The sequence below is a fragment of the Streptococcus massiliensis DSM 18628 genome (genome assembly GCF_000380065.1).
Classification (GTDB): Bacteria; Bacillota; Bacilli; order Lactobacillales; family Streptococcaceae; genus Streptococcus; species Streptococcus massiliensis.
Window position 1 is genome coordinate 1 of the sequence record NZ_KB904447.1, and the last position, 44,824, is coordinate 44,824.

Annotated in this window: 45 protein-coding genes and 1 pseudogene; 8 read left to right on the forward strand and 38 right to left on the reverse strand. The window is 40.8% G+C overall.

The window, feature by feature from the left end; all coding sequences use genetic code 11:
- Positions 1 to 240: ISL3 family transposase (locus tag A3I3_RS0109795; protein ID WP_018372507.1), on the forward strand; the 240-nt coding region annotated here is incomplete at its 5' end.
- Between the two features lie 306 nt (positions 241 to 546).
- Here the strand turns inward: A3I3_RS0109795 and A3I3_RS0109805 are convergent.
- From A3I3_RS0109805 to A3I3_RS0109900, 20 genes are all read right to left on the reverse strand, one after another.
- The gene (locus tag A3I3_RS0109805) at positions 547 to 1,065 is read right to left on the reverse strand and encodes a hypothetical protein (RefSeq protein WP_018372509.1); all 519 of its coding nucleotides are present in this window, start codon (positions 1,063 to 1,065) and stop codon (positions 547 to 549) included.
- Positions 1,066 to 1,211: 146 nt separating this feature from the next.
- The gene (locus A3I3_RS0109810; protein ID WP_018372510.1) at positions 1,212 to 3,560 is read right to left on the reverse strand and encodes a CAP domain-containing protein; all 2,349 of its coding nucleotides are present in this window, start codon (positions 3,558 to 3,560) and stop codon (positions 1,212 to 1,214) included.
- A gap of 117 nt (positions 3,561 to 3,677) precedes the next feature.
- Positions 3,678 to 4,394, reverse strand: a complete 717-nt coding sequence (trmD, locus tag A3I3_RS0109815; RefSeq protein ID WP_018372511.1) for a tRNA (guanosine(37)-N1)-methyltransferase TrmD — start codon at positions 4,392 to 4,394, stop codon at positions 3,678 to 3,680.
- The gene (gene rimM / locus A3I3_RS0109820; protein WP_018372512.1) at positions 4,384 to 4,902 is read right to left on the reverse strand and encodes a ribosome maturation factor RimM; all 519 of its coding nucleotides are present in this window, start codon (positions 4,900 to 4,902) and stop codon (positions 4,384 to 4,386) included. Before rimM ends, trmD begins: the two co-directional genes overlap by 11 nt.
- A 121-nt stretch (positions 4,903 to 5,023) precedes the next feature.
- On the reverse strand, positions 5,024 to 6,676 hold the full coding sequence (locus A3I3_RS0109825; protein ID WP_018372513.1) for a hypothetical protein: 1,653 nt from the start codon (positions 6,674 to 6,676) through the stop codon (positions 5,024 to 5,026).
- Positions 6,666 to 7,427, reverse strand: a complete 762-nt coding sequence (locus A3I3_RS0109830) for an ABC transporter ATP-binding protein (protein WP_018372514.1) — start codon at positions 7,425 to 7,427, stop codon at positions 6,666 to 6,668. The genes A3I3_RS0109825 and A3I3_RS0109830 overlap by 11 nt, the downstream gene beginning before the upstream one ends.
- A 164-nt stretch (positions 7,428 to 7,591) precedes the next feature.
- The gene (locus A3I3_RS0109835) at positions 7,592 to 8,140 is read right to left on the reverse strand and encodes a sugar O-acetyltransferase (protein WP_018372515.1); all 549 of its coding nucleotides are present in this window, start codon (positions 8,138 to 8,140) and stop codon (positions 7,592 to 7,594) included.
- A complete protein-coding gene (locus A3I3_RS0109840) occupies positions 8,124 to 8,954 on the reverse strand; it encodes a PRD domain-containing protein (RefSeq protein ID WP_018372516.1) in 831 nt (276 codons plus the stop codon). The genes A3I3_RS0109835 and A3I3_RS0109840 overlap by 17 nt, the downstream gene beginning before the upstream one ends.
- Positions 8,941 to 9,726: a ribonuclease HII gene (locus A3I3_RS0109845; protein WP_018372517.1), complete on the reverse strand. Its 786-nt coding sequence runs from the start codon at positions 9,724 to 9,726 to the stop codon at positions 8,941 to 8,943. The genes A3I3_RS0109840 and A3I3_RS0109845 overlap by 14 nt, the downstream gene beginning before the upstream one ends.
- Entirely contained in the window at positions 9,713 to 10,564 is an 852-nt protein-coding gene (gene ylqF, locus A3I3_RS0109850) for a ribosome biogenesis GTPase YlqF (RefSeq protein WP_018372518.1), read from the reverse strand. The genes A3I3_RS0109845 and ylqF overlap by 14 nt, the downstream gene beginning before the upstream one ends.
- A 114-nt stretch (positions 10,565 to 10,678) precedes the next feature.
- A complete protein-coding gene (phoU, locus tag A3I3_RS0109855) occupies positions 10,679 to 11,332 on the reverse strand; it encodes a phosphate signaling complex protein PhoU (protein ID WP_018372519.1) in 654 nt (217 codons plus the stop codon).
- An 18-nt stretch (positions 11,333 to 11,350) separates the two neighbouring features.
- Entirely contained in the window at positions 11,351 to 12,109 is a 759-nt protein-coding gene (pstB, locus tag A3I3_RS0109860; protein ID WP_018372520.1) for a phosphate ABC transporter ATP-binding protein PstB, read from the reverse strand.
- Positions 12,110 to 12,121: 12 nt separating this feature from the next.
- Positions 12,122 to 12,925, reverse strand: coding sequence for a phosphate ABC transporter ATP-binding protein PstB (pstB, locus tag A3I3_RS0109865; RefSeq protein WP_018372521.1), 804 nt, complete (start codon positions 12,923 to 12,925; stop codon positions 12,122 to 12,124).
- A gap of 8 nt (positions 12,926 to 12,933) precedes the next feature.
- Positions 12,934 to 13,824 (reverse strand): phosphate ABC transporter permease PstA, encoded by an 891-nt coding sequence (gene pstA, locus A3I3_RS0109870; protein ID WP_018372522.1) that lies wholly within the window; start codon positions 13,822 to 13,824, stop codon positions 12,934 to 12,936.
- Positions 13,814 to 14,728 (reverse strand): phosphate ABC transporter permease subunit PstC, encoded by a 915-nt coding sequence (gene pstC, locus A3I3_RS0109875; protein WP_018372523.1) that lies wholly within the window; start codon positions 14,726 to 14,728, stop codon positions 13,814 to 13,816. The genes pstA and pstC overlap by 11 nt, the downstream gene beginning before the upstream one ends.
- Before the next feature lie 9 nt (positions 14,729 to 14,737).
- The gene (locus tag A3I3_RS0109880; protein WP_018372524.1) at positions 14,738 to 15,604 is read right to left on the reverse strand and encodes a phosphate ABC transporter substrate-binding protein PstS family protein; all 867 of its coding nucleotides are present in this window, start codon (positions 15,602 to 15,604) and stop codon (positions 14,738 to 14,740) included.
- A 94-nt stretch (positions 15,605 to 15,698) separates the two neighbouring features.
- Positions 15,699 to 17,009 (reverse strand): RsmF rRNA methyltransferase first C-terminal domain-containing protein, encoded by a 1,311-nt coding sequence (locus A3I3_RS0109885; protein WP_018372525.1) that lies wholly within the window; start codon positions 17,007 to 17,009, stop codon positions 15,699 to 15,701.
- Complete coding sequence (locus tag A3I3_RS0109890) at positions 16,984 to 17,784, reverse strand: inositol monophosphatase family protein (protein WP_018372526.1); 801 nt, start codon at positions 17,782 to 17,784, stop codon at positions 16,984 to 16,986. The genes A3I3_RS0109885 and A3I3_RS0109890 overlap by 26 nt, the downstream gene beginning before the upstream one ends.
- Complete coding sequence (locus A3I3_RS0109895; RefSeq protein WP_026129790.1) at positions 17,774 to 18,052, reverse strand: UPF0223 family protein; 279 nt, start codon at positions 18,050 to 18,052, stop codon at positions 17,774 to 17,776. The genes A3I3_RS0109890 and A3I3_RS0109895 overlap by 11 nt, the downstream gene beginning before the upstream one ends.
- Positions 18,053 to 18,068: 16 nt before the next feature.
- On the reverse strand, positions 18,069 to 18,467 hold the full coding sequence (locus A3I3_RS0109900) for a Spx/MgsR family RNA polymerase-binding regulatory protein (RefSeq protein ID WP_026129789.1): 399 nt from the start codon (positions 18,465 to 18,467) through the stop codon (positions 18,069 to 18,071).
- Between the two features lie 162 nt (positions 18,468 to 18,629).
- Between A3I3_RS0109900 and A3I3_RS0109905 the strand changes: the two genes are divergently transcribed.
- Complete coding sequence (locus tag A3I3_RS0109905) at positions 18,630 to 19,442, forward strand: Cof-type HAD-IIB family hydrolase (RefSeq protein WP_018372529.1); 813 nt, start codon at positions 18,630 to 18,632, stop codon at positions 19,440 to 19,442.
- Positions 19,443 to 19,460: 18 nt separating this feature from the next.
- Here the strand turns inward: A3I3_RS0109905 and A3I3_RS0109910 are convergent, their stop codons facing one another.
- Positions 19,461 to 19,832 (reverse strand): TIGR02328 family protein, encoded by a 372-nt coding sequence (locus tag A3I3_RS0109910; RefSeq protein WP_018372530.1) that lies wholly within the window; start codon positions 19,830 to 19,832, stop codon positions 19,461 to 19,463.
- A gap of 128 nt (positions 19,833 to 19,960) precedes the next feature.
- On the opposite strand from A3I3_RS0109910, the gene pepT reads away from it, so the two are divergent.
- Positions 19,961 to 21,184, forward strand: coding sequence for a peptidase T (pepT, locus tag A3I3_RS0109915; protein WP_018372531.1), 1,224 nt, complete (start codon positions 19,961 to 19,963; stop codon positions 21,182 to 21,184).
- A gap of 43 nt (positions 21,185 to 21,227) precedes the next feature.
- Here pepT and A3I3_RS11260 read toward each other — a convergent pair whose 3' ends face one another.
- The 13 genes from A3I3_RS11260 to A3I3_RS0109980 form a co-directional block, all read right to left on the reverse strand.
- Positions 21,228 to 25,154, reverse strand: coding sequence for a pneumococcal-type histidine triad protein (locus A3I3_RS11260; RefSeq protein ID WP_018372532.1), 3,927 nt, complete (start codon positions 25,152 to 25,154; stop codon positions 21,228 to 21,230).
- A 13-nt stretch (positions 25,155 to 25,167) separates the two neighbouring features.
- Complete coding sequence (locus tag A3I3_RS0109925) at positions 25,168 to 26,094, reverse strand: metal ABC transporter solute-binding protein, Zn/Mn family (protein ID WP_018372533.1); 927 nt, start codon at positions 26,092 to 26,094, stop codon at positions 25,168 to 25,170.
- 322 nt (positions 26,095 to 26,416) lie between these two features.
- Entirely contained in the window at positions 26,417 to 27,424 is a 1,008-nt protein-coding gene (locus A3I3_RS0109930; protein ID WP_018372534.1) for an alpha/beta hydrolase fold domain-containing protein, read from the reverse strand.
- A gap of 4 nt (positions 27,425 to 27,428) precedes the next feature.
- Positions 27,429 to 28,814 carry a PTS transporter subunit EIIC gene (locus A3I3_RS0109935; RefSeq protein WP_018372535.1) on the reverse strand — a complete coding sequence of 462 codons (1,386 nt, stop codon included), beginning with the start codon at positions 28,812 to 28,814 and terminating at the stop codon, positions 27,429 to 27,431.
- A 132-nt stretch (positions 28,815 to 28,946) separates the two neighbouring features.
- Positions 28,947 to 29,696 carry a DeoR/GlpR family DNA-binding transcription regulator gene (locus A3I3_RS0109940; RefSeq protein ID WP_018372536.1) on the reverse strand — a complete coding sequence of 250 codons (750 nt, stop codon included), beginning with the start codon at positions 29,694 to 29,696 and terminating at the stop codon, positions 28,947 to 28,949.
- A gap of 138 nt (positions 29,697 to 29,834) precedes the next feature.
- Positions 29,835 to 30,791: an ABC transporter permease gene (locus A3I3_RS0109945; protein WP_018372537.1), complete on the reverse strand. Its 957-nt coding sequence runs from the start codon at positions 30,789 to 30,791 to the stop codon at positions 29,835 to 29,837.
- 1 nt (position 30,792) lies between these two features.
- The gene (locus A3I3_RS0109950; RefSeq protein ID WP_018372538.1) at positions 30,793 to 31,851 is read right to left on the reverse strand and encodes an ABC transporter permease; all 1,059 of its coding nucleotides are present in this window, start codon (positions 31,849 to 31,851) and stop codon (positions 30,793 to 30,795) included.
- A complete protein-coding gene (locus tag A3I3_RS0109955) occupies positions 31,844 to 33,379 on the reverse strand; it encodes an ABC transporter ATP-binding protein (protein ID WP_018372539.1) in 1,536 nt (511 codons plus the stop codon). The genes A3I3_RS0109950 and A3I3_RS0109955 overlap by 8 nt, the downstream gene beginning before the upstream one ends.
- Positions 33,380 to 33,518: 139 nt before the next feature.
- Positions 33,519 to 33,908: a cytidine deaminase gene (locus A3I3_RS0109960; protein WP_018372540.1), complete on the reverse strand. Its 390-nt coding sequence runs from the start codon at positions 33,906 to 33,908 to the stop codon at positions 33,519 to 33,521.
- Positions 33,895 to 34,557, reverse strand: coding sequence for a deoxyribose-phosphate aldolase (gene deoC, locus A3I3_RS0109965; RefSeq protein ID WP_018372541.1), 663 nt, complete (start codon positions 34,555 to 34,557; stop codon positions 33,895 to 33,897). The genes A3I3_RS0109960 and deoC overlap by 14 nt, the downstream gene beginning before the upstream one ends.
- A 130-nt stretch (positions 34,558 to 34,687) precedes the next feature.
- The gene (locus tag A3I3_RS0109970) at positions 34,688 to 35,743 is read right to left on the reverse strand and encodes a BMP family lipoprotein (RefSeq protein ID WP_018372542.1); all 1,056 of its coding nucleotides are present in this window, start codon (positions 35,741 to 35,743) and stop codon (positions 34,688 to 34,690) included.
- A 152-nt stretch (positions 35,744 to 35,895) separates the two neighbouring features.
- Positions 35,896 to 37,173: a pyrimidine-nucleoside phosphorylase gene (locus A3I3_RS0109975; protein WP_018372543.1), complete on the reverse strand. Its 1,278-nt coding sequence runs from the start codon at positions 37,171 to 37,173 to the stop codon at positions 35,896 to 35,898.
- The gene (locus tag A3I3_RS0109980; RefSeq protein WP_018372544.1) at positions 37,173 to 37,760 is read right to left on the reverse strand and encodes a class I SAM-dependent methyltransferase; all 588 of its coding nucleotides are present in this window, start codon (positions 37,758 to 37,760) and stop codon (positions 37,173 to 37,175) included. The genes A3I3_RS0109975 and A3I3_RS0109980 overlap by 1 nt, the downstream gene beginning before the upstream one ends.
- A 92-nt stretch (positions 37,761 to 37,852) precedes the next feature.
- Here A3I3_RS0109980 and coaA point away from each other — a divergent pair, with 92 nt between their 5' ends.
- The 4 genes from coaA (at position 37,853) to A3I3_RS0110000 (ending at position 41,179) form a co-directional block, all read left to right on the forward strand.
- Entirely contained in the window at positions 37,853 to 38,773 is a 921-nt protein-coding gene (gene coaA, locus A3I3_RS0109985; RefSeq protein ID WP_018372545.1) for a type I pantothenate kinase, read from the forward strand.
- A 68-nt stretch (positions 38,774 to 38,841) separates the two neighbouring features.
- The gene (rpsT, locus tag A3I3_RS0109990; RefSeq protein ID WP_026129788.1) at positions 38,842 to 39,078 is read left to right on the forward strand and encodes a 30S ribosomal protein S20; all 237 of its coding nucleotides are present in this window, start codon (positions 38,842 to 38,844) and stop codon (positions 39,076 to 39,078) included.
- 46 nt (positions 39,079 to 39,124) lie between these two features.
- Complete coding sequence (locus A3I3_RS0109995) at positions 39,125 to 39,634, forward strand: DNA topology modulation protein (RefSeq protein WP_018372547.1); 510 nt, start codon at positions 39,125 to 39,127, stop codon at positions 39,632 to 39,634.
- A gap of 81 nt (positions 39,635 to 39,715) precedes the next feature.
- On the forward strand, positions 39,716 to 41,179 hold the full coding sequence (locus tag A3I3_RS0110000; protein WP_018372548.1) for an alpha-amylase: 1,464 nt from the start codon (positions 39,716 to 39,718) through the stop codon (positions 41,177 to 41,179).
- On the opposite strand, the gene A3I3_RS11265 is transcribed toward A3I3_RS0110000, so the two are convergent.
- From A3I3_RS11265 to A3I3_RS0110020, 4 genes are all read right to left on the reverse strand, one after another.
- Positions 41,157 to 41,279: a hypothetical protein gene (locus A3I3_RS11265; protein ID WP_018372549.1), complete on the reverse strand. Its 123-nt coding sequence runs from the start codon at positions 41,277 to 41,279 to the stop codon at positions 41,157 to 41,159. The two genes, A3I3_RS0110000 and A3I3_RS11265, sit on opposite strands and share 23 nt — an antisense overlap.
- Entirely contained in the window at positions 41,276 to 42,619 is a 1,344-nt protein-coding gene (locus tag A3I3_RS0110010; protein WP_018372550.1) for a sensor histidine kinase, read from the reverse strand. Before A3I3_RS0110010 ends, A3I3_RS11265 begins: the two co-directional genes overlap by 4 nt.
- Positions 42,609 to 43,283, reverse strand: a complete 675-nt coding sequence (locus tag A3I3_RS0110015) for a response regulator transcription factor (RefSeq protein WP_018372551.1) — start codon at positions 43,281 to 43,283, stop codon at positions 42,609 to 42,611. Before A3I3_RS0110015 ends, A3I3_RS0110010 begins: the two co-directional genes overlap by 11 nt.
- Positions 43,284 to 43,378: 95 nt before the next feature.
- The gene (locus A3I3_RS0110020; protein ID WP_018372552.1) at positions 43,379 to 43,942 is read right to left on the reverse strand and encodes a hypothetical protein; all 564 of its coding nucleotides are present in this window, start codon (positions 43,940 to 43,942) and stop codon (positions 43,379 to 43,381) included.
- Between the two features lie 719 nt (positions 43,943 to 44,661).
- On the opposite strand from A3I3_RS0110020, the pseudogene A3I3_RS10340 reads away from it, so the two are divergent.
- Positions 44,662 to 44,824 (forward strand): annotated as a pseudogene (locus tag A3I3_RS10340) (ISL3 family transposase); the annotation flags it as partial.

Genomic DNA, 44,824 nt, shown 5'->3' on the forward strand with positions numbered 1-44,824 from the left:
TCTTCTGTAAACCCTATCTTTCAGACTGTTTTTAAGACTTTTTTGAAAGAGAGGGACAAGATTATCAATGCTTTGGAACTTCCCTACTCAAATGCTAAGCTAGAGGCCACTAACAACCTTATCAAGGTTATCAAGCGCAACGCTTTCGGCTTTCGGAACTTTGACAACTTTAAAACTAGAATTCTCATCGCTTTAAATATCAAAAAGGAGAGAACCAATTCGGTTCTCTCCAGATCTTAGCTGACATCAACCCACTACAGTTGACAAAGAGCCTTTATTCGAATGAATTACAGCAAAAATATGTCTATTTTTTATTTAAAGCTATTCTCTATTAACGATTGTACTTGCCCTAATGGAATATTAAATATAATTCCATAAACAGACATTCCTAATAAGAGTATAGCTATGATAATACGTATTCCATAAAGAAACTTATTTCCAATCTTAGCTTTTTTAATTTTTATAATTATGTAGCTGTATATTAAAAATACAGTACATATGATAGCTAAAATATAATTTGGCAGTATACTCATAAAAATTTACCCTTTATTGACAAAATTTATTCCAAAATTTTACCCAACTGCCATATTCTTCTTTTTGATCCACATAAGCAAACGTTTTTTCATCATACCAATCATGATTAAGTATGTCTCCAATCGTTTCTGGAACAAAGAAATTGAAAAACTCTTTTTTTAATGAACTTCCATATTGTAAGTAATATGAACCCATCATCTTTATAAATTTTGTTTTCTTTACATCTTGTGGTCTATATACAAGTATTTCACCAACTTGACTAAAATCTGGACTAACTTCAAGAAAAACCAAGCTTAAATCGCTTTCCCTATAACCAAGGATAAAACTTCTAAATTTATATGATATTGTCCGAAGTACAGCAAAATTTGCTCCACCAATGTCCTCTGAATATGCATAAATGATTTTATATTCATTTCCAGATTCTACTTTTTTGTCGAAAATTTCACGCATAAGTTTTTTATTCTCAACGCTTTTAAATTTATCGAACTCAACTTCTTTTTTACTTCCTCCAAATAGTCCAAATAACCCCATTTTTACTCCTCCTATTTGCTCTATTTTAAGCATAGAATCAGCTAATAAATGATATATTATTTTTTAATCTGTTTAATAACACAAAATTTATAAAGAAATATGTTTATCTTTTCAACTTTCTTAGAACTTTAAACAACCAAGACTAACTATTCGTCTTCTTTTTTACGTTTTGCACCAGCTAAAAGTGTAGCAGCTCCAATCGCCATACCTGCCATTGCTAAACTGTCTGCTCTTGTTCCAGTATGTGGCAAAACTCTTGCTTTCCCTAACTCATTAGCATTTTCTTGTGTAGTCTTTTCCACTGTTCCATCAGATGAAGTTGCGTTCTCTCCAGCAGTATCACCCTGATTTTGCCCCGAAACACCACCACCTGCTGCTCCTCGTCCTCCGGCAAAACGAAGTGAACGGAAGTCTGTTTGAGCTAGTTCTGGATGCAATTCAAGATAACGTGCTCTCAATGCTTCGTGATTGGCTTGAAGATTAGCTAACTGAGCCAATAAATCAGATAAATTAAGCTGTTCTCCCTTTAATAAATCCTTTTTAGTAACTAAACTTGACTTGTTATTTTCAAGACTTGTTTTGGCTTGAGTAAGATTTTTATCAGCGTTTTGTAAAGTTCCTACACGTTCTTTCTTGGCAGCAACATTCTGTTTAGCAGCTGCTAGTTCTTGTTCAGCAGCTGCAACATTTTGATTAGCAGTCTCCAACGCTGCTTGGAAGTTAGTTAATTTACTTTGCTCTTGGGCAAGATTAGCCTGTGCGGCTTGTAAGGCTTGACGTTGCGGGATAAGGCTTGCCTCAATTTTTGCTAATGCTTGTTCATATATTTCTTTACTAGAAACCAGTTGCTTTTGAGCCGCTTGCAATTTATTTTCTGCAACGATAACATTGGCCTGTGCAGTTTGAACAGCCTTGTTACTATTATCTAGAGCTGTAGCAGTCGATGCAGCAGAATTTTTAAGATTTGATAGTTGATTTAACTGTTGGCTCTGTTGATTTCTAAGGTTCGCCAACTGGTTATTTAAAGCGGTGAGATTTACATTAGCATTAGCGTTAGCAATATAATTACGTAAAGCACGCTCATAATCCGCAACTGTCATATAAAGACCAGACTGAAGTCCTGCTTGTAAATCGTTGCGGTAAAAGAAACCAGTTTCTTGAATGGCTTGACCTCGTGAGTCATAACCAGCAGAGATTGTATTAAATTTGCTGCCCATCATTTGAAGATAGTGGCCAACCTTCGCAAACTCACTAGCGCCCATCTTTGAAAAGGCCTCGTTCGCATCAATTTTTGTTTCGTCCGTTGGTAAACCATACTGACCTGCAATCCGTTGATATTCTGCTTTCTCATTGTGCCAGAAATCAACCCCGCCTTGAATGGTATTAAAAGCGGCAAGATTTTCATTTCCGAAGTACTTAAACATGTGTGGATTTGACCAGTCGCCAGCATTTACTTTATTAGCAAAATATTTGGTTTGAACATGACTTTCTGCATTTCTTCTGAGGTCAACCAAAAGTTCTGGCAGACCTGCTTGAACACGGTAACGATTGACAGCCTTTATAATCTCAATTGCTTTGAGGGCATTCTCAATAGAAGCTGGACTTCCTGCTTCGGTTCCAACATTGATTCCATCTTCGTTAGCTGCTCTAGAATAAGTTGCATTTGCATTTTCCAATAATTGTTTAGCAGCTGGTACATCAAGTGAGGCTAAAAATCCAGTATAACCAGCGTCTTTTAAAACTGACTGATTTTGTGTGTTACGCTGTGCCTGAGCAACTTCTGCCTCTTTTGCTGAAATCTGATTTTGGAGTTCCTTTAAAGAAGACTCGAGTTGGGCAATCTGATCATTTTGATTTGCTTGATTGGTAGCTTGTTCCTGTGCTGACTGTTGTGCTGCAGCCAATTCTGCTTGACGAGTAGCTAAAGTTTCAGATGCTGCTTGTTCATCTGCTTGTGCTTTTTCATAAGCTGCTTTTTCTGTAGAAACTGAGCTAGAAGCACGGTCTAAATCGTTCTGTGCTTGATTTACTGCAGCTTGTTTTTCAGCAACTTTAGACTCCTGTTCTGCTACTTGTTCTTGGGCAGTTTTCTGCTCTGTTTTAGCTGTTTCAAGAGCTGTATCTTTATCGATTACTTGTGTGAGTGCAGTCGAAACATCCCTTTGAGCTGTTTCGATATTTTCTGGAGTTGCCTCCTCTTTGGTTTTCTCTGCATCAGTTACTGCATTTTCAGCAGTTGTCACATCTTTTTGAGCTTGTTCAACATCGCTTTGTGCTTTGTCTACCACCTTTTGCTGCCCATCTACCTTTGTTTGTGCTTTGTCAACTTGGACAGCTGACTGTTCAAGTTGGTCAAGTGTCAAGTTTTTTGATTTTGTTTCTTCTTTCTTGGATTGAATGGACAGATCATCTGCTTTTGCGGGGGTTACTGCACCAGATACCAAAGCTGCGGCTGCAACGCTGGTCGCAACGACTGACTTACTTACTCTCTTCATAAAATTCTCCTATTCTAATATCTAATTTTCTAACTTTTATTTTACACTTTTTATAACAAAAAAGCCATTGATAATTCATATCCTTTTATGACGAATCAATGACATTTTTGTAACGAATCATATTTTTTGTTTAATTTGCTCTAACATTTTTTGTGATTCATCCGTAAAATCATAATTTTCTAGCAGGTCAGGTCTGCGCTCATAGGTTTTTTTGAGACTTTGATAAAGCCGCCACTTGCGGATATTTTCATGATGACCGCTCATCAGCACCTCAGGCACCTGCATGCCACGGTAGTCGTAGGGACGCGTGTACTGAGGATATTCCAAAAGCCCAGATGAAAAGCTGTCATCCGTGTGACTGGCTTCCTTGCCAATCACCTCTGGAATCAAGCGCACAGTCGCATCAATCATGGTCATAGCAGCCAGCTCGCCGCCCGTCAAGACATAGTCACCCAGCGAAATCTCATCGGTTACCAAGGTCTTAATCCGCTCGTCGTAGCCCTCGTAGTGCCCACAGATGAAAATGAGCTCTTCTTCCTGTGCCAGCTCTTCCGCGTAGCCTTGGTCAAAAGTCCGCCCAGCGGGATCCAGCAAAATCACCCGCGGCTGCTGTTTTTCAATCTTATCAATGGTATCAAAAATCGGCTGCGCTCGCAGCAGCATGCCCTGCCCGCCACCGTAGGGCTCATCGTCAACATGCCGCGCCTTTTCAGCATTCTCGCGGAAATTGTGATAATGGATGTCGAGCAGCCCCTTGTCGCGCGCCTTGCCCACTATCGAGTGCTCCAAGGGAGCAAACATTTCTGGAAAGAGGGTTAAAATATCAATTTTCATCGTCAAGTCCCTCTGGAATTTCCACATCGACACGCTTCTTAGCCACATCAACCTTCAAGACAACAGGCGGAATGTAAGGCAGCAACAAATCACGCTTGCCCTTGCGCTTGACCACCCAGACATCATTGGCACCGGGCTGGAGAATTTCCTTAATCGTCCCCAGCAGCACATCATGCTCATAAACCTCAAGCCCGATAATTTCATGGTAATAAAATTCGCCCTCATCTAGGTCGGACAAATCTTCTGTCGCCACTTTCAGACTGTGGTCGCGGTATTTTTCAATATCATTGATGTGGTACATCCCCCTAAATTTGACAATATCAAAATTTTTGACCTTGCGGTGGCTAGCAATCTCCACATCCATGACAAATTGGTCCTGTTTATCAAAAAGCGCTAGCTTACTGCCTTTTTTGAAGCGCTCCTCTGCAAAATCCGTCACTGACAAAACCCGCATTTCGCCCTGCAAGCCCTGTGTATTAACGATTTTCCCAACATTCAAATAATCCATTTTTTCTCCAAACACACGATTTATCCTGTTTATTTTATCATGTTTACTGCATTTTCTCAAGGTGCCCTGTTGTTAAAAATAAAAGGAGCTAGAAGGATCAACTTCTAACTCCTTATGATGATTACTCTTGAATGCTTGCAACAAAAGGTTTAAATTTATATATATGGACGAAAAGGGACAAACCAATCGTCACCAGCAACAAAAGAATGAATACAGCGTAGGACAAGGCTGTCGGTGCTAATAGTGCTAAGGCGCCTGAACCAACAATCAGCGCGATGCCCAAAATAAGAACTACTATCATCTGCAAAGTACGCATCGTGCTCGTTTCACGAGTAAAGAGCTCTGTAACATTACTCCAGTTAGAAACAAAGAGCTTATGATCACGTTTATAAAGGTGAACGCTTGTTATATAGGCAGAAATGAACCAACCCACATTGATAAATAGGGTTTGATACCATGGCGCTCCCATCCAAATCCCCATTGCAATAAACAAAAGGATTGGTAAGGTTGCTTGAATGGCAAACAGTATCCAAAATTTAAGAGTCAAAAAGTATCGCATATCAAAGGGTAATACTTTTAGATAGTCAAAGTTTTCTCTTTCCAATGAAATCCCAACCGCCATGAGAGACTGGCTGCTATTCATTGCACCAAAGGCAAGACCAGCAACGAAGAATGGCAAGATCATTGTTGGATGGCTATGTAAAATCATCTGCACTCTATCTCCCTTTTGGAGCAGAGGAATAAGAAAACCACTAGCAAATATGAAAGGAAGAAGAGCAGCCATCAAGACTGTTTGCGCCAAAATGGACCCTTCACTTACCAGCCCCCATTGATAAGACCAAACAAAGTTAGCAAAACTTTTTGAACCGTCGTGTCTTCTAGTTTTTGCCTTCCCCACTCGCTTCTTCACAGAAACAATATTTGATGTCTCAGCAGCGGCTTGGTAAAATTCTTTAGCGACTTTATATTTAAGCAAGAATGCTATCGCAGCAGAAACAAGCAGCCAACCTAAAAGGTTCAATAAAGTACTTGCCGCAAATGGATTTGCTGCTATATCGTAAAAAATTCGTGCTGGAGGAAAAGTAACTCCTACCGTTGTAATGTCATCTGTTGCCAAATGAGCATTGTTTGAGAAATTCACATAAAAAATAGCACCGATCATCATTAAAGTTGATAAACCGACTAAAACATTTGTCCAGAACTTTTTATGTTGTCGAAAAAGTGATGTTTTTGTAAAACTGTGAACAAGAACAACCGTTCCACCCAAAGTAACTGTAATTAGCAAGAAAATAGAAATCAAAACTTCAGGAATGGCCAAAAGAATATTGTTTCCCAATTTGACTTGCAAAAGAACAAATAGTCCTATAATTGGAAATAGGGCAATGATCATCGTCAGCAGAACTGACACACTTTTCCCAAGAAGGACCTCCCCCTCCGTAAAAGCTAAAGGCATGTAAGATTCCAAGTCTTTACTTTCGTAGAAGACGTTGTAAAAGGAAAGAAAACCTTGCGACAGACCAAAAAGAGCAAAGAAGAGAATCATATTACTAAAAAGTCCGGGACTTTTCTCATAAGGGTTTAACGCTCCCATACCAACGAAAAGAAAAACATAGAGCGCTGCACCAAATAAATGCGGCATTGCAATTTTTCGTCCAATGTCTATTTTGCGGTTTGGATTTTTGAGTTGTTGCTTTCGCCATTTCGCTAAGCTAGCTGGTTGAGCAGTGTATATCAGATTAGTATTCACTAGTTTCTTGACTGCACTAAGCCTCATACTCTTCACCTCCCTGCTGTAATTCTACTTCTTCTTTACGTCCAGCTAAGCCTAAGTAAATGCTTTCAAGACTATCATTTGGATGCAAAGCTTTTAACTCATCAATGGTTCCATAATAAATAAGCTGACCTTTTTTAAGAATAGCAATGCGATCACAAAGCTGTTCTGCCACTTCTAAAACGTGGGTTGAAAAGAGAACAGTATTTCCTTCATCAGCATGTCGGCGCATTAACTGCTTTAAGTCATAAGCTGCCTGTGGGTCCAGCCCTGTCAGTGGTTCATCTAAAACCCAAATATCAGGATTGGACAGTAGAGCACCAATGACAAACACTTTTTGTCGCATTCCGTGTGAAAAGCTCTCAATTACTTCATAACGGTGCTCTGAAAAGTCAAAAAGCTCCATCAACTCGATCATCCTTTTCTCACAAACAGACGACTCCATTTCATAAGAAGTTGCCAATAATTCCCAAAATTCGTTTGCAGTCAGGCGTAAAAAGAGATCCGGTGTATCTGCTACATAACCAATTTTTTTCTTAATCGCTAGACGATTGCTACTCAAAGGTTGACCGTCAACGATTACCTCACCATACGTCGGCTGAATGACCGAAACTAACGATTTTATTGTGGTAGACTTTCCGGCACCATTGTGACCAATCAAACCAACAATTTCACCTTCATTGATTTGTAGATTCAAATTATCCAGTGCAGTTTTATCACCGTACATCTTTGTCACACCTTGAAATTCAATCATTCTAAGCATCTCCTGTCATTTTGTATTATTACATTAGTTTAATGTTATTATAGCACTTTTGATTTATAATGTTAAGCGTTTTTATAAAATTATTATAAAAAACTCCCTGTTTATGCGAACAAGGAGTCAAGTTCTTAAAAAGCTATTCTTTACAAAAATTGAATTTATAATTTTTTAATAATCCGTGCTGGATTTCCACCCAAAACCAGATTATTTCCAAATGATTTGGTCACAACCGCTCCAGCACCAACTACAACATTGTCTCCTAAAGTCACACCGGGAAGAATAGTCACATTGCCGCCAGCCCAGAAATTGTCCCCGATAGTGATTGGAGCTCCATATTCTAAACCAGAGATGCGCTCCTGTGCGTCTAGTGGATGCAAGGGGGTGAGGAGCTGAACCCCCGGACCAAACATAGCGTTTTCTCCAATTCGGATTTCACAAATATCCAAAAAGATGCAATTAAAATTCGCATAGAAATTTTCACCAACATGAATATTACTTCCATAGTCACAAGAAAAACTAGGTTCTATGTAAAAATTTTCACCCGTTGTTCCAAACCATTCTTTGATGATTACTTTACGTTTATTACTATCATATTCGTGATTGAACTGCCACTGCAGATCACGTGATCTCTGGCGTAAATCATGTAATTCAGGATCAGACGGCTTATAGTACTGCCCCGCCAGCATTCTTTCATATTCCGTGTTCATCTTTTTTCCTCCTAATACGTGATAGGTGAATGGTTAGATATAGTTGCTCATCGTCAGAAGTTTGGTAATTTCTTGTTTGTTGTAAATAGGCCGCTATTCTTTGTGTTGTTTGATAAGCAAGAGGATATTTGACTTGCATCATAGAAAACAGTTCATTATCTTCTAGATCATGCTGAGCGTGATTTGTCAGTACGCGTTCACAGAAAAATTTCAAATGCGTCATAAAGCGTTCAACATAGATATCGTCAGTATCTAGAGGAATTTCTAGACCGTACTTGACAATTGTCAATATTTCTTCCATTAACATGGTTAAATCTCTAGCAGCAGCTCCATTATCAAGTTCAGCATTTACAATTGTCAATGTAATAAAACCCGCTTCATCCAAAGGCATATCAATTCCGAGATATTTCCCAAGAAGCTCGCTAGCAAACTTCCCTACTTCAAACTCTGTTGCAAAAAAGCGCTTGATGTCCCACATAAGGAAATTTTTTAGAAAAATACCATCTCGTACACGTATCTCTACACCATGTAAGTGATCTGCCAAGGCAACGAACAAGGTATCATTTAATTTTTTATTCAATAAGGCAGTTGCACGATTAACAATCTTATCTGCCATTTCCATGATTTCAGGTGAAATCTCTGACAATAGGACTTTTTCATTACCTGAAAGGACATACTTCTTTTCAATCAAGTCCTGCGGAACTTCATCATTTACTTTTCGTCCAAAAGCCAGTCCTCGACCCATAAGAATGATTTCTCGTCCCTCTTCTTCTGATATAACAACATTATTATTTAATATTTTATTGATAATCATTTGTAACCTGCTTTATCATAGACTTGACCGGCTCAAAAGTTGTTCGATGAATGGGTGTGATGCCGTATTTTTCTAAGCCAGCCAGATGTGCTTGTGTGCCGTAGCCAGCGTTTTGAGCAAAATCGTAGCCGGGGTAGACCCCGTCAAAGTCTGTCATCATCTTGTCTCGCGTCACTTTGGCAACGATAGATGCCGCCGCAATGGACAGACTGTTGGCGTCGCCCTTGATAATCGATTGCTGCGGCAGCGCAATTTCTAGCTCCATAGCATCAATCAAGAGATAGTCCGGCTGGGGTTTGAGCTGCACCAAGGCCTCTTGCATGGCTAATTTTGTCGCTTGATAGATATTGACTTGGTCGATGATTTGATTGCCAATGACACCGACCCCAATAGCGAGTGCCGCTTCTTGGACAGCTCGGTAGATTTCCTCGTGCTTCTTTTTGGGAATTTTCTTGCTGTCATTGAGTCCCTTGATTTTACAGTTTCTAGGCAGAATGACCGCTGCTGCGACAACGGGACCCGCCAGCGGACCACGTCCGACCTCGTCAATTCCAGCGATGAGTTCGTAGCCTTGAGCGTACAAATCCTTTTCGTAGCGCAGCATGGTTTCTAAGCGTGCGTCTTCGTCAAGCGCAGCTTGAATTTCTCGCTTGCGCTGCTGAATTGCCTTTTGCACACCTGCTCTGCTATCTTCCAAAAACTCCGCAAAAATCGGACTGTCCAGACTGCTCGCTGTCGCTAACAAATCCTTGATTTCCTTAATCGTCGGCATCCAAATCCTCCAGCCTATCCAGCGTGTAACGACCTAACTTGCCGTCGCGGACTTCCTTGACAAAGAGGCTGTAAAAGCGGTCATAATCATCACGAAAGCCGAGATTGCGGGTCATTTCCATGATGATTTCTGGCGCCTCTTCCTCCAAATTCATCCGCTTAAAGCGCGCTGCCAGCTCCTCAGGATAATATTGTTTGAAAAAGTTGATACCAAAAATCGTCACTTCGTCCATGGGCAGAAGATTGTCCTTGATAGCGCCCGTCAAAGCCAACTTTAAAGCGACACTTTCATCTTCAAACTTGGGCCAGAGAATTCCCGGTGTGTCCAAAATCTCCAAATCCTTGTTGCTCCTCAGCCATTGTTGCCCCTTGGTAACGCCCGGTCTATTGCCTGTGACTGCAATTTTCTTGCCAGCCAAGCGGTTCATCAGCGTTGATTTACCAGCATTGGGAATGCCGATAATCATGGTACGCAAGGTTTCAATTTGAATGCCGCGTTCTTTTTGCCGCTGCAATTTATCTTTCATCAGATCCTTGGCTGCGTCTGTCACCTTTTTGACCGTCACCTGTTCTTTTGAGTTTATGACAAGTGTCTTCATTCCCTGCGCCTCAAAATAAGCTCTCCACTCCTTGGTCAGACTTTCATCAGCCAAGTCCACTTTATTGAGAATGAGGAGCTTGGGCTTGTCACCAACAATTTTTGTCAGCATCGGATTTTGACTAGACAAAGGCAGCCTTGCATCCACCAAAACGGTCACAAAATCCACAAATTTAATATTTTCCTGCACCTGTCGCCTCGCCTTGGACATATGCCCCGGAAACCATTGAATACTTGTCATAAACCTTCTTCTCCTTGTAAACTTGCTTAAAAACGCTACCACTATTTTACCATATTTTAACCACTTTCGGTAGCTGGATAAAAGGACCAAGATTTATCATCTCAGTCCTTTTTCTTATAATTCTACAATTTTTCCTGTCTCAAAGTAGATAACCCACTCACAAATATTTTTAGCGTAATCGCCAATTCGCTCAAGAAAGGCGATAACCTGAAAATAATCACGACCTGCGATAATAGCGTCAGGATTTTCACGAATTGCCTGAGTAGCAGCTTCACGAATTTTATCAAAATAGTCATTGATTTTTTCATCTTGTGCAGCTACTTCATATGCCTTTTCTGCATCGCCACTAAGATAAATATCAAGAGTTGCTTCGACCAGATTTTTGACATCACGTCCCATCTGCTTAATCATTTCTTCCACTTCTTGGATTCGCTCTTCACCTTTCATATTAATGGTTGCCCGAGCAATAGATACCGCATGGTCACCCATTCGTTCCAAATCATTACTTGCCTTAAGAACAGTGATAACAGTACGTAAATCTTGTGATACCGGCTGTTGGAGGGCAATAATTTCCAAAGATTTCTTTTCTAACTTAACTTCGTAACTATTAACTTTTTCATCATCACTAATCACTTCTTGAGCAAGTTCTCGATCATGGCTGACAAAAGCACGTACTGTACGATTAATTTGTGACAATACCTCATTTCCCATAGCATAGAATTGATTATGCAATTTTTCTAATTCTTCTTCAAATTGTGATCTAAGCATATAATTTCCTTTCTTGTTTTAACCAAATTTCCCTGTAATATAATCTTCAGTCTCTTGTCTTTGTGGATTGAGGAACATCTCTTTAGTGAGATTATATTCTATTAGATTTCCGTCCAAAAAGAAACCAGTACGGTCTGAAATCCGCGACGCCTGCTGCATAGAGCGTGTCACTAAAATCATGGTGTACTTATCCTTGAGACCGTAGAGCGTCTCTTCAATCTTACCCGCAGAAATCGGGTCAAGCGCCGAAGTCGGCTCGTCCAAAAGTAGAATTTTCGGGTCTGTGGCAAGGATACGCCCGATACAAACCCGCTGCTGCTGCCCACCTGACAAGCCCAGAGCAGAGTCATGCAAGCGATCTTTGACCTCATCCCAGATTGATGCTCCTTTAAGGGAATATTCTACCGCTTCGTCCAAGACTTGCTTGTCCTTGACGCCCTTGAGGCGAAGTCCGTAGACGACATTTTCATAGATAGACATAGGAAAGGGATTGGGCTGTTGGAAAACCATGCCGATTTCCTTGCGCAATTCCACCACATCCGTCCGCGGACTGTAAATATTGTGACCGTTGTAGCTGATTGAGCCGGTCAGGGTCACTTCTGGATTGAGCTCGCCCATGCGGTTGACCGAGCGAATAAGGGTTGATTTCCCTGAGCCTGACGGTCCGATGAGGGCCGTAATTTCATTTGGATAAAAATCAATGGAGACTTCATCGAGAGCTTTTTTATTATTGTAATAAACAGATAAGTCTCTGACTTGTAAAATAGGTTCTGTCATCCTCTTTCCTTTCTATCCAAAACGACCTGACACATAATCACTGGTTGACTGCAATTTCGCACTTTGGAAAATATTTTTGGTTTTATCGTATTCAATCAAGTCGCCCAGATAAAAGAAGGCAGTGTAATCGCTAGCGCGGGCTGCTTGCTCCATGCTGTGGGTCACAATGATAATCGTGTAATTCCTTTTCAACTCAGCCATGGTCTCCTCCAGCTGCATGGTAGCAATGGGGTCCAAAGCCGAAGCAGGCTCGTCCATTAGGAGAATATCAGGCTTGACCGAGATTGCACGAGCGATACAAAGGCGCTGCTGCTGCCCACCTGACAAGGTCAGAGCGGACTTGTGCAAATCGTCCTTGACTTGATTCCACAGGGCCGCTTGCTTCAGCGAAGTTTCAACGATTTCATCCAGCACTTTTTTATCCTTAACACCTGCGCGCTCATGGGCAAAGGTGATATTTTTATAGATTGATTTGGCAAAAGGATTTGGACGCTGAAAAACCATACCGATGTGCTTACGCATTTCATAGACATTGATTTCTGGACGGTTGATGTCAATTCCCTCGTACCAAATTTCGCCCGTTACCTTGGCAATATCAATGGTATCATTCATCCGATTGAGGCTGCGCAGGTAGGTTGATTTTCCTGAACCAGACGGCCCAATCAAGGCTGTGATTTTATTTTTTTCAAACTGCATATCAACGCCTTTAATCGACTCGTTAGTCCCGTAGTAAACATGTAAATCCGTGGTCGATAAGGCGACTTTTTCCTCTGGAAGAGTAATGATATGCTTTTCATCCCAATTATATTTTGACATGATTGCTCCTATTTTTTAGCAGATGTTAATTTGGCGTGTAATTTGTTTCCGATTGTGCGAGCCGACAGGTTGAAAATCAGAATAAAAATCAAGAGAACGGCTGCACTACCAGCTGATACGGCAACAGCATCAGGAATGGTTCCCTCACTATTGACCTTCCAAATATGCACAGCAAGTGACTCTGCCTGACGGAAAATAGAGATTGGGCTGGTGACGCTGAAAATATTCCAGTTTGACCAGTCAAGAGCTGGCGCAGATTGACCAGCCGTGTAGATAAGGGCTGCTGCTTCACCAAAGATACGCCCTGATGCCAGCACAATCCCTGTAATAATTCCCGGCAGCGCTTCTGGCACAACAACATGCAGCACGGTTTCCCAGCGAGAAATTCCCAATGCCAAACCAGCCTCACGCTGGGTATGATGAACCGTCCGCAAGCTGTCCTCGATATTGCGCGTCATTTGTGGCAGATTGAAGACCGTCAAGGCAAGCGCCCCAGAAATAATGGAAAAACCATACTGGAACTGCACAACGAAAATCAAATAACCAAAGAGCCCCACGACGACTGACGGCAGTGAAGACAAAATCTCAATACAAGAGCGGACAAAACTGGTCACACGCCCTTTTTTGGCATATTCTGCCAGATAAATCCCTGCTCCCAGCGACAAAGGAATGGAAATAATCAAAGTGATAACCAGCAGGAAAAATGAATTGTAGAGCTGGATACCAATCCCACCGCCCGCTTGATAGGAAGAGGATTTTCCCGTCAAGAAATGCCAAGATACATGAGGAATACCTCGCACTAAAATATAGAGGATTAAAGAGGCAAGAATGGTCACTATGATACCCGCAATCGCATACAGAATACCAGTAGCTAATTTATCTGTTTTTTTAGCGTTCATAGTTTCTCTTACCCTCTCTTGTGATAAATTTAATAGCGGAATTAAAGGCTAGACTCATCAGGAGCAAAACCATGGCAAGCGACCAGAGGACATTGTTATCAACCGTTCCCATGACCGTATTTCCAATCCCCATAGTCAAAATAGATGTCAGAGTGGAAGCTGGCGTCGTCAAAGATGTCGGGATGACAGCTGAGTTTCCGACTACCATTTGAATAGCCAAGGCTTCACCAAAAGCACGAGCCATACCGAAGACCACTGCCGTGAAAATTCCAGACTTGGCTGCGTTCAAGATAACCCGCCAAATTGTCTGCCAGCGAGTGGCTCCCATAGCGTAAGAGGCTTCGCGATAATGGCGCGGCACAGCGCGCAGCGCGTCCGTCGTCATAAAGGTTACAGTCGGTAAAATCATAACAAAGAGGACGAAAATCCCTGATAAAATCCCGAAACCTGTCCCGCCAAAAATGGAGCGAACAAAGGGCACGACCACCTGCAAACCGATGAAACCATACACAACCGAAGGAATGCCGACCAAAAGCTCAATGGCTGGCTGGAGAATCCGCGCTCCCTTAGGAGAGACTTCTGTCATAAAGACGGCTGCACCAATGGCAAAAGGTGTCGCAATCAAGGCGGATAAAATGGTTACGATAAAGGAACCGAGAATCATCGGTAGAGCGCCATATTCCTTGGCGGACGGCTTCCAAGTTTGCCCAAATAAGAAGCTAAAAACATTGACTTTGTTGACCGTGAACGTCGAAACACCCTTTGAAATGACAAAAATCAAAATCATAAAGACGATAAAGACAATCAAGCTCAGACTGAGGAGCGTGATTGACTTACCGAATTTTTCTAATCTGGAGTTTTTTGAAGGTGATACCAGTTTCTTGGCTAGTTCTTGATTTTTCATAATTCTCCCTTACTTAGGCGTCACATTGCCGTTAGCGTCCTTGCTGACTTTCATATCGTTAATGGGAATGTATCCCATGCCCGTAATAACACCTTTTTGTACATCGTCTGATAAAATATATTCTAAGAAATCTTTGGTCAATTCGGTCGGCTCACCCTTGGTATACATGTGCTCATAAGACCAAAGTGGCCAGTTATTGGTCGTTACATTTTCAGCTGTCGGCTTGTAGCCATTGAGCTGAATGGTTTTGACCGTCTTGTCCACATAGGCAAAAGCCAGATAAGAAATCGCTCCCGGTGTTTGAGCAACGATTGACTTGACCATACCGTTTGAATCCTGCTCTTGGCTCTGAATGGCACTCTTGCCCTTCATAACCGTCGTATCGAAAGTCGCACGCGAGCCTGAGCTAGCTGCACGGTTGATAATAGAAATCTCCAAATCTTTCCCACCTAGCTGCTTCCAGTTGGTAATCTTACCCGTGAAAATCTGACGGAGCTGGTCTAAGGTGATATTTTTGACATTGACCTCTTTGTTGACAATGACAGCCAGACCCGCCACGGCAACTTGGTGGTCGACCAGCTTAGAGGCGTCAATTCCTGATTTTTCCTCAGCAAAAACGTCACTGTTACCAATTTGCACCGCGCCAGACTGCACCTGTGACAGGCCCGTTCCTGACCCGCCACCTTGAACATTGACGATCTTGCCAACATTTGCAGCAGAAAAGTCATCAGCCGCTGCTTCGACCAGAGGCTGGAGCGCTGTTGACCCCACCGACGTAATTGACTCACCGCGGTCAATCCAAGCGGCACAGGCGGTTAAACTACTACTAGCTAAGAGGAAAAGTAAGGCCAAACCCAACTTGCGATTAAACTTCATTTTAATTATCCTTTTTCATAAATCAATATAAATTCGCTTGTATTCAGTAGTCCTACTATAACACAAGATAAAGCTCTTGCATAGCATTAAGCCTTTAATTAGATTGAAAACGTAGCCCTTTAGGAAAACTATTTTTCAAAGTGCCAGACACTAGCTTAGCAAAGCCAAGACCATTGCCATTCACTAGAATCTGGTACCAACCATTTGGTAAATCTTTATCCAAATTTATGGTCTCACCCGCTACGTACTGATAAAATTGTTGCTCATTCAGTTTAAGGTTATTAACGGTCTCATTTGCTTGCAAAGCCAAACCCAGAGCAAAACTCGGCTCAAAGCGTTTTTTCTTAAAAGTGCCCAGATGAAGTCCGTTGCGAGCAATTTTCAGCTTGCTGATATCTGGCAGCCCCTGCGGCACAAGATAAAGCTGGTCGCCGAAAGTCTGCAAGGTTCCTACTAGCTCTGTTTTCAGATGTTTCTGAGCAAAATCTTGCCAGAGCTGCTTTTGCTCGTTCGTCAGATTGGAACGCAGAGGCTTGATTTTCTTGCTGACATTCTGTCCCCTAAAGCGAAACTTAGCCACAAACTGCCCCTCACCCTTGAAACGATGTGGGTACATGCGCGCAGTCTGGGGAAAGCCGATACCTTCCACCATGCCGTTTATCTTGGAAATGTCTAGCAGCTCCAAATCATACTCTTCTAAGAGCCAAGCGACGATTTCTTCATTTTCCTCTGGCGCCCAAGTGCAGGTCGAATACACCAAATAAGCTCCGTCTGCCAACATAGTAATAGCATCCGCCAAAATCTCTTTTTGCAGCGCCGCACACTCCGTCGGATAAATCTCACTCCAATAATCCATGGCTTCTGGCTGCTTACGAAACATGCCCTCACCCGAACAAGGCGCATCTAGCACAATCAAATCAAAATATCCCTGAAAAACCTGAGCTAGGCGCTCAGCGGATTCGTTAGTAACCAGCACATTTCTGGCGCCGAAGCGCTCGATGTTTTCCACCAAAATCTTGCTGCGCTTGCTGCTGATTTCATTTGACACCAAAAGTCCGGTATTTCCTAAGTAGGACAAGAGATGAGTGGACTTTCCACCTGGCGCTGCTGCCAAGTCTAAGACTTTCATCCCTTTTTGTGGCTGAGCGACCTGCCCCACGATTTGAGCGGCGGGTTCTTGTGAATAAACCAAGCCTGTCACATGCTCGGGAGACTTACCAGAAATCTTGCCATAATACCCCCAAGGCGTTTGAGGAATAGGATCAGGGAAAGCTTGCTGAGCTGCTTTTAAAGGATTAAGCCTAAAAGCTGCTATCGGTTCGTTCTCAAAACTAGCAAAGAAATCTGAACTTTCTGCACCTAACAGTTCTTGATATTTATCACGAAAGTCTTGTGGCAAATTCACTCGTCATCTCCTTGTGTGATTTCAAATAATTCAGAAATTCTTCCTGCATACAATGAGGTACCATCATGATTGCTTGTTGACTCTGAAAATTCGGTTTATCTCCATTTAAGGTTAAAGTTACATAACCCAACTTTTCCCCCATAATACTAGCTGCGGCGTAATCCCAAGGACAGATACAAGTAAAATAAGCCAGTAATTTCCCAGTAAGTACTCGACTAAAAGAGATCGCCGCTGAACCATAAACACGAACGCCCAAACTTTTGGCAGCTAAATCGGCTAAACCCCATTGATTTTTTTCAAACATTCCTGCATTAATGGACAAGAGCGACATTTTTAGCTCACTACTGGTAAAAGTTGGCAGAATTTGTTCATTGCAATAAACAGGAAATTCGCCACCACCATAAAGCAACTGGTCAGCCATTACATCGTAAATAAGACCAAACTGCCCTACTCCCTTCTCAAAATACGCGACCATAACTGCAAAATCAGAATGCTGAACGATAAAATTAGTGGTGCCATCAATTGGATCAATGACCCAAACATTCCCATCTGAAATATCATGCCGCACACCGTCTTCTTCAGCTAAAATGTGATCAGCTGGATAACATTTTTGAATTTTCTCAATCAAACTTTGTTGAACCTGCCGATCCATTTGAGTCACTAAATCTGTCTGACTAGTCTTTTGTGAAATATTCAACTCGTCTAGGCGATGTGTCCTCAAAAATTCACCTGCTTCCAAGACAATTTGCTTGGCAAATGCTAATTTATTTTTCAAGAGAAAACCGTCCCTTCTCCTTTTCTTTTGCTGCTTGCACAGCACGATAAAGCGAGTAACCACTGCTTTTTTCAAACTCGCGTCCAATTCGTTTTTCTTCTGCTTTGCTTGGGACAACCTGTTTGAAAGCGGCGTAATTTGCAAGCAGCTTTTCGGCTAACACATTTGTCTCGTACGCAGCTTCCACATCATTCAAAAAAGAGAGCACCGAAGCAAGCTCTTCAGTGCTCCACGATAAATCTAGTGGGTAACTATAATTTTCTTTCATCTCAATCAATATTTCTTTAAATTTCAGCACGCAAGGTGGCTGCCTTTAACTCCTGCTTACGATAGTCACGCGGTAAAAAAGCTCGAATCTCATCTTCGTTAAAACCAATCTGCATTCGTCTATCATCTAGAATAATTGGCCGCCGTAAAAGACTTGGATTCTCTTCAATCAGCTTCAAAAGCTCTGAGACTGATAAATCCTCAACGTCCACATTTAATTTCTGAAAAATTTTCGACCGAACAGAAATGATGTCATCGGTCCCATTTTCCGTTAAAGCGAGAATATTGCGCAACTCATCATTCGACAAAGGACTGGTCATAATATTATGTTCTAAAAAAGGAACTTCGTGGTCGGTTAGCCAAGACCTCGCCTTGCGGCAACTAGTACAACTTGGGGATAAGAATAACGTAATCATAGATTTCTCTTCTTATTTCTTTTTAATCTACTTTATTATACTAGATTTTCCTGCTCTTGGCTAGGATTTTTAAGAAAAAGCTTCATAGAATTGTAATGAACATGGAAAAATGTTAAAATTATGAGAAGAGACTAGCGTAAAATATGGAAATGAGGAGAAAAGATGATTAAACTGATTGCTCTTGATATGGACGGAACCCTTTTAAATAATGAAAAGAAAATTCCTCAAGCGCATATTAAAGCCATTCATCAGGCGATTGAAAAAGGGGTCAAGCTGGTGCTCTGCACAGGTCGTCCTTTAGTGGGAGTCAAGCCTTACTTTGCAGAACTAGGGCTAGGATCAGAAAACGAATATGTTATCATTAACAACGGCTGTTCTACTCATCAGACTAGTGATTGGAGCCTAGTTGATTGGCGCGAGTTAAGTGTGGATGATATTTACTACCTTTATGATATCGCTCAAAAAACTCCTGCCCAGCTAACACTTTTTGACCAAGAACACTATTTTGTCGTTGGTGAGGAACCGAGCGAACTCGTCACATATGACGCTAGTCTGGTCTTTACTACGCCTACTTGTATTTCACTAGAAGAGGCAACAAGTGGGAAAAGAATCATTTTTCAGGGAATGTATTTAGCCCCAGAAAAAGAACTAGACCTTTTTGAAAGCAAGTTTGGTTCAATCCTTGAAACGCGCTTCAGTGGCGTTCGTTCACAACCAGTCATCTACGAAACCATGCCCAAAGGCACAACCAAGGCGACTGGACTTGCCCGCTTGACTGAAAAATTAGCCATTAAGCCAGAGGAAATCATGGCGCTGGGCGACGCCAACAATGACATCGAAATGCTCGAATTTGCTGGTCTGGGCGTGGCTATGGGAAATTCCGACGACCATGTCAAAGAATTAGCCGACTACGTGACCGACAGCAACGACCAGGGCGGCGTTGCCACAGCTATCGAAAAATTTATTTTATCATAAAAAAAGATGAGAAAATTCTCATCTTTTTTCTACTTCAATCCCTTTCCTTAGCAGATTATCCAGACATTCTGTCAAATAGGCTGCGTCGTGCTCTGGATAAATAGGATTTGCTAGCGCTTCGTCTGCTAGATGAGCATGGGCTGCTATAGCTTTGCCACGGTAATCCTTATCATACCAGTCCTCATCTGGCTGATAGCCCCGCTTTTTCATCTCCTCCATGACCAGGACATGATAGGCATAAAGCCTGTAAGGGCTATGCTCAAAAACATAATCGACCGTTGCGTGCTTTCTACCCCAGCCCTTGCCGCGCAGTGCCGCACATTCGCGATGCTGACCCAGGAGCTGCTGCCTAGGAAGAAAAGCAAGCAAGTCTTGATGCCATAATCTCATGGTTTCTCCTTGTTTGATGATTTGGGCAAACGACCTGACTTTTCTTAAACTGTAAAATAGGATTGTTGCCCGCTTTTTAATATGCTATACTAGTGCTAGTAAATAGTATAACATAAAAAGGAGACGGTATGAAATACGAACATTTGCTAGAACGCTTTTTGACCTATGTTAAGGTCAATACTCGCTCAGACGAGACTTCAACGACCACACCGAGTACGCAGAGTCAGGTTGATTTTGCGCAAAATATCCTGCTGCCTGAAATGGAGCGCGTCGGTTTAAAAGACGTGCATTATCTGCCAAATGGCTTTGCAGTGGGAACCTTGCCTGCGACTGACAGCCGCTTCAAGCATAAAATCGGCTTTATTTCTCACATGGATACGGCGGATTTTAACGCCCAAGGCGTTGCCCCACAGGTCATCGAAAACTACGACGGCTCACCAATTCCTCTAGGAACTTCTGGTTATGAGCTCAATAGCAAGGATTTTCCAAATCTGGGCAATTATCTGGGGCAAACCCTGATTACAACGGACGGCACTACTCTCTTGGGAGCCGATGACAAGTCCGGCATTGCAGAAATCATGACGGCTATTGAATACTTGTCTGCTCACCCCGAAATCCCTCATTGTGAGATTCGGGTCGGCTTTGGCCCTGACGAAGAAATCGGTATCGGTGCCGACCAGTTTGACGTGGAAGACTTCAATGTCGACTTCGCCTATACGGTTGACGGTGGGCCTCTGGGTGAGCTCCAATACGAGACTTTTAGCGCAGCCAGTGCGGAGCTGACTTTCCACGGGCGCAATGTCCACCCCGGAACGGCCAAAGACCAAATGATTAACGCTCTGCAATTAGCCATAGACTTTCACAGCCAACTGCCTGCGACTGACCGCCCTGAGCTGACCGAGGACTATCAAGGCTTCTATCATCTGCTCAAGCTGGAGGGCACGGTCGAGAAGGCAAGTGCCAGTTACATTATCCGCGACTTTGATGAGGCCAATTTTGACAAGCGCAAGGCGCTGATTGAGCAAATCGCTAGCCAGATGAATAAGGAGCTGGGAGACGAGCGCATCTTGATTACACTCAAAGATCAGTACTACAACATGCGACAAGTCATCGAAAAAGACATGACGCCGATTGAGATTGCTAAGGAAGTCATGGAAAAACTAGACATCAAGCCGATTATCGAACCGATTCGCGGCGGGACAGACGGCTCAAAAATTTCCTTTATGGGGATTCCGACGCCAAACCTCTTTGCCGGTGGTGAAAACATGCACGGCCGCTTCGAGTACGTCAGTCTCCAAACTATGGAACGCGCTGTGGATACCATTGTTGGGATTGTTTCTCATATAAATTAATTTAGAGCAAAAAACTCTTGGATTTTTCCAAGAGTTTTTTATTTTAGTTTATTTCTTCTAAAGTCAAAAAGTTTACTGTCTTAGTTTTGCCGTCAGAAGTCGTAAAGGTGGCATTTTTGGCATTAGTATCAAAAGTAATGCGATCTGCTCCCACATTGTATTTAAGAGCTAATTTAACTAGTTTGGCCTGAAATTCAGCAAGTGACATACCCATTGCTTCGGCTTGCGCTTTTTGAGCCTTTTCATAGTCGTCTAGCTCTTCTTCCTTATCCTCGCTGTTTTCACCAGTGTAGTCGTTTTCTTCCTCCTTCTTCTCATTGTCGTCTTTGTTCGTATCGTCCGGAGCTTGGTTGCCACCATTTTTGATGTGGTCACTATCATTACCCCAACCGTTGTCTGACTTAGGACGATCATTTGGATTTTCGATATAATATTTCACCGTCGCGAGAAATTGCTCCATACTGTAACCGTCTGGCGCATGGTAAAGTCCTTCGTCAAACCAAGAAAGACTGATATTATGATAATGGGCGTAATGAGGAATAATCAACTGACCGTTGCGATATTCAACTGCATAGGCAGTGCTATACGGCATTTTTTCCACTGGAACAATCTTGGCTGCTTTCACACGCTCGTAAATGGCTTGTGCACTTTCCTTACCTGCATCTGGTTTCTTATCTGGTGCGGGTTTTTCTTTTTTATTCGTCAAACCTTTTTCTTTACAATAAGCATCTGCTGCTGCCCGTTCTGCTTCAGACAAGTCAGACTTAGGAATCCAGTGGGTATGACCTATGTGTGGTGTGATGTAAGCATCCCCTTCATCACTCGTAATATCCTTCACATCAAAGATATAGCCGTCTGAAGTCGTATAACGTCCTGCTGCCTTAGCTGCTGCAATTTCTTCAGCTGTGTAAGCGATTTGTGAATTTGGCTTGCCTGCTCGCTCTGGGTGTTGTATTTGGCTAACAAGCGCTTGTACTTCTGACCAAAGTGCCGATTTATCTGTTTCAGGGTTAGATAACTTATCTAGAAGTGCATCAACCTTATCGAAATCTTCATCTGAACCAGAATTATCTTCAAGATAACGATGAGCACCCATCAAAAGCTCGTATAGTTTTGCATAAAGTTCTGGATTTTCAGGTTTACGATTTTCCTCTGCTGTCTGAAGTGCTTGTTTCACTTGTTCTAACAGATTTTTAGCAGCATCAAGTACATTGTTTTTATTAGTGTTACTACCCTTAAGGGTTTGCTTGAGATTCGTCAATGTAGCTGTTAATTTGTTTTTTGTTGCTGTATCTGTAATTTTCGCTAACATCTCTTCAATTTGAGCAAAAACTTTTTCAATTTCAGCACTGTCTACTTCTTCGTAAGGTTTTGGTGCAAAATTACCATAAATACCTGTTAGGAAGTTATAAATATTAGTCTTGTAAGTATGACCATCTAATCGGTTGCTATCCAAAGCCGTCTTAACAGAGGCATCTGCTTTCTTTCCTGACGCGGTTACGTACAAAACTTCATTTTTGGTTTGATAAAGGTCAAGGAAAAGTTCATTTAGATTAATGGCTTCGATCTTAGCTTGGGATTTATATAATTTCATAGCTAGATTGGTAACCTTGTCAGCCAATTCCTTGCTAAGACGATTGTCATCTGAATTCTCATAGAAAAATTTGAGATATTCTACCGAAGTAATACCTGTCCGCGATTGAAAATCATTCAAAGCTGTCAAAAGTTTTTCAACTTGATCCATGGTCAAACTATCCTGAGCCACTTTGGCGGTTTGAAGCCTAATTAACAATTCTTTCTTGCTAATCTTATAACTATCTGTATCCATGATTGCAAGTTTATCAACTAAGGATTGGTATTTCTTATCTAATGTAGTTGGTTCCGTTGGCTTAACTTTGTTGTCAACATGGATATATTGCTTATCAAATTGCGCTAAACCATTTAAGTAGCCCGCCGTTGAATTGCTTGGCAATTTCTTCATTGTTTCAACAAATGCTCCCAAGGCCATTTCAATTCGACGTTGCTTCAGTGGATCATTGGCATAAAGTTTACGACTTTCTTTAAGTAAACTATCAACCTTAGCTAACACAACTTTTTGGTCAAAATCACCAACAATATAAGCTGGTTGGAGGGCTGGAATACGCGATTTCAAAGCCTGTGACACGCCCTTAGACTGCACTTTTATGTAGTGATTATGGTCTCCGTGGGGAATGACAAATTGTCCATTTTCCACCTGAATGGTATAAGGGGACAAGCCCGAACGCAGGGCAGTCGTGTAGAGTTCATTGAGGAAGTCCAGCTCATCATTGCCCGTCACTAAAGGAATACGCACGTGCTCCTTGCGCACCGCATAGGGGTGAACATGGGTCGGGTCATAGGCTTGGTCTGGATTGTTGAAGACAAAGTAACCGTTGGAAATCCGAATGGCTTCCAGAGGAACGCCGTAGGTTTTGGAGATGTATTGGATTTTTTCTTCATCGCTAGCATCGCGAGAAAAACGATCTACATCTTCAATGGTTGGTTTAGCTGGTTCAGTTGATTTTTCACCTTGCTTTTGCAGTTGTGCTTCTGCTGCTGCAATCTGCTCAGCCGTCAAATCTTTCTTATAGAAGTAATGATTGTGATTTCCGTGTTGGACAATATATCCTTCATCATCTTTACCAATAACATGCTCAGCATGGAAATCGTGGTCACCTTCCTCCTGCGGTTTTTCTTTGGGCTGCTCTGGCTTCGGCTGTTCGGTTTTTGGTGTCTCAGTCTTTGGTTGCTCCGTTTTTGGTTGATTGGCTGGTGGATTTTCAGCCGTTTTCGGGTAAGTTGGCTGGTTAGCGATTGGTAAGTTTCTAGCAATGTATTCCTCTAAAGGCGACATGTCTTTATAGTAAATAAAGTGATAATGATTACCATGAGGTACCGACACACCTGTTGCCGTTCGCTTAACGATTTTCGCAGGATCAAAGACTAAACCATCTGATTCCACGTGACGTTGACTTTGAGGTAGGCGATAGAGCTCCTGCAAACGATCTTGCCAGCTCTTTTCTGCCGGTTGACTTGGTTTAGGTTGTTCTGGTGCAGGATTTGGATTGTTTGGTTGCGATGGTGCAGGGTTTGGAACAATCGGATTGTTGTTTATCGGAGGCAAACCTTGATTAGAACTTCCATTATTATTTGTAGGTGGTTGCCAACCTGAATTAGCCCCTGGATTATTAAGTGGTGATGTATGTCCTTTATTACCCCCACCTTGCTTACTATCCCAATAAGCCTGCGCTGCTGCAAGTTCACTAGGTGACAGATCACTCTTAGGAATCCAGTGAGTGTGATTACCATGTGGTACGATAAAACCATCACCCGTATCTTCAATCACATCAGTTGGACTAAACACGTAACCATCATCAGTTGTGTAACGCCCTTGTTTATCACGATGACCCGAACCACCTAAGTTACTAGCGCCAGAGATCCCATTTTCACTAGCACCATGAATACCCTTTTGCCGAGTAATTTCCTCCTTGGTCCGAACATTGGTTGTGTGGTTTTTATCTTTGAGATAAAGGTAGTATTTGCCATTAACCTTGATAATATAACCATCTTTAACCTCATTAACAATATCCGCATCATTAAGGACATAGTTTGGATCTTTCATGATCAACTCTTCTGATATGATGGCATCATAAGGCACCTTGCCATTATAGTAATGATAATGATCGCCATGCGATGTTACATAACCTTGGTCAGTAATTTTGACAACAATTTGCTCTGCGTTGATCCCTTCTTTGGCACTGACTTGATCAGGAGTCAAATTTTCTGCCTTGCTTGCCTGGTTTTTCTTACTTGACTTAGCATCTACATAAGCAACGCGGTTATCTTTTTTGTTCGCTTGATTCTGGCTCTCTTGAAAACGCCCCAACTCATAACTGCAAAGACTAAGAGCAGCGACTAAAGCAACTGAACCTGCAATGTATTTTTTCTTCATAAATTCCTCACTTCTATTTTAATTCTTTAGCTAAAATCGCCAAATTTTCTTCTAAATTTTCTATAAACGACTTATCATTAGCCGGATCTGCTTCCAATGGATTTAGTGTTTTTAACTTGACCCCTGTTGACTTGACCAAAGTTTCTGCTACTTTAGAAGAGGCATTACTTTCAACAAAAATTGTTTTTACTCCGTAGCGCTTAACAAACTCTTGAATCTCTGTCAACTGGCGCGGGCTCGGTTCTTGCTCTGGTGAAATGCCTGCAATCCCCAGTTGAGTTAAACCAAATCGTTTCGCCAAATAAGCAAAAGCTGTATGTTGGGTCACAAAGGTTTTTTGTTTAGCAGATTTGAATAAAGGCTCATATTTTTCGACTAATTTTTGGGCTTGTTTTTTAATTGCTTGAGCATTTTTTTCATATGTAGAACGATGTTTTTCATCAAGTTTAGATAATTGTTCGGCAATAATCCCTGCTTCTTCGGCTACCTTATCAGGATCCAACCAAGTATGCGGATCGTAAAGCGTTTTTTTATCAACTCCTTCACCAGCTTCCATATCCTCCAAACCAGGTACCCGCTCTAGCTTCATTCCTTCAGAAGCCTCAAGCACTTTTACCTTAGAATGCTGTAAATTAGGATCTAAACTTCCCGCCCACGACTCCAAAGTGCGAGAATGGTAAACAAAAACATCTGCATCATAGATGGCCGCTATATCATTAGCAGACGGTTCAAAAGAGTGAATACCGCTACTTGACTGAATCATTTTTACATCATTGAGGTCTCCAGATACCTCTTTTACCAGAGAATAAATCGGGTAAAAACTAGTCACTATCTTCATTCCACCACTCACCTTATTTGCTTCCTTTTTCCCATGACAAGCAGTTAGAACCAAAAATAAAACAAGTACTACTAGACCTCCATAAAAATTTTTTCTTTTCATATTTCCTCCTTAACCAGTTTATTAACTAGTTAAATATACCATTAGAAGCTTAACCTGTCAAGCATTTTTTGTAAAAATAGAGTTTTTTAAACCTTTTCTTAAAAGAGAAAGCTCTAAAATAAAATTAGATATTGGAAAATATGAAAAAAACATCTCAGAGAGATGTCATTGTGATCAACAAAAACACAATTAGAAGAACTCTGAGATGTAAAATATAGTATATACGTGTTTATTTAAGAATTAAGAGGCAAAAGAAATTCCACAGACCGGTTTTGATTTTACTGTTATAACTTGCTGGTTTCTTTTATCAAATCATAAATTTTTATATATGGTTAATATACTGAGAAATTTTATTGATACAGATTAGAGTTTCATTACAAAAGCCCAGCCTTTCAAAAAAACCATGATCCACTCCCTTAAACATTATGATATCAACACAAGTTTCTTGCAATTTTTCATTTATCAAATAACGATTGCTCCACCTAAAATAATCAAATTCTGCCTCGATATATAACATTCGTGGGATATTCACATAGTTATCACAATTTAAAATATTTTTATATATTTTTTTAGTGGCTAACTCCGAACTGAAATATAATTTATTAAAAAAATCCATTTGTTGTTTAAATTTTAAAAGACGAGAATTCAATATTTCCTCTTGATCTGGTAAAATGTGATATTTTTCAAGAGACCATCTATATTTTTGATTTCTGGTAGGTGTATTATCTACACATCCATAAATATTGATAATACTGTAAAATTGCACTGTTGGATAATTCAAAGCTAACATTATCCCCAAATTCACACCTGCACTGTCACCAATCATTATTATTTTATTAGTACTCCATCCGAATTTCCCAGCATTCTTTACTATCCACTGATAAACAGCAAAACAATCTAATAAACCTGCCGGGAAAGGATTTTCGGGCGCTAGGCGATAATTAATAGCTACAAGCGTACAACCCGTTTGCTCTACAATAAGCTTTATTTGATTCTCATATTGAAAAAAATTTCCACCAACAAACCCACCACCGTGAATGAAGTAAAGAACTTTGTCAGATTTGTCCTTTAATATTTTAGAACGGTAAACACCAACCTCAATCCTTTTATTAATTAGCTGATAGTTTTTATCAACATTGCCATTTGAAAAATCTATATTCTTTTTCCCCATTTGTCTTCTAATTTGAGTAATAGAGATATTTTCAAATGACAATTCTTGTTCAAAATTTTTATTTAAATCTCCTGAGTTTTGTATTTTTGTTAAAACACTTTGAGAAAATTGATTATCTTTACGACCCTCTAAATTGATTTCTAGCTCTGATTTTATCAAACGATCACCCTTTTCTACTTTCCGCTAATTCAATATCTTCTAACATACTGTCATCATAGCCGAAGAAATAAGTCAAAACTGCTGTGAGGATAAAAGCACCAAAATAGCCGACTAGAAATCCCACAAAACCTGTTCCAAAGTAAGCTGGGAAAGTAGGAACAGCTGCAACGGCAACAGCGACTGCTCTTGCGCCCGTCGCTCCAGCAATCGCACCACCAATACCACCTCCTATGATTGCCATAATAAAAGGTTTTTTAAATTTTAAATTAACAGCATAAATGGCTGGTTCTGAAATTCCAAAAAATCCCATAATCGTTGTTGGTGTTGTGGTTTTCTTTAATTCTTTGTTTTTTGTTTTTAAATAAACACCAAATGTCGCACCAGATTGAGCAATGATACTAGGACCGAAAACTGCCAAAATAGTATCAAAACCAAATTTTTCAATATTTGAAAAGATGATCGGAAACAATCCCCAATGAATACCAAAAACTACCATTACTTGAGCTAGCGCTCCAATAAATCCGCCTGCAACCGTTGGATTCCAAGTATATATAGTTGAATAAATATGTGCAATAACATTACTAAGTGTTGAACCGATTGGACCAAAGATAATTATTGTGATTGGAACAACAACTAAAAGGGAAAAGAATGGTGCTAATCTACTTCTTATAGACTCTGGCAATAGTTTAGCCTCAATTCTTTCTACATAACTTAACAGTAAAATAGCAAAAATAATTGGAAATACGCTGCTTTTAAAAGCTGTTAAAACAAATGGGATTCCTAAAAAGGTTAACTTAGCTCCACTATTATAAAGTGAAGTAATATTTGGATATAAAAGTGCTCCTGCGACAGTCACCGAAACATATAGATTCGTTTTAAACCTTCTGGATGCTGTAATAGCCAATATGATTGGAAGAAAGTAGTAAAGACTGTCCGAAGCAGCATTCAGAATTTCATAGGTTCCTGTACTGGTACCCAACCAGCCAACAGCAACTAGAATACTCAACACTCCTTTTAAAATACCAGCTCCTATCAGAACATCAATCAAGGGAGTAAACAGACTGGATACAATGTCAATTAGCCCTGAAAAAATATTTTTCTTTGAGTACTCTTTTGCGTCATCGGGAACAGCACCTACTCCTTCTCTATCCATAAATTCTTCTAATACTGGGTAATAGTAGATCACATTAGGACCAATAACTACTTGGACTTGGCCTGCCGCTTCGACAACTGACATAACCTCTTTAAGGCCTTCTATTGCTTTACAATTGACTAGACGAGTAGTTTTTAGATCAAATCTAAGTCTTGTCGAACAATGAGAAAAATTTATAATATTTTCTTTACCACCCAGATTTTCAACTATAACTCTGATAATCTCTTTTTTATTCATGATGTTTTCTCCTTTAGTTCTTTCAACCTCATGGTAGCAAAACACTCATTTAATTTCAATATTTGCTTAATAATCTGATTTTTGTGCAAAGAAGATGATTGGAATCAGCTATTTTGCTCATTTTCAATCATTTTAGAATAGATAATCAATATTATTTTCTTCTAGGTACGTTACAAAGTCTTGTGGAAGTTGCTTATCTGTAATAAAACAATCAATATCACTGAGCGATAAGCTTTTAAAAAGATAAGAGCGATTTATTTTTGAATGATCCGCTACTAAAATGACTTTTTTAGCGTGTTGACGAACAATTTTTTTAAATAGTGCTTCCGTCTCTAAAACCTCAGAAATAGTATAATCACTGCTTACTCCTTTACAAGAAATAAAAGCAATATCTACTTCAATATCTCTCATAAATTTTTCGGTTATTGAGCCACTAACTTTACCATTTGATACTTGTCCTCCAATCATATATAAGCTATGACTAATATTTCCCTTATCAATTAGATCTGCCGTTGATAAATTCGTTGTAAAAATAGTCAAATGTTTTTTCTCCTGCAACAAATGACCTAGATATTGACAGGTCGAGCTAGAATCTAAAAATATAGAATGATAATCTGCAATATAATCTAAAGCTAAATCAGCTATTTTATTTTTTTCAAAACTATTGACAAAATATTTTAATTCAGTTGGATTCTCAATAAAATCATCATCAATGACTATTGCACCACCAGAAACTCTTTTAATCAAATGAAGATTTTCTAAAACGGCCAAATCTCTCCTTATAGTACTCTCGCTATAGTTAAATTTTTTAGCTAGATCTGAAGTTCTAAAAAATTTTTGTTTCTTTAAATATTTTAATATTTCAGTTTGTCGTTTATTCATCGCTTTTTCTCCTTATCCTTAAAAAGTTCCCTGTACCTATTATTTTACCATTTAAACAATAAAAATCTTCTCATATAGCATGAGAAGATTTTAAAACCAAATAATATAGAGACGAAAATCTTTTAAACACCCTTCCTCTTATTTTGACTTAATATAGTTGATACCATCTGCTTTTGGTGCTACTGCTTTTCCAAAGAATGCTGCAAGAACCACGATGGTTAAGACATAAGGTGCGATTTGCAAGTAAACTGTTGGAACTTTTGATAAGAATGGTAACTGACCACCGATAACTGCCAAACTTTGTGATAAACCAAAGAATAGACTCGACAGCATAGCACCGATTGGACTCCATTTCCCAAAAATCATAGCGGCAAGGGCGATGAATCCTGGTCCGATAATCGTCGTTGCAGCAAAGTTAACGGAGATTGATTGAGCGTAAATAGCTCCTCCAATACCTCCAAGAAAACCTGAGATTAACACTCCATAGTAGCGCATCAGATAAACATTAATCCCTAAAGTATCAGCCGCTTGTGGATGTTCCCCTACTGAGCGCAGGCGCAGTCCAAACTTAGTTTTAAACATGATGAACCACGCTAGGAAAGAAAAGGCAACTGCAAGATAACCCATAATACTAGTGTGTTTGAAGAAAATATCACCGATCACAGGAATGTCTGATAAAATAGGGAAATTAAATTTACCAAAGGATTGCTGAATATTATCCGTCTGCCCTTTTCCGTAAAAGGCTTTAACTAGGAAGATTGCAAGTGCTGGCGCCATCAGATTAAGCACCGTACCAGACACAACATGGTCTGCTCGAAAATTTATTGTTGCAACCGCATGAATAATCGAAAAGAGCAAGCCAACAAGGCCACCGACAAGTAAAGCCAGCCAAGGGGTTGCAGAACCAAAAGAATCTGCAAAAGTTAAGTTAAAGACAACGCCCGAAAAGGCTCCCATAACCATGATTCCTTCAAGTCCGACATTAACAACGCCGGCATGCTCAGAATAAGCCCCACCGATAGAGGTAAAAATCAAGGGTGCTGCATAAATCAGCATTGAAGAAACCAATAAGGATAACATGGTCACTAAATTCATCTTAATTTCCCCCTTTCAGTCTTTTACGTGGTTTAATGAATTTCTCAATAATGTAGTGAACAGCAACGAAGAAGATAATAGCTGCTGTTACAATGCTAACTAATTCAGGTGGAATTGAAGCCTTATTCATTCCGGGTGCTCCAATTTGGAGGACAGCAAATAGAAAAGCTGCAAAAAGAATTCCAATCGGTGAGTTATTAGCCAGCAAGCTGACGGCCATACCATTAAAGCCAACGGCCAAGGAACTACCTTGAATATAAACATTTTGGAAAGTACCAAGACCTTCAACTGCTCCACCTAGCCCCGCTAGTGCACCAGAGATGATCATTGATAAAATAATCGTACGTTTAGCAGACATCCCCGCGTATTCACTAGCGTTTGGATTCAGACCGACCGAACGAATTTCAAAACCAAGAGTTGTTTTCTTTAGTAAAAACCAAATCAATACTACGGCAACAATGGCAAAGAAAATACCGATATTCATCCGTGAGTTATTTGTTAAGGCTCGCAACCACTCGGTTTGATAAGTTGCATTAGCAGAAACCTGCTTACTAGAGTCAATACTTTGCATGACAGATTTTGGAAAATGATGAATAAAAGCATTGCTGACATAAAGGACAATGTAGTTCATCATGATGGTAACAATAACTTCGCTGGTCCCTAGGTAAGCGCGTAAGACACCAGGGATTGCACCAATTATACCTCCAGAGACAATAGCAATGAGAATCGTCATCGGAATCATAATCACTCGTGGCATATCAGGGTTGCTAAGCGCAAACCAACCAGCCATTACCCAACCAGCCAAAGCCTGACCAGGAAGCCCGACATTAAAGAAGCCAGCTCGACTAGCCACTGCAAAACCGAGAGCAATCAAGATTAGCGGCCCCATAGCACGAGCAATTTCACCTAGACTTCTCAGACTACCAAAAGCGGTATTAAAGAGCTCCTCATACCCCCAGATGGCATCATAGCCAAAAATCCACATCACAATCGCGCCCAAGATAATTCCTAGGAGAACGGAAATCAAAGGCACAGCAATTTGTTGCATTTTCTTAGACATGTGTCTCCTCCTTTTTCAATTCTCCACCAGCCATGAGAATACCCAATTCTTGTTTGTTGGTTTCTTCTGGCAATACAATTCCTTGAATTTTTCCATCATGAATAACTGCAATTCGGTCAGAGAGATTTAAGATTTCGTCTAATTCAAAGCTGACAACAAGAACAGCCTTGCCCTTATCTCGTTCTTCAATCAAGCGCTTGTGAATGTACTCAATAGCACCGACATCCAAACCGCGAGTTGGCTGACTAACAATCAGAAGATCAGGGTTCCGATCTATTTCACGAGCCACAATCGCCTTTTGTTGATTACCACCGGAAAGAGCTGACGCAGGTACAAATTCACTAGCTGCGCGTACATCGAACTCTTTCATCAATTTTTTAGCGTAAGAGGTGATGTTGTTATAATTAAGAATCCCATTCTTGCTAAGCGGCTCCTTGTAATAAGTTTGTAGAGCAATATTTTCAGAAATCATCATATCCAGTACCAAACCATCACGATGACGATCTTCTGGTACATGGCTGACTTGCATTTCAGTGATTTTTCGTGGCGAATGTCCTACAACATTTTCACCTTTAATCGTAATCGTACCTTCTTTAACCTTACGAAGTCCTGTGATAGCTTGAACAAGTTCACTTTGGCCATTGCCATCAATCCCCGCAATACCGACAATCTCACCAGCTCGTACATCAAGTGAAAGGCCCTTAACAGCCGGAATGCCGCGATTCTCATTGACAACCAAATCTTTGATTGAAAGAATCACATCCTTTGGATTAGCAGCATTTTTTTCTGTTTTGAAAGAAACGGAGCGCCCCACCATCATCTCAGCCAAATCTTGGTTGGTTGCACCAGTAATTTCCACTGTTTCAATACTCTTACCGCGACGAATAACAGTCACACGATCAGCAACGGCACGGATTTCATCTAGTTTATGGGTAATCAGAATCAGCGACTTACCTTCTTTGACCAGATTTTTCATGATCTTTTCAAGTTCTTCAATTTCTGAAGGAGTCAAAACAGCTGTTGGCTCATCAAAGATTAAAATATCTGCCCCACGATAAAGGGTTTTGAGAATTTCCACACGCTGCTGAGCACCGACAGAAATATCCTCAACCTTAGCAGATGGATCCACTGCTAAGCCGTATTTTTCAGACAGTTCTTTGATTTCTTGAGTTGCTTTTTTAATATCTAAAACACCATGCTTGGTCGTTTCGCTACCAAGAATAATATTTTCCGCAACAGTGAATGCTTCCACCAGCATAAAGTGCTGGTGCACCATTCCAATACCAAGAGCAGCCGCCTTAGAAGGTGAATCTAGTTGAACAGTTTTACCGTTCACAACAATTTCCCCACTCGTTGGCTCCAGAAGTCCAGCTAGCATATTCATCAAAGTGGACTTCCCAGCTCCATTTTCTCCTAAAAGTGCGTGAATTTCACCACGTCTGAGGTGGAGATTGATTTTATCGTTTGCGACAAATTCACCAAAAATCTTGGTAATATCACGCATTTCAATGACATTATCATGTGCCATATCTTTTTTCCTTTCAGAACTCATTTTATTTTAGTAAAACCTGTCTACAATAGGCAAGCTTTACTGAAACAAAATAGCTATCCCAAAAGGGCGACCCGAAGGCCGCACCTTGAGGAATACATTTGAATTTTATTTATAGCTAATCTAAATCCCTGAAAGAATAAGGTAATAATTCTTCTAGAGTCATAACCTTTGTGGATTTATCTTTGGCTACCAATGTAATCAGCGCATCGGGTGCCATAAACTCTGTCATTACTTGGCGACAAGCCCCGCAGGGAGATACTGGTTCTTCTGTTTCACCATAGACGACAAGTTCTGAAAAGGATTGATATCCTTCAGATACTGCCTTAAAAATGGCTGTCCGCTCTCCACAATTGGTCAAACCAAAACTAGCATTTTCAACATTGACACCTGTAAATATCTTTCCATCCTTTGTCAACAAAACTGCACCGATAGGAAAATGCGAATAAGGAACATAGGCTTTTTTACTAACTTCAATGGCTAAATCAATCATTTCAGTAGTCGCCACTAGCCTTTTCTCCCTTCATAATGGCTACACCCGAAGAAGCTCCGATACGAGTTGCACCAGCTTCAATGAATGCAACTGCATCCTCATAAGAACGAGCACCACCAGAAGCCTTAACTCCCATATCTGAACCAACTGTTTGTCTCATCAGAGCGACATCTGCTACTGTTGCACCGCCAGTTGAAAATCCTGTTGAAGTCTTAACAAAATCAGCTCCTGCTTTTTGTGCCAGCTGGCAAGCAAGCACTTTTTCTTCGTCTGTTAATAAACACGTTTCAATGATTACCTTCGTCAAAGTATCACCGCTTGCCTCAACAACTGCTCGAATATCTTCTTCAACCAAATCTAAATTGCCAGATTTAAGGGCGCCAACATTGATAACCATATCAACTTCATCGGCACCATTTGCAATAGCATCCTTAGTCTCAAACGCCTTAACTGCTGGAGTATTAGCTCCCAAAGGGAAACCGATTACCGTGCAGACCTTTACATCGCTGTCTTTTAAAGCTTCTGCTGCAAATTTAACCCAAGTAGGATTCACACAAACGCTCATAAAGTCGTACTCTTTAGCTTCTGCCAATAATGCTTCAATTTGCTTTTGATTGGTTTCTGGCTTTAAAGCTGTATGGTCAATATATTTATTTAGTTTCATACTTCTTACCTTTCCATTAGGCTCAACACCTATTCTACCATTTTTTTGCCTATCTGTAACTAGTTCTAGCAAAAAAGTTTGACGCTTTCAAAAAAAGAGATTAACTTACTGTTAATCTCTTCTCGTCATTTTATTTAGCAGGAACAGTAATTGAACCGTCCAAGATAGCTTTTTTCGCTTCTGCAACTGCTTTAGCTGCATCTTTTGAAAGGTTTGTTTCCGCAAGGTCAACACCTTTATCTTTTAGACCATATGTCAAGTGTTCACCGCCAGGGAATTTCTTGTCTGCTAGTTTATTTGCCAAGTCTTTAACAGTTGCACCAACTTGTTTCAAAGTAGAAGCAAGTACAAAGTTTGAAGATTTACCATCTTTAGAAGTGTAGTTACCATCTTCTTTTTGGTCACGGTCTACACCGATAACCCAAACTTTATCAGCTTCGTTTTTAGTTTCATTTTGCGCTTTTGCTTCGTTGAAGACACCAGCTCCTGTACCACCAGCAGCTTGGAAGATAACGTCCGCACCAGCAGCATATTGAGCAGCAGCGATTGTCTTACCTTTATCAGGTTTGTCAAATGCAGCAGCATAGTCTACTTGTACCTTGATAGTTGGATCTACAGATTTGACACCAGCTTCAAATCCTTTTTCAAAACGAGTGATAACTTCACCTTCGATACCACCGATGAAACCAACTTGTTTCGTTTTAGTTGTTTTAGCAGCGGCTACACCTGCAAGGTAAGCGGCTTCGTTATCAGCAAAGGTTGCAGATACAACATTCTTTTGATCTTTAATCACATCGTCAATAATAACGTAGTTAAGATCTGAGTGATCTTTAGCTGCTGCTTCAACTGCGTTACGAAGGGCATAACCAATACCAAAAATTAGGTTATAATCGCTTGAAGCTGCTTGCTCAAGGTTGTTAGCATATTCAGACTCGTTGGTAGATTGGAAGTAAGTGAAACCTTTATCTTTTGAAAGTCCCTTTTCTTTCCCCCATTCTTGAAGTCCTTCCCAAGCTGACTGGTTGAATGATTTGTCATCAACACCGCCAACGTCTGTAACAATCGCAGGACGAACATCTGATTTTGAAGCTGTATTATCAGACTTCTTTGAGCGATTTCCACATGCAGCAAGTCCGAGTGCTGCGACAGTTACTAGACCAAGACCTAGCCATTGTTTTTTGTTCATTGCTGAACCTCCTAAAAATTTTGCAACAAAGTTGCGAGTTTAAAGATTGTGATAGGATAAAGACGAATATAATTTTGAGAATATGTATTCTTTCCAATCAAATTATACAGAACTAGAAAAAGTGTTTCTATTTGTTCGTATTTAAAGTGTTTTCAAGAAATAATCTCTAAAATTTCTTTCGTTTTTTTCCGCTCATTACTTATTTTAACATTTTTTTTGAATTCTGTAACTAGTTCTTGTGAAATTTTTTGATTGGCATAAATTTTTGACAAAACTTGCCCAGCGGTTACTTTTTCACCGACTTTTTTCTCAAAAACAATTCCCGTTTCAAAATCCAAAACATCTGACTTCACAGCCCGTCCTGCACCCAGTCTCATGGCAAAGAGCCCGAATTCCATAGCTGGCAAGTCAGAAATATAGCCGTCCCCATCAGCCCGAACTTCCAGCACAAATTTTGCACTTGACGGGCGATAGAGGTCTTCCAAGTCTCCGCCTTGTGCTTCAACCATTTGCTCGAATTTTTTGAGAGCGGCGCCATTTTGCAAATGCTCGCGCACCTGTTCTACCGTCTTATCCACATTTGCCAAACCCAGCATAATTTGCGCCAGCTGACAAATGAAATCGGTAATATCCTCACGCCCCTTGCCCTGCAAGATTTCCAAGGCTTCCAAGATTTCCAAGCGATTGCCAATGCTAGTGCCCAAAGGTTGGCTCATATCCGTAATAACGGCCGTCGTACGCCGCCCAACTGCCTTACCAAGATCGACCATGGTTTGTGCCAGCACACGTGCATCATCAATATTCTTCATAAAAGCACCTTCACCGACCGTCACATCTAGTAGGATACTGTCAGCACCTGCGGCAATTTTCTTGCTCATGACAGAACTTGCGATGAGTGGAATCGTATCAACCGTCGCTGTCACATCACGCAGCGCATAAAGGAGCTTGTCCGCCTTGACCAGCTGGTCAGATTGCCCGATAACGGACAGACCGATGTCCTGCACCTGCCGAATAAATTCCTCTTGACTACGTTCAATCTGAAATCCTTTAATAGACTCCAATTTGTCAAGAGTGCCTCCAGTATGCCCTAGCCCTCGCCCGCTCATCTTGGCAACTGGCACACTAAAACTCGCCACCAGAGGCACCAAAATCAAAGTCACCTTATCGCCCACACCGCCAGTCGAATGCTTATCTACCTTGATACCAGAAATGGCTGACAAATCTATCTCTTGCCCCGTCCCTACCATAGTCATGGTCAAGTCAGAAATTTCCCGCGTTGTCATGCCCTTAAAATAAATGGCCATGGCAAAAGCCGACATCTGATAATCCGGCACTGTTCCTGCCACATAACCCTCAATCAGCCACTCGATTTCTTCACGAGTCAATTCCAATCCGTCCCGTTTTTTCTGAATAATATCAACTGCACGCATTATTTCTCACTCCTCAAGATATAATATCCCTTGTCTTTCTTGATAATTTGGCAATTTCCAAACACTTCTTCCATTTTTGCCTTGGCGCTTGGTGCGCCCTGCTTTTTCTGAATGACAATGGTCAAATCGCCACCGTCCAGCAAATGTTCGTAACTTCCAGCAATAACCTGATGAACCACTTGCTTGCCCGCTCGAATGGGCGGATTGCTGATGATATGGTGGAACTGCCCGTCAACTTCTGCATAGATATTCGACTGAAAAATAGCCGCTTCTACTCCATTCAAATCAGCATTTTTCTGCGCCAAATCCAGTGCCCGCTGGTTAATATCAACTAGCGTTGCCACAACACTCTGAGCCTTTACCAAGCTCAAACCCAGCGCTCCATAACCGCACCCCACATCCAGAAGACTTTCTCCCGCCTCAAAATCAAGGCAATTCAGCAAGACCTGACTACCATAATCAACCATTTTTTTACTAAACACACCTGCATCGGTTAAAAAAGTCATCTTTTGCCCCAAAAGATTGACTTTCAACTGATGGATATCGTGTTCTGCATCTGGATTTTCTGCGAAATACATTTTATTCATAAAATTATTCTATCATATTCCTCTAGCTTTTGTAAATCGTTTACATTCCCTCAACAGATATGATATACTAGTTATTTAGACAGGAGATTGAAATGACCAACGAATTTATTCATTTTGACAAAATTAGCCGCGAGACCTGGCAAAATCTACATCGAAAAAGTCGGGCACCTCTCAGTGCAGAAGAGCTGAATTCTATCAAGAGTTTCAACGACCAAATCAATTTGCAGGACGTTGTGGATGTCTATCTGCCCTTGACTCACCTCATTCAGATTTACAAGCGTGCCAAGGAAGATTTGGCTTTTTCCAAGGGGATTTTCCTGCAAAAAAACCTGAAAAAACAGCCCTTCATCATCGGGATTTCAGGGAGTGTGGCAGTCGGTAAATCAACGACTAGCCGGCTCTTGCAAATTCTCCTTTCACGGACTTTTGACAATGCCAAGGTGGAGCTAGTCACAACTGACGGTTTTCTTTATCCTAATGCGATTTTAGAGGAGCGAAATTTGCTCAACCGCAAAGGTTTTCCTGAAAGCTACAATATGGAGCTTTTGCTCGACTTTCTAGATCATTTAAAAAATGGGCAGAGCTATCAAATCCCTGTCTATTCTCATGAAATTTACGATATTGTTTCTCATGAAAAGCAGGATATTGAAGCGGCCGACTTTGTCATTGTCGAGGGAATCAATGTCTTTCAAAACCCACAAAATGAACACCTCTATATGACTGATTTTTTTGATTTTTCCATTTATGTTGATGCAGAGGTAGAAAATATTGAAAAGTGGTACTTAGAGCGTTTCATGAAGTTGTTGGATTTGGCTAAAAACGACAGTAACAACTTCTATCATCGCTTCACTAAACAAAATGAAGAGGAAGTTATCGCCTTTGCTAAGAATATCTGGAAAACAATCAATCTGGTAAACTTAACTGACTATATCAAACCGACTCGAAACCGAGCTGAAATGATTTTGCACAAGTCAGAAAATCACGAAATCGATGAAATTTATCTAAAAAAATAATTTTAGCTTGTCAAACACGATATTTTCAAGTATAATGAGATAGTTAGTATTAAATGGAGGTGAGAACTTTGGCAAATATTAAATCAGCTATCAAACGCGCTGAATTGAACGTTAAACAAAACGAAAAAAACTCAGCACAAAAATCAGCTATGCGTACTGCAATTAAAGCATTTGAAACAAACCCAACTGAAGAGTTGTTCCGCGCTGCAAGCTCAGCAATCGACAAAGCAGAAACTAAAGGTTTGATTCACAAAAACAAAGCAAGTCGTGATAAAGCACGTCTTTCAGCAAAACTTGCAAAATAAGCTCTAACGAGCTTTTTTTCTTGCTCTAAATAAGGAGAAGTTTTTTATGAAAATCGTTATTATTGGCTACTCTGGTTCGGGCAAATCAACATTAGCAAAAAAACTTGCTCAGCACTACTCCATTCCTAAACTTCATTTAGATACTTTGCAATTTAAAGCGAACTGGGAAGTCAGTGAACGCGAAGATATGAAGAATAAGGTTGGCGATTTTTTAAGTGAAAACAATCATTGGGTTATTGACGGTAATTATTCTTGGTGTCATTATGAAAAGCGCTTGGAGCAAGCCGACTTGATTATCTTTATGAACTTCAATCGTTGGAATTCCCTCTATCGCGTAACCAAGCGCTATTTAAAAAATCGTGGAAAAGTTCGTGAAGATATGGCAGCAGATTGCCCTGAAAAACTGGATTGGGAGTTTATTCGTTGGGTTTTAAGAGACGGACGAAAGAAAACTGCTCGTGAGCGCTATACAAAAATTCAACGAACATATCCGAACAAGTTTATCATCTTGAAAAATCAGCAAGAGATTGATCGCTTTCTCAGCCAGCTTATTTGACATTAATTTACGCAAACGTTTGCAAAACACTTCCTTTTTTGATAAAATGAAAATCATCAATTTTTGAAGGAAAACTTTTCTATGGAAAATCAAACTTTATTTCAAGCCTTTGAATGGTATTTGCCTGATGACGGTCAGCATTGGAATCGCTTGGCTCAGGCTGCTCCTGATTTGGCAGCCAAGGGCATTCGTAAAATCTGGTTGCCACCTGCCTTCAAAGCGACTGGCAGCAACGATGTCGGCTACGGCGTTTACGATTTGTTTGACTTGGGCGAATTTGACCAAAAAGGAACAATCCGTACCAAATACGGCACCAAGGACGAATACCTCCAGGCTATCGCTGCGCTCAAAGAAAATGGTATCGAGCCCATTGCCGATGTCGTTTTAAATCATAAGGCAGCCGCAGATTACACCGAAACCTTTACAGTTGTCGAGGTAGCCGCAGACGACCGAACGCAGGTGCTTTCCGAGCCTTTTGAGATTGAGGGCTGGACCCATTTTACCTTTGAGGGACGCAAAAAAGCCTACAACGACTTTGACTGGCACTGGTACCACTTCACCGGCACCGACTACGACGCCAGGAGCCAAAAGTCTGGTATTTACCTCATTCAGGGGGACAATAAAGGCTGGGCAAATGAAGATTTAGTTGATACCGAAAATAAAAACTACGACTATCTCATGTATGCCGACCTTGATTTCAAGCACCCCGAGGTCGTTCAAAATATCTACGATTGGGCGGCTTGGTTTGTGGAAATGACTGGCATTCATGGTTTCAGACTGGACGCGGTCAAGCACATCGATTCTTTCTTTATGAAAAATTTTATCCGTGATATGACCGAGAAATACGGCGACAATTTTTATGTTTTCGGAGAATTTTGGAATGGCGAAGAAGCTGCCAACGATAATTATTTGGACAAGACAGACTATCTCTTTGACCTAGTTGATGTTAAGCTCCATCAGAATTTCTTTGACGCTGGAAAAGCTGGTGCGGATTATGACTTGCGGACGATATTTGACGGGACCTTAGCCAAAAATCATCCCGAAGCTGCAGTCACTTTCGTGGACAACCATGACACCCAGCGTGGGCAAGCATTGGAATCCACCGTTGAAGAATGGTTCAAACCTGCTGCCTACGCCCTCATCCTGCTGAGAGAAGCTGGGTTGCCTTGCGTTTTTTACGGCGACTACTATGGCATCAAGGGCGAACACGCCCAAGAAAGTTTTGCTCAGATTTTGGACAAACTGCTGGAAATTCGCCTGAACTTGGCCTACGGTGAAGAGACTGATTATCTAGACGACCCCAACTGTATCGGCTGGACGCGTCTTGGGCAAGAAAATGCTCAACCAATCGCAGTTATTCTCAGCAATCATTCCGCTAGAAGCAAGCGCATGTTTGTCGGTGAAAATTGGGCTGGGCAAGAGTTCTCTGATTACTTGGGCAACCGCTCTGATACCGTCAGCATCGAGCCAGACGGCTGGGCTGATTTCCCTGTAAATGAAGCCTCTGTCAGCGTTTGGTCACTCAAAGAAAGAACTTCTCCTTAAGGAGAAGTTCTTTTTTGTAGATATTCTTGAACAAAAGATTAAACAAGTGCCAAGCGTAAGTCAGCTCGATAGTCCCCGCGCCGTAAATCAATACTTTCATTTGTTATTTTTTTTCTTGTTATTTTTACTATCTGTCTTTATCGAAACCTTAACCTCAAAAATCGTCCCCTTTGGTCGATTGTCCTTGACCGTAATCGTCCCCTTAAGAGCGTCAGCGATTTGTTTGGCAAGAGATAAACCAAGTCCGAAACCACCTTTTTGCCGCGTCCGAGCCTTGTCTACCCGATAAAAGCGGTCGAAAATTTTCTTCTTATCCTCGGTACGAATACCCGGTCCATTGTCAGCGACACTCATAAAGAGATAGCGGTCATTGGCAGTGACAACAAAGGAAATCTCCCCGTCATCGTCGGTGTATTTGACCGCATTATCAAAAAGAATGGTCATCAACTGCTTGAGCAAGGTGCTATCGGTCTTAATCACCTGCTGAATACGGCTCTCATAGCGGAAAATCTTCCCGTTTTCAGCCGCAATCATGGCATAATTGGCAAAAGTCGTCTCGAAAAAGAGTGGGTCAACCTCGGTAATCTCTGCCTTAATCCCGTCATCGCGCCGCGCCAAGTTCAAGAGATTGGTCGTCAGCATGCGCATGTTCCGCACTTCTTCCAAGCTAGAAGCAATATTTTCACTAGATTCTAAAATGGTCGCTTCTGGCTTTCTAAACAACGTTTCCAAGCGATTTTGCAGCACCGCAAGAGGCGTCCGCAACTCATGACTAGCATTTTCCACAAAAGATTGTTGCTTTTGAATGCTTTCGATCAGTGGTTTCACACTGACGCGCGCTAAATAAAGGCTAGCAATAATCGAAATGAACCAAAAACTAACCATAACGACAGCGATAACCTGCTCATGATTTTGACTAGTCTGTTCAAGTTGGTTGATATTGACCATAATCGCTGCATACTGAATCCCTGAAATCGTATCCCCGCGGTCAATATCAAAAAAGTAAGCCCGATAATTTTCCTTGTGCCCATAAGGATTTTTCACTTGAATGGTTTTTATCTGATTCAGATATTTCTTTTCAAAATGGATCGTACTAGTATTTAAAAAAGAGTTTAAATTTGTTAACACTTCCCCTTTTTCGTCAAATAAAACCGCTTCTGTATTCGAGCTCAGATTGACATTTTCTGGTGGTTGATTATCATCTTCACGTTGTTTCACTTGGTCATAACCTGTAGTCCTCTCCAAGGCTAGACGTAATACAGCATTAGGACTTTGACTAAGCGAATGAAGATTATCATCAACTGTTTTATAAAGACTTGAACGCATAATTTGAATAATAATCAAAGTCATCGCCGAGAAAATGAGTGTAAATACACCAAAGTAGCGGATGAAATATGAAAAATCATCCGCATACCATGTTTTTTTGAGTTTATTCAGCATCTTTTAGAATGTACCCCACACTACGCAATGTTTGTAAATTTTCAGCGAAATTTGTTCCCTTAAGTTTTTTACGAATTTTGGACACGTAAACTTCGACAACAGAAATTGTTGTATCACTATCAAAGCCCCAAAGGCGGTCAAATATCTGTGTTTTGGGTAAAATGACATTTTGATTTTGTAAGAAGTAAACCAGCAAATCAAATTCTTTACCCAGAAGTTCTACTTCCTTACCATCAGCCAATGTTGAGTTGGTAGAAAGATTAACAGTTACATCACCATAAGATAAGCTATTTTCATTAAATTTACCAGAACGTTTGAGTAGGGCTTGAATCCGCATTTTCAATTCTTCTAGGTAGAAAGGTTTGGTTAGATAGTCATCTGCACCCAGTTCAAAGCCGTGTCCCTTATCATTCAGTGACTCTTTGGCTGTCATAATGAGAACAGGGGTTGTCACTCCTTTCTCGCGCAATTCTTTCAGTAATTGAAAACCATCTTTTTCTGGCAACATCAGATCAAGCAAAATAAGATCATACACACCACTTTCTGCCTCATACAGTCCTTCTTCGCCATCAAAGACCTGCATGACATCTGCAAAGTCATCTAAAAAATCAAATACTGAGTTTGATAGTCCGAGGTCATCTTCGACCAATAATATTTTAATCATTTGCTTGCTCCTTTTATGGTTCTGTGAGTAGCTTAATGTGCCTTCCACCACTCAATCTATTCCTCACCTATTATACCACGATTGGAGCAAAACGTTTAAGATTTTGTGCTATTCTTTTCTGTCGTGCTGTTATTTTCTTTAGTCGTTCCATCGGCATTTGATGGTTTGGATTTAGATTTTTTGTTGCCACCCTGTCCTTTTGAAGATTGACCTCCATTATTTTGGGAATTTTCTTGGCCATTTTGTGGTGGTTGTCCGTTTTGAGAATTGTTTCCATTCTGTCCACTCATTTGTGGAGGCATTTGTTGATTACCATTTTGTCCATAACCAGATCCACCCCCATAGGTAGAGTCCTGATTTGAACCAGCTTGATGATTTCCAGCTCCTCCTTGTCCATTCATTTCAGGCGGCATGCCGTTTTGTCCATTTCCCGGAGCACCGCCCTGCCCATTTTGTGGTGGTTGACCATTTTGTTGATTATTGCCTTGTTGGGTCGTTGCATTAGACTTTGTCGCAGCGGCTTGATTTGTTGTCGTTGTGCTACTTGCCAAGGCAGCCCCTGTCACACCTCCAATTAACAGAGACGAGGCTGCAACAATCCCCATCCAAAATTTATTACTTTTTCCTACCACTACCATCTTCTCTTTTTGTTCACTCATTTGAGTACCTACTTTCTTAAACTTTAAGACCTCTTGGTCTCCAAGTATAATAAACTACTAGACTTAAAAAGTTCTGAATTTTTTCTTAAAAGAGGCTAAAATGGACATGTAAAGAAAGTTCAATAGTTCTTCTCTCAGATAAAACCTGTTCAGCAAACAGAAAAATAAGCCAAAGGTACATTAACCTAATTTAGTTTCTGGTTTAGTTTGTAAGAATATAAACAAAAACAGACAAAACAAGGGGACGATAGACTCAACTAAAGCAAGTTTATAAAATCCAAGGAGTCGATTGTCTGAACGTGTCCAAGTTCAAACAATTAGCCGGGATGACTATGCGAATAAAAATAGAAACAAACAATCTAAGCCGACGACGAAGCCAATCACTTCTCAGAGACTCCGTCAGCGCGGCCGACGGGGCTTTTTTCTATTCGTTTTTGTTTGTCAATCGCGGTCGACGGCCCCAACCAGAGCTCATTCAAACAAATAATCGCGATTGATAATTCAAACCTGACTAGGTTCATCCCAACAATCACGATTTTCTTCATAAATTAGTAGACGTTTACTCTGTTGACAAAGTAAAAACAGGACTGGTTATCGGCTCTATAATTTCTGTAGTGGGTAAAACCACTGTAGGAATTATGGAGCCTATTTTGTTGTAGAAAAAAAGTCCCATAAGACCTATAATGAAAAGCGATCAAACCATCATTAGAAAGAATCTTATGGAACAATTAAATTTTATCACAAACTTACTCGGAATTAAAGACCCTAACATCACTATTTTAGATTATGTAGATGCTGGAACACATAAAGAAATCATGGCTAAGCTAGATTATCCCGCTCCTAAATGCCCTCACTGCCAAGGACAAATGGCTAAATATGACT

What these genes read in the sequence shown, in the direction of transcription:
- A3I3_RS0109805 (WP_018372509.1), bottom strand. Translation starts at nt 1,065, where the DNA reads ATGGGGTTATTTGGACTATTTGGAGGAAGTAAAAAAGAAGTTGAGTTC.
- A3I3_RS0109810 (WP_018372510.1), bottom strand. Translation starts at nt 3,560, where the DNA reads ATGAAGAGAGTAAGTAAGTCAGTCGTTGCGACCAGCGTTGCAGCCGCA.
- trmD (WP_018372511.1), bottom strand. Translation starts at nt 4,394, where the DNA reads ATGAAAATTGATATTTTAACCCTCTTTCCAGAAATGTTTGCTCCCTTG.
- rimM (WP_018372512.1), bottom strand. Translation starts at nt 4,902, where the DNA reads ATGGATTATTTGAATGTTGGGAAAATCGTTAATACACAGGGCTTGCAG.
- A3I3_RS0109825 (WP_018372513.1), bottom strand. Translation starts at nt 6,676, where the DNA reads ATGAGGCTTAGTGCAGTCAAGAAACTAGTGAATACTAATCTGATATAC.
- A3I3_RS0109830 (WP_018372514.1), bottom strand. Translation starts at nt 7,427, where the DNA reads ATGATTGAATTTCAAGGTGTGACAAAGATGTACGGTGATAAAACTGCA.
- A3I3_RS0109835 (WP_018372515.1), bottom strand. Translation starts at nt 8,140, where the DNA reads ATGAACACGGAATATGAAAGAATGCTGGCGGGGCAGTACTATAAGCCG.
- A3I3_RS0109840 (WP_018372516.1), bottom strand. Translation starts at nt 8,954, where the DNA reads ATGATTATCAATAAAATATTAAATAATAATGTTGTTATATCAGAAGAA.
- A3I3_RS0109845 (WP_018372517.1), bottom strand. Translation starts at nt 9,726, where the DNA reads ATGCCGACGATTAAGGAAATCAAGGATTTGTTAGCGACAGCGAGCAGT.
- ylqF (WP_018372518.1), bottom strand. Translation starts at nt 10,564, where the DNA reads ATGACAAGTATTCAATGGTTTCCGGGGCATATGTCCAAGGCGAGGCGA.
- phoU (WP_018372519.1), bottom strand. Translation starts at nt 11,332, where the DNA reads ATGCTTAGATCACAATTTGAAGAAGAATTAGAAAAATTGCATAATCAA.
- pstB (WP_018372520.1), bottom strand. Translation starts at nt 12,109, where the DNA reads ATGACAGAACCTATTTTACAAGTCAGAGACTTATCTGTTTATTACAAT.
- pstB (WP_018372521.1), bottom strand. Translation starts at nt 12,925, where the DNA reads ATGTCAAAATATAATTGGGATGAAAAGCATATCATTACTCTTCCAGAG.
- pstA (WP_018372522.1), bottom strand. Translation starts at nt 13,824, where the DNA reads ATGAACGCTAAAAAAACAGATAAATTAGCTACTGGTATTCTGTATGCG.
- pstC (WP_018372523.1), bottom strand. Translation starts at nt 14,728, where the DNA reads ATGAAAAATCAAGAACTAGCCAAGAAACTGGTATCACCTTCAAAAAAC.
- A3I3_RS0109880 (WP_018372524.1), bottom strand. Translation starts at nt 15,604, where the DNA reads ATGAAGTTTAATCGCAAGTTGGGTTTGGCCTTACTTTTCCTCTTAGCT.
- A3I3_RS0109895 (WP_026129790.1), bottom strand. Translation starts at nt 18,052, where the DNA reads ATGAAAGAAAATTATAGTTACCCACTAGATTTATCGTGGAGCACTGAA.
- A3I3_RS0109900 (WP_026129789.1), bottom strand. Translation starts at nt 18,467, where the DNA reads ATGATTACGTTATTCTTATCCCCAAGTTGTACTAGTTGCCGCAAGGCG.
- A3I3_RS0109905 (WP_018372529.1), top strand. Translation starts at nt 18,630, where the DNA reads ATGATTAAACTGATTGCTCTTGATATGGACGGAACCCTTTTAAATAAT.
- A3I3_RS0109910 (WP_018372530.1), bottom strand. Translation starts at nt 19,832, where the DNA reads ATGAGATTATGGCATCAAGACTTGCTTGCTTTTCTTCCTAGGCAGCAG.
- pepT (WP_018372531.1), top strand. Translation starts at nt 19,961, where the DNA reads ATGAAATACGAACATTTGCTAGAACGCTTTTTGACCTATGTTAAGGTC.
- A3I3_RS11260 (WP_018372532.1), bottom strand. Translation starts at nt 25,154, where the DNA reads ATGAAGAAAAAATACATTGCAGGTTCAGTTGCTTTAGTCGCTGCTCTT.
- A3I3_RS0109925 (WP_018372533.1), bottom strand. Translation starts at nt 26,094, where the DNA reads ATGAAAAGAAAAAATTTTTATGGAGGTCTAGTAGTACTTGTTTTATTT.
- A3I3_RS0109935 (WP_018372535.1), bottom strand. Translation starts at nt 28,814, where the DNA reads ATGAATAAAAAAGAGATTATCAGAGTTATAGTTGAAAATCTGGGTGGT.
- A3I3_RS0109940 (WP_018372536.1), bottom strand. Translation starts at nt 29,696, where the DNA reads ATGAATAAACGACAAACTGAAATATTAAAATATTTAAAGAAACAAAAA.
- A3I3_RS0109945 (WP_018372537.1), bottom strand. Translation starts at nt 30,791, where the DNA reads ATGAATTTAGTGACCATGTTATCCTTATTGGTTTCTTCAATGCTGATT.
- A3I3_RS0109950 (WP_018372538.1), bottom strand. Translation starts at nt 31,851, where the DNA reads ATGTCTAAGAAAATGCAACAAATTGCTGTGCCTTTGATTTCCGTTCTC.
- A3I3_RS0109955 (WP_018372539.1), bottom strand. Translation starts at nt 33,379, where the DNA reads ATGGCACATGATAATGTCATTGAAATGCGTGATATTACCAAGATTTTT.
- deoC (WP_018372541.1), bottom strand. Translation starts at nt 34,557, where the DNA reads ATGAAACTAAATAAATATATTGACCATACAGCTTTAAAGCCAGAAACC.
- A3I3_RS0109970 (WP_018372542.1), bottom strand. Translation starts at nt 35,743, where the DNA reads ATGAACAAAAAACAATGGCTAGGTCTTGGTCTAGTAACTGTCGCAGCA.
- A3I3_RS0109975 (WP_018372543.1), bottom strand. Translation starts at nt 37,173, where the DNA reads ATGCGTGCAGTTGATATTATTCAGAAAAAACGGGACGGATTGGAATTG.
- A3I3_RS0109980 (WP_018372544.1), bottom strand. Translation starts at nt 37,760, where the DNA reads ATGAATAAAATGTATTTCGCAGAAAATCCAGATGCAGAACACGATATC.
- coaA (WP_018372545.1), top strand. Translation starts at nt 37,853, where the DNA reads ATGACCAACGAATTTATTCATTTTGACAAAATTAGCCGCGAGACCTGG.
- A3I3_RS0109995 (WP_018372547.1), top strand. Translation starts at nt 39,125, where the DNA reads ATGAAAATCGTTATTATTGGCTACTCTGGTTCGGGCAAATCAACATTA.
- A3I3_RS0110000 (WP_018372548.1), top strand. Translation starts at nt 39,716, where the DNA reads ATGGAAAATCAAACTTTATTTCAAGCCTTTGAATGGTATTTGCCTGAT.
- A3I3_RS11265 (WP_018372549.1), bottom strand. Translation starts at nt 41,279, where the DNA reads ATGAAAGTATTGATTTACGGCGCGGGGACTATCGAGCTGACTTACGCT.
- A3I3_RS0110010 (WP_018372550.1), bottom strand. Translation starts at nt 42,619, where the DNA reads ATGCTGAATAAACTCAAAAAAACATGGTATGCGGATGATTTTTCATAT.
- A3I3_RS0110015 (WP_018372551.1), bottom strand. Translation starts at nt 43,283, where the DNA reads ATGATTAAAATATTATTGGTCGAAGATGACCTCGGACTATCAAACTCA.
- A3I3_RS0110020 (WP_018372552.1), bottom strand. Translation starts at nt 43,942, where the DNA reads ATGAGTGAACAAAAAGAGAAGATGGTAGTGGTAGGAAAAAGTAATAAA.